Here is a 47,500-nt window from a genome sequence, read left to right on the forward strand (position 1 = left end):
GGCCGTAACTATAACGGTCCTAAGGTAGCGAAATTCCTTGTCGGGTAAGTTCCGACCCGCACGAAAGGTGTAACGATTTGGGCACTGTCTCAACCAGAGACTCGGTGAAATTATAGTACCTGTGAAGATGCAGGTTACCCGCGACAGGACGGAAAGACCCCGTGGAGCTTTACTGTAGCCTGATATTGAATTTTGGTACAGTTTGTACAGGATAGGCGGGAGCCATTGAAACCGGAGCGCTAGCTTCGGTGGAGGCGCTGGTGGGATACCGCCCTGACTGTATTGAAATTCTAACCTACGGGTCTTATCGACCCGGGAGACAGTGTCAGGTGGGCAGTTTGACTGGGGCGGTCGCCTCCTAAAGTGTAACGGAGGCGCCCAAAGGTTCCCTCAGAATGGTTGGAAATCATTCGTAGAGTGCAAAGGCATAAGGGAGCTTGACTGCGAGACCTACAAGTCGAGCAGGGACGAAAGTCGGGCTTAGTGATCCGGTGGTTCCGCATGGAAGGGCCATCGCTCAACGGATAAAAGCTACCCCGGGGATAACAGGCTTATCTCCCCCAAGAGTCCACATCGACGGGGAGGTTTGGCACCTCGATGTCGGCTCATCGCATCCTGGGGCTGTAGTCGGTCCCAAGGGTTGGGCTGTTCGCCCATTAAAGCGGTACGCGAGCTGGGTTCAGAACGTCGTGAGACAGTTCGGTCCCTATCCGTCGTGGGCGTAGGAAATTTGAGAGGAGCTGTCCTTAGTACGAGAGGACCGGGATGGACGCACCGCTGGTGTACCAGTTGTTCTGCCAAGGGCATAGCTGGGTAGCTATGTGCGGAAGGGATAAGTGCTGAAAGCATCTAAGCATGAAGCCCCCCTCAAGATGAGATTTCCCATAGCGTAAGCTAGTAAGATCCCTGAAAGATGATCAGGTTGATAGGTTCGAGGTGGAAGCATGGTGACATGTGGAGCTGACGAATACTAATAGATCGAGGACTTAACCATATAATATGTAGCAAATGTTATCTAGTTTTGAAGGAATATGCCTTCATAGTTTGGTGATGATGGCAGAGAGGTCACACCCGTTCCCATACCGAACACGGAAGTTAAGCTCTCTAGCGCCGATGGTAGTTGGGACCTTGTCCCTGTGAGAGTAGGACGTCGCCAAGCAACTAAAAACACAAGTCATTTGACTTGTGTTTTTTTGTATTGTTAAAAAGAACGGGAAAGAAGTAAGGGTGATACAAACACGTTGCCCAAGAGTTAATCATATTATATAAGAGATGGGTGTATATTTTTCTGTAAATTGTTAAGGATTAGAAGTATAAAATAGGTTCACTAAAATAGGGAGGGAAGGCTATGAAATTACAAAGTGAAGTTTGTATTGTTTGTGAGACAAAAAGAAAAGAAGGTATATATGTTTATAATAATTTAATATGCTATGAATGTGAAAAGGATATGGTGAATACAGAGACAGATGATCCGAAATATATACATTATTTAAAGCAGCTTCGAAAATTAGAAGTATCATATTTTTAAATAGGCATATGCCTATTATTTTTTTTGTTCTGTATAATAGATAGAGAATGAATAATAAGGAAGAGATGTAGATGAATCAAAATCGTATGCCTTTATATGAGGCGTTAATAGAGTTTAAAGAAAGAGGGCCGTTATCCTTTCATGTTCCAGGTCATAAGAATGGTTTAAACTTCCCTCAGGAGGCAATAAGAGAGTTTAAAGATATTCTATCTATTGATGTAACTGAGTTAGCAGGACTAGATGATTTGCATAGTCCGTTTGAATGTATAGATGAGGCACAACAATTATTGGCTGAAGTTTATAATACAAAGAGGAGCTATTTTTTAATTAATGGTTCAACAGTCGGGAACTTAGCAATGATTTTGTCTTGTTGCGGGGAACATGATATTGTTCTTGTACAAAGAAATTGCCATAAATCAATTATTAATGCTTTAAAACTTGCGGGAGCAAATCCCATTTTTTTAGATCCATGGATTGATGAAGCTTATAACGTACCGGTGGGAGTTCGTAACGAAATTATTAAGAAAGCAATTGAAAAGTATCCAAATGCGAAAGCACTCATTTTAACGCATCCTAATTATTATGGTATGGGTATGGATCTAGAGGCAAGCATCGCTTTTGCACATGCACATAAAATCCCTGTTTTGGTAGATGAGGCACATGGGGCACATCTGTGCTTGGGAGAACCATTCCCGAAGTCAGCATTAACATATGGTGCAGATATTGTAGTTCATTCTGCACATAAAACATTACCCGCAATGACAATGGGTTCCTATTTACATATAAATAGTCACTTAGTAGACGAAGAGAAGGTTACTACTTATTTAAGTATGCTACAATCTAGTAGTCCATCGTATCCAATTATGGCTTCCTTGGATATAGCACGCTTTACAATGGCGCGTATAAAAGAAGAAGGTCACAGTGAAATTGTTGAGTTTTTACGAAGATTTAAGGAACAATTACGTTCTATTCCCCAAATCGCCATTTTAGAATATCCGTTGCAAGATGAGTTAAAGGTCACCGTACAAACTCGTTGTCAGTTATCAGGGTACGAATTACAGTCTGTATTTGAAAAGGTCGGTATATATACAGAGATGGCTGATCCGTACAATGTCCTATTTATTTTACCCTTACAAGTAAATGAGGGATATATGAAGGTTATAGAGATGATCCGAGTAGCATTGCAACATTATGAGGTGAAAGACAAGAGGGAATCTATTCGTTATACTTATAAAGGTGAATTCTCTCTTTTACCGTATACGTATAAACAACTAGACGGATATGAAACAAAGATAGTATCTATAAAAGAGGCTGTTGGAATGATAGCGGCGGAAATGGTGATTCCGTATCCACCTGGAATTCCATTGATTATGTATGGAGAGAGAATTACTTCAGAGCATAAAGAGCAAATTATGTATTTAGAGAGAGCAGGAGCTCGTTTTCAAGGTAATACGAAATATATGAAAGTGTATGATATAGAAAGTAGGTTTTAGGATGAAGGGATTATTTGTAACAATTGAGGGCCCAGAAGGTTCAGGTAAAACAACGTTAATTAAAAGCTTATTGCCATATTTTGAAAAAAAAGCACAAAAGGTAATGGCGACAAGAGAACCAGGCGGTATTGCAATTTCTGAGGACATTAGGACGATTTTACATAAACAAGAATATACGATGATGGAAGCACGTACAGAAGCGCTTCTTTATGCTGCTGCGCGCAGACAACATTTAGTAGAAAAAGTTATGCCAGCACTTAATGAGAACTACCTCGTGTTATGTGATCGTTTTATAGATAGCTCTTTAGCATACCAAGGCTATGCAAGAGGATTGGGTATGGATAAGGTATTTGAAATAAATCGTTTCGCAACAGAGGACTGTATGCCTAGTTTAACAATTTATCTAGACATTGAGCCTGAGGTTGGTTTGGCTCGGATTGAAAAAGATGCAGGACGTGAAGTAAATCGACTAGATATGGAAGATATCTCTTTCCATAAACGTGTGCGCGAAGGGTATTTACAAGTTGTAGAACGTTTCTCGGATCGTATTGTATTGGTAAATGCTGATCAGCCGATGGAAAAACTTATAGAAGAAGTTGTTCAGATTATAGAAGATAAATTGTTATAATAGAAGGAAAGAATGAAATAAGTGAGGTATGCATTATGACGAAGACGTGGGAGCAGCTTTCTGCTATACAACCCATCGGTGTAAAAATGTTGATGAATAGCATTGCAAAAGAGCGTATATCCCACGCTTACTTGTTAGAGGGAGGGAAAGGGACAGGAAAGTTTGCGACAGCAATTCAAATGGCAAAGAGTTTCCTCTGTTCTGAGCGGAATGGGGTAGAGCCCTGCCATGTATGTACAAACTGTAAGCGAATTGATTCAGGTAACCACCCTAACTTACATATTGTAAAACCAGACGGATTATCTATTAAAAAGCAGCAAATTCATGATTTACAAGAAGAGTTTTCAAAAACAGGATTAGAGGCAAATAAAAAATTATATATTATTGAGCACGCAGATCGTATGACAGCAAATGCGGCAAATACACTTTTGAAATTTTTAGAAGAACCAAGTAGTGATACAACTGCTATTTTACTTACTGAACAAAGTCATCAAATTTTAAATACGATTTTATCTCGTTGCCAAGTTGTTACGTTTAGACCGTTACCTACGGAATCTTTAATTAGAAGATTACAGGATGAAGGGATTACAGCATCTTTATCGACACTTGCTGCTCAACTTACAAATAGTTTTGATGAAGCTTTAACTTTATGTAGTGATGAATGGTTTGCACAAGCACGAGCTTTAGTGATAAAATTATGTGAAGCGCTCGAAAAAGATAAAACCTCTATTTTTTTTGTACAAGAAAAATGGGGAAAACACTTTGGAGAGAAAGAACAATTACAGCAAGGTTTAGATATGTTACTCCTTATTTATAAGGATTTATTATATGTTCAACTTGGAGAAGAAGATCGTCTTGTTTTTCATGATCAGAAAGAGATGTTTGAATCGTTTTCCTATGCTCAGAAGCGCATTGTATCAGCTCTCTTTAATATATTAGAGGCAAAAAATAGAATCAACGCTAATGTAAATGCGCAGCTTGTGTTCGAACAGTTAGTGTTGCGGTTGCAGGAGGGATGACCGTTTTGTATGATGTAGTAGGTGTTCGCTTTAAGAAGGCCGGAAAGGTATATTACTTTGATCCAAACCAGTTCGATATCTCTGAAAATGAGTTTGTCATTGTAGAAACGGTAAGAGGTATTGAATACGGAAAAGTAGTTATTACCAAAAAACAAGTTGATGAAAACGACGTTGTATTACCGCTAAAAAAGGTTATTCGTATTGCAAATGAAAATGATCGTACCATTGTTGAAGAGAACAAACATGCTGCCAAAGAAGCATATCAAGTCTGTCAACAAAAGGTAGTAGAGCATAATCTTGATATGAAACTTGTAGATGTAGAGTATACATTCGATCGTAATAAGATTATTTTCTATTTTACTGCGGATGGTCGGATCGATTTCCGCGAACTAGTGAAGGACTTAGCCGCAATTTTTAGAACAAGAATTGAACTAAGACAAATTGGTGTTCGTGATGAAGCGAAGATGCTAGGTGGTATTGGTCCATGTGGTCGTATGCTTTGTTGTTCTACTTTTTTAGGGGATTTTGAACCTGTATCCATTAAAATGGCAAAGGATCAAAATTTATCATTAAATCCTGCAAAAATCTCTGGTTTATGTGGTCGCTTAATGTGTTGCTTAAAATATGAGAATGATGAATATGAGGCAGCAAAGGAACAACTTCCTGATTTAGATCAACGTATACAAACCCCGCATGGTACTGGCCGTGTTATCGGATTAAATATTTTAGAAAGATTAATTCAAGTGGAACTAGTAGACAAGGAACGGATAGTAGAATATACGTTAGATGAGTTAGTGAATAAAGGGGTCGTTTCGAGTCAAACCACAGATTAATGAGGTGGGTGCTTGTGGAGAAAAAAGATATTTTTGAATCGGTTTCTAGTATGGAAGAGCAAATTGGACATTTATATAAACAGTTGGGAGAGTTAAAACAGCATCTTGCAGAGTTGTTGGAAGAAAACCAGCATATAAAAATGGAAAATAACAATTTGCGACACCGTTTTGAAGAAGTGCAGAATAAAGAAAAACAAAAAACTCAAAAACGTAAAGAAGTGAAGCCGAAAACAGATATTGGTGAAGGCTATGACAATTTAGCGAGACTGTATCAAGAAGGTTTTCATATTTGCAATCTACATTATGGAAGTGTACGTAAAGAGGGAGATTGTTTATTCTGTCTGTCATTCTTAAATAAAAAGTGAAATTACCTTTCCAATTATAATTGGAAAGGTAATTTTTTATACATGAAATAGGGTAGGTTAAGGGTAAGAAAAGGAGCAGTATATGAATTTATATGAAGATGAACGTTTAGATTACTTATTAGCACAAGACATGAAGATTATACAAAGCCCATCAGTATTTAATTTTTCTTTAGATGCCGTTTTACTTGCAGATTTTGCATGGGTACCAATTCAAAAGGGGAATTTACTTGATTTGTGTACAGGTAACGCGGTTGTTCCCCTTCTATTAAGTACAAGAACAAAAGGAAATATTACTGGGGTGGAAATTCAAGAACGCTTATATGATATGGGAGTAAGAAGTGTTCAATACAATGGGTTGGAGGAAAGAATTCACCTCATACATGGAGATTTGAAAGATATGCCAGAGAAACTTGGGCGTCATCAATATGATGTTGTTACATGTAATCCACCATATTTTCAAACACCTCAAACTTCAGAGAAAAATATGAATGAACATTTAGCGATAGCTCGTCATGAAATTATGTGTACATTAGAAGATGTTGTATCTGTAAGTAGTCAGTTAGTAAAACAAGGTGGGAAAGTAGCGTTTGTACATCGTCCAGGGCGATTACTAGACATTGTCACATTAATGCGTAAATATAAAATTGAACCAAAGCGCGTGCAATTTGTTTATCCTAAGGTTGGAAAAGAAGCAAATACATTGTTAATTGAAGGAATTAAGGATGGAAATGCAGATTTGAAAATTTTACCGCCTCTCGTTGTATATGAGAACAATAACGAATATACAAAGGAGCTACGTTCGATTTTATATGGAGAAGAATAAGCACTTTTTTTATGTGGTAGAGTGCTCTGATGGAAGTTATTATGCTGGATATACAAACCATATAGAAAAGAGAATTCAGACTCATAATAGCGGCAAAGGGGCTAAGTATACACGCGTCAGGCTTCCTGTTGTTTTAAAATATGTAGAGACCCACGATGATAAGCGTACAGCTATGCAAGCGGAGTATTACTTTAAGCAATTAACGAGAAAACAAAAAGAGGCATATATGCAAAAAGGAGAACGCTATGTGGCAACAAAAAAGCTTTCAACAAAATGAAAAGGGAGTTTTATATTTAGTACCAACTCCTATTGGAAATCTAGAAGATATGACATTTCGTGCAATCCGAATTTTAAAAGAAGTTGATTTAATTGCTGCTGAAGATACGAGACAAACGAAAAAACTTTGTAATTATTTTGAAATTGAAACACCTGTTACGAGTTATCATGAGCACAATAAAGAAGTAAGTGGGAAGAAACTATTAGAGAAATTAGAGGATGGAAAGAATGTAGCACTTGTTAGCGACGCTGGTATGCCGTGTATTTCTGATCCAGGTTACGATATTGTCGTTGAGGCAGTAGCTGAGCAATATCATGTAATTCCGCTTCCTGGAGCAAATGCAGCCCTTACAGCATTAATTGCATCCGGTCTTGAAACAAAGCAGTTTTATTTCTATGGTTTCTTGCAGAGAAACAAAAAGGAACGAAAGATGGAGTTAGAAAAGCTTCGTTATGTACAAACTACAATGATGTTTTATGAAGCGCCTCATCGTTTAGACGATACTTTAATTTCGATGCAGGAAGTGTTGGGAAATAGAGAGATTGTATTATGTCGAGAGTTAACTAAAAAATTTGAGGAATTTATTCGAGGGACAATCGAAGAAGCAATTGAGTGGACGAAGCAAAATGAAGTACGTGGTGAGTTTTGTATTTTAGTAGCTGGTTCAACAGAAGAACCTGCTCCAGAAGAACAATGGTGGGAATCTCTTTCGGTATATGATCATATTGAATATTATATAAATGAAAAAAGTATGAATTCAAAAGAAGCGATTAAAACAGTCGCTAAAGATCGAGATTTGTCGAAAAGAGATGTATATCAAATCTATCATGTCGATAAAAAATAAGCTTCTCATAATTGAGAAGCTTATTTTGCTGTTTCGATATAATCTTGAAGTTCGTTTAAGATTTGCTCAGCGCCTTCTTTGCTTAAGATGATTTTACCTTCAGCTAAAGAAAGGTTACCGTCAGATACTTCACCAGTTACTTGGCAAGTCATGTTTGGTTTATATTTCTTTAAGATGATTTTTTCGTCATCAACATAGATTTCAAGAGCGTCCTTTTCTGCAATACCTAAAGTACGGCGTAATTCGATTGGAATTACTACACGACCTAATTCATCAACTTTACGAACAATACCAGTAGATTTCATAATTTTTTTCCTCCTAAATAAATAGTTTATAAGTTTCGAGTCTATTTTTAGATTCGTCATTTTTCGACAAAATACCCTATGGACATATGATACCAATCATTTACATTTCCGTCAATTCTTAAATTCTATATTTTTTAAAAAGATTTATAGATTTCTTATTTCTTATATATAATAGATTGAGAGAAAATTCCACAATTATTTACATTATTTTCTGAAAAAATAATAAATTAAAAGTGGAGGTTGTATATTTTTGTGAAATATGAGCAATAGATGATAAAGATATCGAGCATTAAGACCTAAATTTAAAATTAGGTTGGCGTAAAGAAGATAAGTTAGATTTGGGCTGCTCGTAAAAGCCCAATTAATGTGGGCTAATAATTAGTGGGGAGGAACAAAAACCCTACTGATTAAAGTTTCACTTTATATATGAGTTTTTGATATACTGTTTATAAATACATATGAGGTTATTCGGGAGGTCCAAAACAATGACAGAGGAAAATAAGTCCTTTTATATTACTACCCCAATTTATTATCCAAGTGGAAAATTACACATTGGACATGCTTATACGACAGTAGCAGGAGATGCGATGGCACGATATAAGCGTATGCAAGGTTATAATGTGCATTATTTAACAGGAACTGATGAGCATGGACAGAAGATCCAAAAGAAAGCAGAAGAGTTAAATATTACGCCACAGGCATATGTTGATAACATTGTTGCAGGAATTAAAGAGCTTTGGGAGAAGATGGATATTTCTTATGATGATTTTATTCGTACAACTGAAGATCGTCATAAAGATGTTGTCGAAAAAATCTTTAAGCAATTAGTAGATCAAGGTGACATTTATCTTGATGAATATGAAGGTTGGTATTCTGTACAAGATGAGACGTTCTATACAGAGCATCAATTAGTAGATCCAATTATGGAAGGCGACAAAGTAGTTGGAGGAAAAAGCCCAGATAGTGGTCATGATGTAGAACTTGTTCGTGAAGAATCTTATTTCTTTAGAATGGGTAAATATGTCGACAGACTATTAAAGTTCTATGAAGATAATCCACATTTCATTCAGCCGGAGTCTCGTAAAAATGAAATGATTAATAATTTTATTAAACCAGGATTAGAAGATTTAGCGGTTTCTCGTACTTCATTTGACTGGGGAGTTCGTGTTCCTGGTAACCCAAAACATGTTATTTACGTATGGGTTGACGCATTATCTAACTATATTACGGCGTTAGGTTATGGAACAGCAAATGAAGAGAAATATAAAAAATTCTGGCCTGCAGATGTGCATTTAGTTGGGAAAGAAATTGTTCGTTTCCATACAATTTATTGGCCGATAATTTTAATGGCATTAGATTTACCTCTTCCGAAGAAAGTCTTTGCTCATGGCTGGATTTTAATGAAGGATGGAAAGATGAGTAAGTCAAAAGGAAACGTAGTAGATCCAGTTACATTAATCGATCGTTACGGATTAGATGCATTACGTTATTACCTACTTCGTGAAGTTCCATTTGGATCTGATGGTGTATTCACACCAGAAGGATTTGTGGAGCGTATTAATTTCGACTTAGCAAATGACTTAGGTAATTTATTAAATCGTACAGTAGCTATGATTGATAAGTATTTTAACGGAGAAATCCCTGCATTTAAAGAAAATGTGACGGAATTTGATGAAACGTTAGTAGCGTTTGCACAAGATACTTTGAAAAAAGTAGAAGAAGCAATGGAGAATATGGAGTTCTCTGTAGCGTTAGGATCTATTTGGCAACTAGTTAGTCGTACGAATAAATATATTGATGAAACACAACCATGGGTATTAGCAAAAGATGAGAATGATCGTGAAAAGTTAGCTTCTGTAATGGCTCATTTAGCAGAAGTACTTCGTCAAACAGGTATTATGCTTATGCCATTCTTAACAGTAGCACCAAGCAAGATGTTTGCTCAGCTTGGCCTTACTGATGAAGCTCATAAATCTTGGGAAAGTCTATCTACAATTGGCTGCATTCCAGCTGGAACAAAAGTAGAAAAAGGAAACCCAATTTTCCCTCGTTTAGAAATGGAAGTGGAAGTAGAGTACATTAAAGAACAAATGAAAAGCTCTGCTCCTAAAGTAGAAGAGAAAAAAGAAGAAGAACCGAAGGCAGAAGAAATTACAATTGATGATTTCTTTAAAGTAGAATTACGCGTAGCTGAAGTACTATCTGCTGAACCTGTGAAAAAAGCAGACAAGTTGTTAAAAATTCAACTAGACTTAGGCACAGAAAAGCGTCAAGTTGTTTCTGGAATTGCAAAATTCTATTCGCCGGAAGACTTAAAAGGTAAAAAGGTTATTTGTGTAACAAACTTAAAACCTGTAAAATTACGCGGTGAATTATCGCAAGGTATGATTTTAGCGGGTGAAGAGAATGGCGTATTGTCATTAGCATCAATTGACCAAAATCTACCAAATGGTACAAAAATCAAGTAATTAAGACAAGAAAAGAGATGTTTCACGTGTAACATGTGTGAAGCGTCTTTTTTCTTTTTACACTCTCTATTTTTGCATTAAGATTGTAGTATTGTTATCGTTAAGTTATTAAAGAACTTATTTTTGTAGAATAAACTTGATTTCGATATAAAAGGAGTTATGTATTATGTTGTTTGATACACATTCACATTTGAATGCAGAGCAATTCGAAGAAGATTTGCAAGAGGTTATTGCCCGAATGAAAGAAGCGGGAGTTACTTATACAGTTGTTGTTGGTTTTGATGAAGTAACGATAAAAAAGGCGATGGAATTAGCTGAAGCCTATGATTTTATTTACGCTGCGGTTGGCTGGCATCCAGTTGATGCAATCGACATGACAGAAGAACATTTAGCTTGGTTAGAAGAACTTGCTTCTCATCCTAAAGTCGTTGCACTTGGAGAAATGGGCTTAGATTATCACTGGGATAAGTCTCCAAAAGAAATACAGAAAGAAGTATTTCGTAAACAAATTGCATTAGCGAAAAAAGTAAATTTGCCGATTATTATACATAACCGCGATGCAACTCAAGATATTGTCGATATTCTAGAAGAAGAGAATGCAGCTGAAGTAGGAGGCATTATGCATTGCTTTAGCGGTAGCGTAGAAGTAGCAGAGCGATGTGTTGATATGAACTTTTTAATTTCGTTAGGTGGACCAGTTACATTTAAAAACGCTAAGAAACCGAAAGAAGTTGCTACGGAGATTCCATTAGAGAAATTGTTAATAGAGACGGATTGTCCCTATTTAACGCCGCATCCATTTCGCGGGAAACGAAATGAACCGAGTTATGTAAAACTCGTAGCAGAAGAAATTGCGAATTTAAAAGGAATTTCTTATGAGGAAGTAGCAGAAATGACAACTAAAAATGCAAAAGTTTTATTTGGTGTTGAATAAAAAGAACGGGGGAAACCTGTTCTTTTTTATTTTGAGAAAAACTAGTAGAAGTAATGAAGAAAATAAATGTGAATGATGAAGTGTTACAATAAGGACAGGGAACAAAGATTTTTCTATTCTATTTTTTAAAATATAAGAATGGGGAAAATAATAATGGAAAAGTCGTCATTTTTTTGTTTTACTAAGTAGAGACGAAATGAGTGTGGAGGCAAGCATGAAAATAAAAGAGATTATCGTTGTAGAAGGTAAAGATGATACAGTTGCGATTAAGCGTGCTGTTGATGCGGATACAATTGAAACGAACGGTTCAGCAATCGGTGATCATGTTATTGAGCAAGTTAAATTAGCGCAGCAAAAAAGGGGCGTTATTATTTTCACAGATCCGGATTATCCTGGAGAGCGTATTCGAAAAATTATTTCTGACAAGGTTCCTGGCTGTAAGCATGCTTTTTTACCGAAGGAAGAAGCGCTTGCTAAAAGGAAAAAGGGTGTTGGGATTGAACATGCTTCTAATGAGTCGATTCGCCGTGCTCTAGAGAATATACATGAAGAAATGGAAGCTTACACAAGTGAAATTAGTTGGAGTGATTTAGTCGATGCAGGCTTAGTGGGCGGAGAAATGGCAAAGAGCCGCAGAGAAAGAATGGGTAAGCTATTAAAGATTGGTTATACAAATGCAAAACAGTTACATAAACGATTACAGATGTTTCAAGTTTCAAAGGAATCATTTGCAGAAGCTTATAAGCAAGTAATACAGGAGGAAAAAAAATGAAGGATATCGCAACGCCAAATCGTACAAAAGACATTGTTGAAAAGTATGGATTTTCATTCAAAAAAAGTTTAGGACAAAACTTTTTAATTGATACAAATGTATTAAATCGTATTGTCGATCATGCAGAAATTGGTTCAGAAAGTGGTGCAATTGAAATTGGACCAGGTATTGGTGCATTAACAGAGCAATTAGCGAAGCGTGCTAAAAAAGTAGTGGCTTTTGAAATTGATCAAAGACTATTACCAATTTTAGATGAGACGTTAGCGCCATATGGTAATGTTACAGTTATTAATAAAGACGTACTAAAAGCAGATGTACATGAAGTATTTAATGAGCAATTTGAAGAAGGGCAAGATGTAATGGTAGTAGCTAACTTACCGTACTATATTACAACGCCAATTTTATTTAAATTGCTTGAAGAAAAGTTACCAGTTCGCGGATTTGTTGTTATGATGCAAAAAGAAGTTGGAGATCGTTTAGCTGCTAAACCTGGAACGAAAGAGTATGGTTCTTTATCGATTGCCATTCAGTACTATACAGAGGTTGAAACAGTTATGACTGTACCGCGTACAGTGTTTGTACCACAGCCAAACGTTGATTCTGCAATTATCCGCCTTCTAAAGCGTCCTAAACCGGTTGTAGAGGTGACAGATGAAACGTTTTTCTTTGAAGTAGTACGAGCAAGTTTCGCACAGCGCCGTAAAACTTTAATGAATAATTTATCAAATAATTTAAATGGTTTCCCGAAAGATAAGGAGTTATTGGATCGAATTTTAACAGAAGTAGGAATTGATCCAAAGCGAAGAGGCGAAACGCTATCTATTGAAGAGTTTGCAACATTAAGTAATGCATTAGTTCTTCATAAATTATCATAAGAATATGAAAGGGACAGTTCAAGTTGAACTGTCCCTTTTGTCACCTTTCGCTCTCTAAATTCATACTTTAAAAACAGGTAAGATGGCCTAATGAGTTTGGAGGTAGGAGAATGGTTTTACATGTTGGAGAATTAGTGGAACGATATTCTCATAAGAGGGATATTCTTTTTCGTATTATAGAAATAAAAGGCGAGATAGCTATATTGTTTGGAGAGGAAATTAGACTGGTGGCGGATGCGCCACTTGAAGATTTAATTAGTATAGATCAAAGAGAACATAAAAAAAGGGTGAAGCGTGAGAAAGAAACAATGGAGCGCACGTATCGTTTGTTTCAACAAGATTATGTACTGATGAAACAAAGGCATGAACATACTTCAACTGGTGGATACACAAGTGAGGTAAATTATTTTCAAATGCCGGGACGTGTATTGCATATAGATGGAGACCCTTTATATTTGCGCAAGTGCTTAGATTTATATAATAAAATTGGCGTTCCTGTTCAAGGTATTCATTGTAAAGAAACGGAGATGCATGAAAAAGTAGTAGACTTAATAGATCACTTTCGCCCAGACATTCTCGTTATTACAGGGCATGATGCATATACAAAATCAAAAGGAGTGAAGGGAGATTTAGCGGCATATAGGCATTCAAGGCATTTTGTACAGGCTGTTCGTGAAGTGCGAAAAAAATATCCATCATTGGATCAACTTGTTATTTTTGCTGGGGCATGTCAATCACATTTTGAGGCACTAATTCGTGCAGGGGCCAATTTCGCTAGTTCACCATCTAGAATTAATATTCATGCACTAGATCCTGTATATGTAGTTGGTAAAATTAGTTTTACTTCATTTATGGAGAGAGTCAATGTATGGGATGTCGTACGTAATACAATTACTGGTGAAAAGGGACTAGGTGGAATTGAAACGAGAGGGATTTTACGAACGGGATTACCTTTTCAACATTACGAAGAGTAAGCAGGGTACATATGTATCTTGCTTTTTTGTATGGAAGGATTTAAATGAATTTGGATAAAAAGAGGTAAGAACGTAAAGACTACGTAATGATACTTTTACAATATAGTATTTCTTCTATCTATTCAAACGCAGGATGATATTAGCTGTGAATCGCGGTTAATAATTAGGATAGATATATCGTGCTTTAAGTGTTCAATCTAAATTACAGCGAGGTGTAGCGAAGTATATGTCAAAACGTTTAGATGAAATTAAAAGCGAATTAGATCACCATCTTGGACAGCGACTTATGTTAAAAGCAAATAGTGGAAGAAGAAAAACTGTGGAGCAATCAGGTGTACTAGCAGAAACATACCGTTCCGTTTTTGTTGTACAATTGGATCAACAAGAAGATGCGTTGCAACGTGTATCTTATAGTTATGCAGATGTTTTAACAGAGACAGTAGAGTTAACATTTTATGGAGACCCTCATAATGAGGTCATTTTATAATCCATATATCATTACATATATTCCCATAAATGAAAAGCTATATTATTTTGCATACTAACTATACCGTAGCAAAATAAGGAGGGACTCTGCATTGAGTAGACGAAGAGGTGTCATGTCAAACCAATTTAAAGAAGAGCTAGCAAAAGAGCTTGGCTTTTATGATGTTGTTCAGAAAGAAGGATGGGGCGGAATTCGTGCGAAAGATGCTGGTAACATGGTGAAACGTGCTATAGAAATTGCAGAACAGCAATTAATGAAACGAAACCAGTAGTTGTAAGATACTTTCTGTGCTACGGTAGCCGAGGAGACATTCCTCGGCTTTTTGTACTCTAAAAGGTGCCATCATTTTACATAAGTAGTTTCATTCTGAATGCTTTTCGTTATAATTAGGGAAGTGTCATCGTCTTACTATAAATTTATGGTAAAATAAACGATAAAAGATTGAGTACATAGAGTGGGTGAATAGATTGAAGCTACTAGTGAAAGCACCAGCAAAGATTAATCTGTCGTTAGATGTACTGGGAAAAAGACAAGACGGATATCATGAAGTGAAAATGATTATGACAACCATTGATTTAGCAGATCGTCTAGAACTAACGGAATTAGCAGAAGACCGTATTGAAATTTTATCCCATAATCGGTATGTCCCAGACGACCAACGAAATTTAGCTTATCAGGCAGCGAAATTATTAAAAGAGAAGTTTAATGTAAAAAAAGGTGTATCTATTACTATTGAAAAAACGATTCCAGTAGCAGCTGGATTAGCAGGTGGAAGTAGTGATGCAGCAGCGACATTACGTGGTCTTAATAAATTATGGAATTTAGGGCTTACAATTGATGAGTTAGCAGAGCTTGGTGCAGAAATTGGATCAGATGTATCGTTCTGTGTATACGGAGGCACAGCAATTGCCACTGGAAGAGGAGAGAAAATTGAGCATATAAAGACTCCGCCTTCTTGTTGGGTTATTTTAGCGAAACCACATATAGGTGTATCTACTGCTGATGTGTATGGAAATTTAAAGTTAAATCGAGTTACACATCCAAATGTAGATAAAATGGTTGATGTCATAAATTCTGGTGATTATAAAGGAATTTGTGATACTGTTGGTAACGTTTTAGAAGATGTAACATTTGGAATGCATCCTGAAGTTGCCCGTATTAAATCACAGATGAAGCGATTTGGAGCGGATGCTGTATTAATGAGTGGAAGTGGTCCAACTGTATTTGGACTTGTACACCATGATTCACGAATGCATCGCATTTATAACGGATTAAAAGGATTTTGTGAACAAGTCTATGCGGTACGTTTATTAGGAGAGCGAGAAACGCTTGAATAAAGACGTATAATACGTTATGATTTGTTTAGAATATTCGTGATTTGAGGTGAGAGTATGAAAATTAGAAGAAGTACAAGATTAGTCGATATGACTTATTACTTGCTACAAAACCCTCGTCAGCTAGTATCTCTCACTTTTTTTGCTGAAAGGTATCAATCGGCTAAGTCTTCCATTAGTGAAGATTTAGTTATTATTAAGCAAACGTTTGAACAACAAGGGGTCGGCACATTGCAAACGATACCAGGAGCAGCAGGAGGAGTGAAATATATACCGTATATAAGTGAAGAAGAGGCAGATCTAATTATTGATGAGCTTTGTGGCTTATTTGAAAACCCAGATCGTATTTTGCCTGGCGGTTACTTATACATGACAGATTTATTGAGTAATCCTCGCCATATTAATGGCGCAGGTCGTTTGTTTGCTTCTGTTTTTGCTAGGCAACCAATTGATGCAGTTATGACGGTGGCAACGAAGGGGATTCCACTTGCTTATGCAGTGGCAAATTACTTAGATGTACCAGTTGTAATTGCAAGGAAAGATAATAAGGTAACAGAAGGTCCGACTGTTAGTATTAACTATGTGTCGGGTTCTTCTAAACGAATTCAAACGATGACGTTAGCAAAACGCAGTCTTCCAGAAGGGTCGAATGTTTTAATTATTGATGACTTCATGAAAGCTGGCGGAACAATTCAAGGTATGATGAGTATGCTAGAAGAATTCAAGGCTAATGTTGTTGGTATTGGTGTATTAGTAGAATCCACAGATATTGAAGAACGACTAATTAATAATTTTGTATCATTAATTCGTCTATCGGAAGTTGATGTGAAAGAAAAAACGATTCAAGTGGAAAAAGGGAATTATTCTCTTGCACCATTTGATGAAGGGCTTGTAGAGGCGGAATAAAAGATAGAGCAGATAGCTCTATCTTTTTTATTTTATTTATAGATTATAAAATAGATGGACAAACTGCCTTTCGTACACTATTTTTAAAGAGTAAAATAAATAATAAAAGGGTGAAAAGTATGAAAGTTGTTCAAACAAGCAAGGCACCACAAGCAATTGGACCTTATTCACAGGGGATTATTGTAAATAACATGTTCTATAGCTCAGGACAAATTCCATTGATGGCAAATGGGGAGCTTGTAACAGGAGATGTAACAGTACAAACAGAACAGGTATTTCAAAATTTACAAGCGGTATTAGAGGAAGCAGGTGCTTCATTTGATACAGTCGTAAAAACAACAGTATTTTTAAAGGACATGGATGATTTTAATGCTGTGAATGAAGTGTATAGCTCTTATTTCTCTACTCATAAACCAGCTCGATCTTGTGTGCAAGTAGCAAAATTACCGAAAGATGTTTCCGTTGAAATTGAAGTAATCGCCCTAGTTAAGTAACCTTTTGTAAGCGATAACCTCCACTAATCTCTATATTCAACTACTTTAAAAATTTTTATCTTAAAAATTTTTAAAAAATTAAAGGGAAAATAGAAAATTTGTGGAATTTATACAAATATATCGCTTATTTAGAAAAGGGTGGTGAACACAAGATGGAAGTGACTGACGTAAGATTACGCCGCGTAAACACAGAAGGCCGCATGAGAGCAATTGCCTCTATTACTCTAGACCATGAATTTGTTGTTCATGATATTCGTGTAATTGATGGTAATAATGGATTATTTGTAGCAATGCCAAGTAAACGTACTCCAGATGGAGAGTTCCGTGACATTGCACATCCAATTAATTCTGGTACACGCTCTAAAATTCAAGATGCGGTTTTAACAGAGTATCATCGTTTAGGCGAGTTAGAAGAGGTTGAGTTTGAAGAAGCAGGTGCTTCGTAAAATTCGAATGAAAAGGGCTTTTGACAAAAAGCCTTATAATTTTGTAGCAAACTCCTGTAAGCATTTACAGGGGTTTGTTTTTTTGGCTTTATATTTGGAAACTGTATAATTTATTAACATAAAAAGAAGAAACTACTAATTTTTTCAAAATCATTTTAAATAGTATAGCTTATTTCTTAAAAAAGATACTAAAGAGTAAAACATCTTATAAGAATTATGGTAAAATTTAATAGTTAAAATGTGTTTCTTGAAATATATGATGATTTAGGATAATATCTTTAATGGATAAATAGGTTGCGATGGAGGGTCTATATGTCAAACAGATTTGCAGTGATTCTAGCTGCAGGTAAAGGCACACGTATGAAGTCTAAGCTATACAAAGTGCTGCATCCTGTATGTGGAAAACCTATGGTACAACACGTAGTCGATCAAGTATCTCAATTAGGATTGCAGAAACTTGTAACGGTTGTTGGACATGGTGCTGAAATGGTACAAGAACAGCTAGGGAACGTAAGTGAATTTGCATTACAAGCAGAACAACTTGGTACAGCACATGCTGTAGATCAAGCTGCAAGTGTACTTGCAAATGAAGAAGGAACAACTTTAGTTATTTGTGGTGATACGCCTCTAATAACTGCTGAAACAATGGAAGCATTACTTCAGCAACATAAAGAAGCAGGAGCAATGGCGACGGTGCTAACAGCATACATAGAAGAGCCTGCTGGATATGGCCGTATTGTTCGTAATGAGAATGGTCATGTTGAAAAGATTGTTGAGCATAAAGATGCAAATGAGAAAGAATTAGCTATTAAAGAAATCAATACAGGTACGTATTGTTTTGATAATAAGGCTTTATTTGCTTCACTTTCTAAAGTTTCAAATGATAACGTGCAAGGTGAATATTACCTTCCAGATGTTATTGAGATTTTAAAAAATGAAGGTCATATCGTATCAGCTTATCAAACAGAGCAGTTCGATGAAACGTTAGGTGTTAACGACAGAGTCGCTCTATCGCAAGCGGAAATTATTATGAAAAAACGTATCAACCGAAAGAACATGGTAAATGGTGTTACAATTATTGATCCAAGTAACACTTATATTTCTGCTGATGCAATTATCGGTAGCGATACAGTTCTTCATCCAGGAACAATTATTGAGGGGAACACTGTAATTGGTTCTGATTGTGAAATTGGACCGCATACAGTAATTCGCGATAGTGAAATTGGAGATCGTACGACAATTCGACAATCTACTGTACATGATAGTAAGCTTGGTACAGAAGTATCGGTTGGTCCATTTGCACATATTCGCCCAGATTCAGTTATTGGAGACGAAGTACGCGTTGGAAACTTCGTGGAAATCAAAAAAACTGTCTTTGGTAATAGAAGTAAAGCTTCACACTTGAGTTATATCGGGGATGCACAAGTTGGAGAAGACGTGAATCTTGGTTGTGGTTCAATTACGGTGAACTATGACGGTAAGAATAAATTCAAAACTGTGATTGGTAATGGGGTATTTATTGGATGTAATTCAAACCTTGTTGCTCCAGTAACAGTTGAAGATGGTGCTTATGTGGCGGCAGGCTCTACAATTACAGAGAATGTTCCATCAAAAGCATTATCGGTAGCACGTGCACGTCAAGTTAACAAAGAAGACTATGTTGATCAATTGCTGAATAAGAAAAAATCATAATAATGTGGAGGGTTAATCTAGATGTCGACTCAATATCTAAATTCTAATTTGAAAGTATTCTCTTTAAACTCTAATAAGGAACTTGCTGAGCAGATTGCAAAGCATATTGGAGTAGGACTAGGAAAATGTTCTGTTGATCGTTTTAGTGATGGAGAAGTTCAAATTAACATTGAAGAAAGTATCCGTGGTTGCGATGTATTCATTATTCAATCTACAAGCTTCCCAGTAAACGAACATATCATGGAATTACTTATTATGATCGATGCATTAAAACGTGCATCTGCGAAAACAATTAATATTGTTATTCCTTACTATGGTTATGCGCGTCAAGACCGTAAAGCGCGTTCTCGTGAACCAATTACATCGAAACTTGTAGCAAACTTGCTTGAAACAGCAGGTGCAACTCGTGTAATCACTCTAGATTTACATGCTCCACAAATTCAAGGGTTCTTTGATATCCCAATCGACCACTTAATGGGTGTACCGATTCTTTCTGATTACTTTGAAACAAAAGGTCTTAAAGATATCGTAATCGTGTCTCCTGATCATGGTGGTGTAACTCGTGCGAGAAAAATGGCAGATCGTCTAAAAGCGCCAATCGCTATTATTGATAAGCGTCGTCCTCGCCCGAACGTTTCAGAGGTAATGAACATTATCGGTAATATTGAAGGCAAAACAGCGATTTTAATTGATGATATCATTGATACAGCTGGTACAATTACATTAGCAGCAAACGCTCTTGTTGAGAACGGTGCTTCTGAAGTATATGCTTGCTGTACACACCCAGTATTATCTGGTCCAGCAATTGAGCGTATTCAAAATTCAAACATTAAAGAGTTAGTTGTAACGAACTCTATCGTATTACCAGAAGAGAAGAAAATCGACAAAGTACATGAACTTTCAGTTGCTCCATTAATCGGAGAAGCAATCATTCGTGTATACGAAGAAGAATCTGTGAGTGTATTATTCAATTAATTGGATAGAATGAGACGTAACCAAAATTGGTTACGTCTTTTCGTATCGAAAAAAGAAAGTAGTGGTACAAGAATGAAATTGATAGTAGGACTTGGGAACCCAGGTAGAGAATATGAATTAACAAGGCATAATATTGGATTTATGGCCATTGATGAACTTGCGAAGCGTTGGAACATTTCTTTGAATGAACAAAAATTTAAAGGTGTATTTGGTGCAGGGTTTGTTAATGGAGAAAAGGTAATCTTATTAAAGCCGCTAACATACATGAATTTATCTGGGGAAAGTATTCGTCCACTTATGGATTATTATAAAATTGATGTTGAGGACTTCGTTGTTATGTACGACGATTTAGACATTCCTGTAGGTAAATTGCGTCTTCGCATGAAAGGTAGTGCTGGTGGACATAATGGTGTAAAGTCAACGATTTCGCACTTAGGAACACAAGAATTTCAACGTATCCGTATGGGAATTGATCGCCCGAAAAATGGAATGAAGGTAGTCGATTATGTATTAGGACGCTTTACATCTGAAGAGATTCCGGATGTTAACCATTCTATTGAAAAAGCAGCGGATGCATGTGAAGAGTGGCTAAATAAGCCTTTTCTTCAAATCATGAATACTTTCAATAGTTAAAAATGAGATTGGGAATATTTCTCTTTTGTTTTACCCATACTAGTAGTAATTGAATTTTTAGGAGGCTAGTATGGAAGGGTATTATTATTGCAGACACTGCGGAGGTAATGTAGGCTCCATTAACGCAGAAAAAGTATATAGCGACGTTTTATTTCAACTAACGGAGCAAGAAGTAGTAGAAATGATTCATTTTCATGAGAATGGAAATATATATATAAAAACGATTTGTGAATCGTGTCAAGAAACGCTCGCATCTTATCCTGAGTATTATGAGTATGAAAAATTTCTGCAATAAAATGTTGTCGCTTTGGCATGTCCAAAGCATTTTTCTGTTTTCCTTTTCCAAAATATTTGCATAAAATAGAATGACTTGCTCTTTATGTTGAGAGGAGTTTTAAAAATGATAGGTTTATTAGAGCAATTTTATAAAAATGAAGAGATACAATCGGTTATTAATGGGTTAGAAGATGGGTTAAAAGAACAACTTATATCAGGGATGGCAACGTCTTCTCGTTCATTATTAATGGCGGCTTTATATAAAAAAACAAAAAAATCACAATTAATCGTGACACATAACTTATACCAAGCACAAAAAGTACATGAAGATTTAGTGGCGTTACTTGGTGAAAAAGATGTGTGGTTATATCCAGTGAATGAACTGATAGCATCGGAAATTGGAGTTGCAAGTCCAGAATTGAAGGCGCAACGTATAGAAGTGTTAAATCGCTTGGCTGCGGGAGAGAATGGAATCATTGTAGCGCCAGTGGCAGGATTGCGTAGATTTTTACCAATAAAAGAATTGTGGAAGCAAAAGCAAGTTGAAATCAATCTAGGGCAAGAGATTGATTTAGATGCGCTCTTGCATACTTTACATCATATTGGCTATGAACGTAAGTCGATGGTAGAAGCTCCAGGGGAGTTCAGTTTGCGTGGGGGAATATTAGATATTTATCCTTTAACTGAAGAACTACCATTTCGTATTGAATTCTTTGATACAGAAGTCGATTCTATTCGATTATTTGATGTGGATGAACAGCGTTCTCAAGGTAAAAAAGAAAACGTTAGGTTTGGTCCGGCAACAGAGTTTTTATTTTCACAGGAAGAATTAAAATCAGGAATTCAGCATCTTGAAGAAGGCTTGACTAAGACGATGCAAAAACTTTCTGATGATAAACTAAAGACTAAAGTGCTTGAGACGGTAAGTCATGAAATTGAGATGTTGAAAAACGGGCAAAGTATAGAACAGATGTTTAAATACTTATCTATTTTCTATAAAGAACCTGCTAGTCTGATAGATTATTTACCAGAAGATGGTGTTGTAATTTTAGATGAGATTTCCCGTATTCAAGAAACAGCATCACATCTTGAAACAGAAGAGGCGGAATGGTATATATCACTTCTTGGTGAAGGAACAATTATTCAAGATTTATCTTTCTCTCACCCATTCGAGGGGTTTCTTCATCATAAAAAAAGAAGTTTTGTATATTTAACGTTATTCTTGCGTCATATCGCACACACACATCCGCAAAATATTGTTAATGTAACATGTAAAACAATGCAAGATTTCCATGGACAGATGAATTTGTTAAAAACAGAAATTGATAGATGGAATGAAGGGCATTTTACGACTGTTGTACTCGGAACAGATGATGAACGTGTGAAAAAATTACAACATATTTTAAGTGATTATGATATTGAGGCAGATATTGTAGAAGGTACAGATATTTTATTGCCTGGAAGGTTACAAATTGCTGTAGGTGATTTACATGCAGGATTTGAAATGCCGATGCAAAAGCTTGTTGTCATTACTGAAAAGGAGCTTTTTCATAAGAAAGTTAAAAAATCACAACGTAAACAAAAGCTATCGAATGCTGAACGTATTAAAAGTTATTCGGAATTAAAAGTTGGAGATTATGTAGTTCATGTAAATCATGGTATAGGTAAATTTTTAGGTATTGAGACATTAGAGATTAATGGTGTTCATAAAGATTATTTAAATATTAAATATCAAGGTAATGATAAGCTATACGTTCCAATTGAACAAATTGATCAAGTTCAAAAATATGTAGGATCTGAAGGTAAGGATCCGAAAGTTTACAAATTAGGTGGGAATGATTGGAAAAAGGTTAAAACGAAAGTTGAAAAATCTGTACAAGACATTGCGGATGACCTAATTAAACTATATGCTGAGCGCGAAGCTTCAAAAGGCTATGCATATACGCCAGATACGGCAGAACAACAAGAGTTCGAATCATCTTTCCCATACCAAGAGACAGAGGATCAGTTACGTTCTATTGACGAGATTAAAAAAGATATGGAACGCGGACGCCCGATGGATAGGCTCCTTTGTGGTGATGTAGGGTATGGAAAGACTGAAGTGGCTATTCGTGCGGCATTTAAAGCGATTATGGATGAAAAACAAGTTGCAATTTTAGTACCGACAACGATTCTTGCGCAGCAACACTATGAAACAATTCGAGAGCGTTTTCAAGATTATCCAATCAATATAGGCTTATTAAGTAGATTCCGTACGAGGAAACAACAAAATGAAACAATTAAGGGCTTAAAGGATGGAACAGTAGATATTGTAATCGGAACACATCGTATTTTATCTAAAGATGTTACTTATAAAGATTTAGGGCTTCTTATTATTGATGAAGAACAAAGATTTGGTGTGACACATAAAGAAAAAATTAAACAATTGAAGGCGAATGTTGACGTATTAACATTAACGGCAACTCCGATTCCGCGGACGCTTCATATGTCTATGCTTGGTGTGCGCGACTTATCTGTTATTGAGACACCACCAGAAAATCGTTTCCCAGTCCAAACGTATGTAGTCGAGTATAATCCAGCGTTAATGCGAGAGGCGATAGAGCGAGAGCTTGCAAGAGGTGGTCAAGTTTACTTCCTATATAACCGTGTAGAGGATATTGAAAGAAAAGCAGATGAAATTTCGATGTTAGTTCCAGATGCCCGCGTAACGTACGCACATGGGAAAATGAACGAAAGCGAATTAGAGTCTGTTATGCTATCATTTTTAGAAGGACAGCATGATGTTCTTGTAAGTACAACAATTATTGAGACGGGTGTAGATATTCCGAATGTAAATACGTTAATTGTATTTGATGCAGATCGTATGGGATTATCACAATTGTATCAGCTTCGTGGGCGTGTTGGACGTTCTAATCGTGTTGCATATGCATACTTTGCATATAAACGTGACAAAGTGCTGTCAGAGGTTGCAGAGAAGCGTCTACAAGCAATTAAAGAGTTCACGGAACTTGGATCTGGTTTCAAAATTGCGATGAGAGATTTATCTATTCGTGGAGCAGGTAATTTGTTAGGGGCAGAACAGCATGGATTTATTGATTCTGTCGGATTTGATCTATATTCTCAAATGTTAAAAGATGCAATTGAACAGCGTAGAGGAACAGATGGGGCTGAAAATATAGTTAATGTTGAAATTGACTTAGAGGTAGATGCATACTTACCAGATGCTTATATTTCAGATAGTAAGCAAAAAATTATGATGTATAAACAATTTAGAGGTGTTTCTGCAATTGAGGATATTGAAGAATTGCAGGAAGAAATGATCGATAGATTTGGCGATTATCCACAAGAAGTTGGTTATTTATTACAAATTGCAAATATTAAAGTGTTGGCAATGAAAGAACAAATTGAATTAATTAAGCAGAATAAATTTGAAGTAACATTCCTGTTTTCTGAACAAGCAAGTCAAAATATTGATGGTGGAAAATTATTCATGCTCGGAAATAGTTTTGGACGTATGATTGGTTTAGGAATGGAAGGATCACAATTGAAAATTGTTATGAAAACAAATGGCTTAGAGACATCGAAGTGGTTAACGATTGCTGAAAATTTATTAAAAGGCTTACCAGATGTAAAAAAAGAAGTAATAAATGCCTAAAATAAGATAAAAAAATACAATTCGACGTGCATAGAAGAACTAATGTGTAAAATACTATATCTAACAGTTGGTGATTTTTACATGAACAGGTAAATTCACCACTTTGATCATCAGTAGAAAGTGAGGCAGCATTAGAATGAAAGCAACTGGAATCGTACGTCGAATTGATGATTTAGGCAGGGTCGTAATCCCGAAGGAAATTCGTAGAACTTTACGTATTCGAGAAGGAGACCCACTAGAAATATTTGTTGATCGCGATGGAGAGGTAATTTTAAAGAAGTATTCTCCAATTAGTGAGCTAGGTGATTTTGCAAAAGAATATGCTGATGCTTTATATGACAGCTTAGGACATAATGTGCTTGTGTGTGATCGAGATTCTATCATCGCAGTATCAGGCGTATCGAAAAAAGAATACTTAAATAAAAGTGTTGGCGATTTAATTGAAAAAACGATGGAAGAACGAAAGTCTGTTATTATGACGGATGAAAGTGATATTTCCATTATTGATGGTGTAACAGAAAAGGTTCATTCTTATACAGTTGGACCAATTGTTGCAAACGGAGATCCGATTGGAGCCGTCATTATTTTTTCAAAAGAAGCTATTATAAGCGAGATCGAGCATAAAGCGGTTAATACTGCTGCCAGTTTCTTAGCGAAACAAATGGAACAGTAAGGGTATATTGATTTTAGAAGTAGCAATCTTTCCTAATTATGATCTTTCTTTTTGAGAAATCAATTATTTGGAGATATATGTATATTGAATGAAGGTAGCACTTTGCTACCTTTTTTCGTTGAATATTTTTAACGTGTAGGAACTCATTATTACCCGTGTTGGGAAGGGAGTTTGTTCTTTTCTTTATGATATAATACGAGAGGTGAGAATAGAAAAAGGAGTTTTCTTGTATGGAAGCGAAGAAGTATCAAGCCTTTTGGCGTGGGGCTATTATATTAACGATTGCAAGTTTCGTTACAAAAGTATTAAGCGCTTTTTACCGTATTCCATATCAAAATATAGCGGGGGATATTGGGTTTTATATTTACCAACAAATTTACCCGTTTTATGGATTTTGTTTAATTTTAGCTACTTATGGATTTCCTGTTATCATTTCGAAAATGGTTGCAGAACGATTAGAGCGGGGAAAACAAAAAGAAGCAGAAGAAATTATTTGTGTATCTTTTTGGTTCTTATTAGGAATTGGTTTTATAGGCTTCTTTACATTGTTTTTTGGGGCCGAAACAATTGCGGTAGCTATGGGCGATATACACTTAGATAAGTTACTACGTGTTATTTCATTTTCATTCTTATTGATGCCATTTTTGTCTGTAGCAAGAGGGTATTTTCAAGGATTTAATAATATGATGCCAACGGCTGTTTCGCAAGTAATAGAACAAACAATTCGAGTTTCTATTATTGTATTTTTATCGCTATTCCTAATTGCTCACGGATTTGATTTATATACAGTTGGTGCAGGGGCTATGTTAGGCTCAATTGCGGGTGGTCTTATTGGAATTATTGTACTTATATTGTATATGCGTCAAGATTTTCGTTCTATATTCTTCAAAAGTGCAGCGAGAATTAAGGGTAAAAGGAAAATAGTTAAAATCCTTTTTTGGCAGGGGTTAGCGATTTGTGTTAGTAATTTAGTGCTTATTTTTATACAGATGGCTGATTCAGTGTCCTTTTACAGCTTACTTATTGGTGCGGGAGAACAGGCTGAAAATGCAAAGGTATTAAAGGGTGTTTATGATAGAAGTATTCCGCTAATGCAATTAGGTACTGTTGTGACGACTTCTTTCTCGTTGTCACTTATTCCGATTATTACAGCGGCGAAGGAAAGAGGAGATCTTTCCTTTATTCAAGAAAAGGTAAAGTTAGCAGTGAAAATAACATGTGTTATTGGACTTGCAGCAGCTATTGGACTAACTTGTATTATTCAACCTACGAATATTATGTTGTTTGAAAACAGTGATGGATCAGATGTTTTATCTATTTTATCGTTATCTATTTTATTTAGTTCATTGTCAATTACGACAGCTTCTATTTTACAAGGATTGGGGCAAACGTTTAAGCCAGCATTATTTGTTGTATTTGGAGGTTGCTTAAAGTTAGCGTTAAATTATATATTCATGCCTTATTTTGGTGTGAAAGGTGCAGCCTTTGCGACTTTATGTGCGTTAATTATAATCTCTGGACTAAATACTTTGTTGCTTACGAGAGCTGTATCAGGGTCACTTATCAATAAGCGAAATATGTTAGGGATAGTAATTAGTGGTATCTGTATGGGATTTGTATTAATGATATTCACACGTGTGTTACAGATGTCTGGATTAGTAATTGATACGGAACATAGAGGAAGCGCGACACTTGAAGCGTTGTTAGGTGTAGCCATTGGCGGATTGACATATATGTTTTTTATTTTGAAATTACGTGTATTTACAAAAAAAGAATTAGGAACCGTTATGAAACAAGAGAAAAAAGAAGGTTCATTGAAGAAGAGTGGATAGAGGTGACTGGTTGTGAGTGGAATCATTACTATTTTAGGTTTAGGAGCTGGTGAATTAGATCAGCTAACGATGGGTGTATATCGAAAAATAAAAGAAGCAGACCATCTGTTTGTTAGAACGAAAGAACATCCAGTTATAGAAGAATTGGAGAAAGAAGGCGTACAATATACGTCTTTTGATGCTGTATATGAAGCACATGATACGTTTGAAATTGTATATGAAACAATTGCGAATAAATTGCTAGAACAAGCTGAAGGTACAGAAATTATCTATGCTGTTCCCGGGCATCCACTTGTAGCAGAAAGAACAGTTCAGCTACTGTTGGAAAAAGGAGAAGTTTCAAATGTTGAAGTGCGAATTGAGGGTGGACAAAGTTTCCTTGATCCTATGTTTGCAAGTCTAAAGATTGATCCGATTGAAGGATTCCAATTACTTGATGCTACATCATTTGAAAGAGGGCAATTAGAACTGCGTCAACATTTAATCTTTTGCCAAGTATATGATGCATTCGTTGCATCTGATGTGAAATTAACATTAATGGAGATGTTACCAGATGATTATGAAGTGTATATCGTAACAGCTGCAGGAACTTCATTTGAACAAGTAAAGAAGGTACCGTTGTACATGTTAGATCATGAAACGGAATTGAATAATTTAACGAGTGTGTACGTGCCGCCAGTTCAGGAGCGTGCGTCCTTGTATCAACAGTTTGATGTTCTTAGAGAAATTATTGCGGAACTTCGTGGTCCAAATGGTTGTCCGTGGGATAAAAAGCAAACACATCAATCATTAAAGAAATATTTAATTGAGGAAGCTTATGAAGTGTTGGAAGCAATCGATGAAGAGGATGATGATCACTTAGTAGAAGAATTAGGTGATATATTATTACAAGTTATGCTTCATGCTCAAATCGGAGAAGATGAAGGTTGGTTCTCTATAGATGATATCATTCGAACTCTATCTGAGAAAATGGTTCGTCGCCATCCGCATGTGTTTGGAAATACGGATGTAAACAGCGCTGATGAAGTGATTGCAAATTGGGAAGAAATTAAAAAACAAGAAAAAGGATTCGTGAAAGAATCTGTTTTAAATGGCGTTCCCAAAAGTTTGCCGCAGTTACTACGCGCCTATGAAATTCAGAAGAAAGCTGGTAAGGTTGGATTTGATTGGGTTGATGTGCAACCGATGATAGAGAAAGCTTTGGAAGAATGGCAAGAGTTCCAACAAGAGGTTACAAATATGGATGAGAAAAAGATGCTGGGTGAGTTTGGTGATTTACTATTTGCATTTGTTAATATAGCTCGTCATTACAAAATAGATCCAGAAGAGGCGTTACGTTCAACTAATGAGAAATTTACTGGTCGTTTTTTATACATGGAGGCAAAAGTAGCTGAAATGAATAAAGAGATGAAAGATTTATCATTAGAACAGTTAGATGTTTTATGGGAAGAAGCGAAACAGACAGAGCGCTAATAGGGGGATTTGATATGCGTCTAGATAAGTTTTTAAAAGTATCACGTTTAATTAAAAGAAGAACATTAGCGAAAGAAGTAGCTGATCAAGGAAGAATATCTATTAATGGTCAAGTGGCAAAAGCAAGTTCTGATGTGAAAGTAGCTGACGAATTAACAATTCGTTTTGGTCAAAAAATAGTGACTGTGAAAATAAATGAATTAAAAGAAACAACTAAAAAAGAAGATGCAGCAAATATGTATAGCTTAGTTCGTGAAGAAAAAGTAAAAGCGGAAGAAGGCTTGTTCTAAAATCATTTATCCCCTCATACATTACTATTAGCTAGTAAAAACCTATGGGGGGATTTACGTGAATAATGGTTACTCACCTACGTCTTCTAATCAACAAAATGTTTCTGTAGAGCATGACATTATTATGCGTGGCAGGCGTATAATTGATATTACCGGTGTGAAGCAGGTAGAGAGTTTTGATAGCGAAGAGTTTTTACTAGAGACCGTAATGGGTTTTTTAACAATTCGTGGTCAAAATTTACAAATGAAAAATTTAGATGTGGAAAAAGGTATTGTGTCGATTAAAGGGAAAGTTAATGAGATGCTGTATATTGATGAAAATCAAGGGGAAAAAACTAAAGGTTTCTTTAGTAAGTTGTTTAAATGAGCTTAACAATTCAGTTGTATACAATGCTTTCAATGATTGGAATGGGTGCTTGGATTGGAGCGTCTTTAGATACATATCAACGTTTTTTAAAGCGCCAAGAACGTAAACGTTGGCTTGTATTTATACATGATATATTATTTTGGATTGTCCAAGCATTATCCGTCTTTTATGTATTGCTTCTCGTAAATGAAGCTGAGCTACGTATATATGTGTTTTTGGCATTATTATGTGGTTTTGCGGCATATCAAAGCTTACTGAAGGCACTATACATGAAGCTGTTAAATTTTCTCATCTATATTTTTATGCAAACAACATATTTTTTTGTTCGAATTATACAGCTACTCATGATAAAACCTGTTATTATTATAGCGCAGCTATTTATTGCATTTATATTATTCTTATTTCGTATACTGCTTTCAATTGGACATGTGTTATGGAAAATGGTGATTTGGATATTACTTTTCATATGGAAAGTTTTTTTCTGGCCTGTTCGATTTATTGCTTCGCTCATATGGAAACTTCTCCCTAATCGTGTTAAACTTTTTATAGTGAAACATATAGGGTTCCTGCAATATATAGCAAAATTGAAGGGACATATCTTCCAACTATGGGAGCATATAAAAAAGAAGTTAGGGGGACCTCGGAAATGAGGGAACTGAGACAAAGAACAATCGAAAAACAGAGTCCAAATCCTGTTAAAGAGCATATAATACAAACGGATGAGAACAGGAAGCGACTTTATCGCCGTTTAGCGGTTTTTCTTGTCTTTACTTTTACAATTATTGCGAGTATTAGTGTAACGTTTTATCAACAAAACAGTTCCATTAAAGCAAAAGAAGCAAAAGTTAAGGACATGAAAAAAGAACTGGATTCATTAACGAATAAAGAAAAAAGTCTAAAAGACGAAGTTCAAAAGTTAAATGATGAAGAGTACGTATTAAAGATTGCTAGAAGGGATTATTTCTTCTCTGGTAAAGGGGAGATAATTTTTCCTGTTTCTAAGTAGAGTATGTCTTATTGACACTATATTTTAGGATTATATATAATAAAGTAAAATTTTACTTTTTAACCACTAAGGAGGAGCATTTTTTTTATGTCAATCGAGGTAGGCAGCAAGTTACAGGGTAAAGTAACAGGTATTACAAATTTTGGGGCTTTTGTGGAGCTGCCAGAGGGCTTAACGGGTCTTGTTCATATTAGTGAAGTTGCTGATAACTATGTAAAAGATATTAACGATCACTTAAAAGTGGGCGACCAAGTAGAAGTAAAAGTTATTAATGTTGAAAAAGATGGAAAGATTGGTTTATCTATCAAAAAAGCGAAAGAACGTGAAAAAACAGAAGGAGATCGTCCACGCGGTGAATACCAACGCGGTGGTGATCAACAACGTTCTGGACGTCCACAACGTAATAATCGCTCTTTCAACAGAGATAATCGCGGTGGCGGTAACGACCGAGCTCCGAAAGAAACATTTGAGCAAAAGATGGCACGCTTCTTAAAAGATAGCGAAGATCGTTTAACTTCTTTAAAGCGTAACACAGAGTCTAAACGTGGTGGCCGTGGCGCGCGTCGCGGATAATAAGGACGTTTAGTTTTTAACATATAGAGAGGTACCCAGAGTGATGGCTCAGGGTGCTTTTTTATATGTTAAAAATATTTTTAAAAAAGTTTTTGAGATGTGTTGACTTTAATTAGTATCTGATGTAAGATACTAATTGTCCGTTAAATAAGACGACATGGCGGTGTAGCTCAGCTGGCTAGAGCGTACGGTTCATACCCGTGAGGTCGGGGGTTCGATCCCCTCCGCCGCTATATTTAATTTAACGGCCCGTTGGTCAAGTGGTTAAGACACCGCCCTTTCACGGCGGTAACACGGGTTCGAATCCCGTACGGGTCATCTAAAAAGATCATGCAAATTTGCATGATCTTTTTTTGTTAAATAAATTAAGATATACAACACTTCTACAAAATCACCCTATATTTTCTGAATATTTAATTAAAATCTCAAAAATAACTTACATACCGTGTATATCTGTAGAGTTATTTCGAATAAAAAGTCGAACGATTATAAAAGTGAAAACTGTTGTTTTGACAAAAAAACCAACAATCATCTTTTATAATGACAGTAATTAAACTATGCAGGTGGTGTTAAAAATATGCCTAAAGCAGGAAGGAATACTATGAATACAAGTGCATTGGCAATGAATGAGAGTCAGCTTGGAGGAATAAAGTGGACGAGTAAGTTGCGAATGAAATTTGAGCAAGTTTTCTTTAGATGGGGATTTATTATTGTTGTTATTGGTTTTCTTTTGGGACGAGCATATATATTAACAAATATTTTACCGTTTGCACTGCCATTTTTTGCTGCTGTTTATGTTATGAAGCGGGATAAGATGCCGCTAGCATTTTTAGCTCTAATGGGAGGAGCTCTTTCGGTATCGATAGATAATTTGTTTTTTACCTTTGCATCTATCTTTACCTTCTTCATTTATAATATCTTCTTTAGTCGATTTACACGTAAAACTGTTGGACTTGTTCCATTTCAAGTATTTATCTCCGCATTAACCGCACACTTAGTTGTTGTATATTTTGCGCAACAAACTGTCACCATGTACGATTTACTCGTTAGTACCATTGAGGCTGGGCTTAGTTTCGTATTAACTATGATATTTTTACAAAGCGTCCCGCTTTTAGTGGAAAGGAAAGGAAAACAACAGGCATTAGAGACGGAAGAAATTGTTTGTTTGATTATATTACTAGCATCTGTTTTAACGGGTACAACAGATTGGTTTGTATATGATGCTTCTATTCAACATATTTTTACAAGGTATTTAGTGCTAGTATTTGCATTTATTGCAGGTGCTGCCACAGGATCCACAGTAGGGGTTGTAACAGGACTAATATTAAGTTTAGCAAATGTGTCTAGCTTGTCTCAGCTTAGCCTTCTTGCTTTCTCTGGATTGCTTGGTGGATTGTTAAAAGAAGGGAAGCGTTTAGGTGTTAGTTTAGGTTTATTAATTGGGACAAGCTTAATTACATTATATGTGGACAAACAGACAAATATTGTAACAACTTTAATTGAGTCAGGTGTAGCGATTGTTATCTTCTTATTAACACCGAAGCTTGTTTTGGATCGTATTGCTAAATTTATGCCAGGTACACAAGAGCATTCGCAAGACCAACAACAATATTTAAGAAGGATGCGTGATGTTACAGCAAATAAAATCAACCAATTTGCAAATGTATTTGCTGCTTTATCTAATAGCTTTTCTGTATATGGGTATGTAGAGGAAGAAGATAAAGAGACAGAAGCAGATTTGTTTTTGAGTACAATTACTGCGAAAACATGTCAAACATGCTTTAAAAAGGATCAATGCTGGGTAGTGAATTTTGATAAAACGTACGATTATATGAAACAAATAATGAATGAAACGGAAGAAGGAACCCTGCAACATAATCGTAAATTAGTTCGTGAGTGGGACAAGCATTGTGTGAGAGGGAAAAAAGTGACGGATTTAGTAGCGGGTGAATTAGATCACTTCTATGAGGGACAAAAATTACGAAAACAAATGAAGGAAAATCGTAGAATAGTAGCGGAGCAACTATTAGGTGTATCAAAGGTTATGGAGGATTTTGCTAAGGAGATACAACGAGAGCGTGAAAATCATCAAGTGCAGGAAGAACAGATTATGCAAGCATTCCGTGATTTTGGTGTCGAAGTAGAGCATGTTGATATTTATTGTTTAGATAGAGGAAGTATTGATATTGAAATGTTAATTCCAGTTGCATCTAATGAACATGGTGAATGTGAAAAGTTAGTTGCACCGATGCTTTCGGATATCCTTAAAGAAAATATTGTCGTTAAACATGAAGAAAAGTCTTCTTATCCAAATGGCCATAGTTTAATATCATTTGGTTCGGCGAAGACGTATTCTCTTGATACAGGATTGGCTACAGCTGCAAAAGGCGGTGGATTTGTTTCGGGTGACTCTTATGCGATGATGGATTTAAGTGTTGGTAAATATGCACTTGCAATTAGTGATGGTATGGGGAATGGGCAAAGGGCTCATATGGAAAGTAAGGAAACGGTGAAATTATTACAAAAAATACTTCAATCGGGCATTGATGAAGAAATAGCAATTAAGTCTATCAATTCAATTCTTTCTTTGAGAACGACAGAAGAGATGTTTACGACGTTAGATTTAGCTATGGTAGATTTGCGGGATGCGAGTGCAAGGTTTTTAAAGATTGGATCGACGCCGAGTTTTGTTAAACGCGCAAATAATATTTTGAAAATTGAAGCAAGTAATTTGCCGATGGGAATCATTGAAGATGTTGAAGTTGATGTGGTGGGTGAACAATTAAAAACGGGCGATATTCTTATTATGATGAGCGATGGGATTTTTGAGGGAGCGCAGCATGTGGAGAATCATGAATTGTGGATGAAACGAAAAATTAAAGAATTGCAAACCGAAGACCCGCAAGAAATTGCTGATATCATTATGGAAGAAGTGATTCGCTCTTGTGATGGTTATATAAATGATGATATGACTATTGTAGTGGCAAAAGTGAAGAAAAATATGCCGAAGTGGGCTACGATTCCGATTGTAGGAATGCAGGCGCAGTAAAATGTAAGTGGAATGTTTATCTATAATTTGATTTTAAAAACCTAGGTGAATACCTAGGTTTTTTTGTGGAAAAAGGTAATGTTATTAATTTTGTGAATATACACGGAGGATGTAAGATAAAAATGTAATTTTTGTATATCTTTTTTTTGCACAATGTTTGTAAAAGTTGTACCATTGTAGACAAGGCAACTAACGTTGCTGTTCTTGTTTAATGAAAGGTGATTACGAAGTTGAAAGATACATTTGTTGAAAAAGTAGATGACTTTGTAAAGCAGCATGATGTATTAAAAAATGATTCAACAATTGTTGTGGGAGTTTCTGGTGGTCCTGACTCGTTAGCGCTTTTATATTATTTATTAGAAAAAAGAGCGGAAAAACAGTTGGAAATTGTAGTAGCTCATGTGGATCATATGTTTAGAGGTGATGAATCTCATGAGGATTTACGGTTTGTGCAGGGCCTTTGTGAAGAACTGGGAATTATTTGTGAAACGATAAGGATTAATGTATCACAATATCAACAGCAATACGGAATGAATGCACAGGTTGCTGCTAGAGAATGCAGATATGCATTTTTGGAAAGAATAATGAAGAAATATGATGCAAGATATGTTGCTCTTGGACATCATGGAGATGATCAAGTCGAGACAATTTTAATGCGTCTTGTAAGAGGGAGTACTCCGAAAGGATATGCAGGAATTGCAGTGAAGCGTCCTTTTCATAATGGGTATTTAATTAGGCCGTTACTTGGGGTAACGAAGGAAGAAATTGTTGATTACTGTAATAAGCTAAATTTAATGCCACGTATAGATCCGAGTAATAAAAAGGAAGTATATACAAGGAATCGATTACGTAAATATGTCCTTCCTCATTTGAAAGAAGAAAATCCACAAGTGCATGAGAAATTCCAAAAATTTAGCGTGCAGATGCAAGAGGATGAGGCTTATTTGCAGGAATTAGCTTTTGAGAAAATGAATAAAGTAATTACAAAAAAAAGTGATAAACAAATTAGCTTATCAATTCCTGCCTTTGAATCCATGTCTATGCCTTTACAAAGAAGAGGGATTCAACTAATATTAAACTATCTTTATGAATATAAGATTCCATCTTCTCTTTCTTCCATACATATTGACAAGGTGATTGAGTTTTTTAAGCGGACACAACCTTCAGGTTCACTTGATTTTCCAGGTGATTTGAAAATTGTTCGTACATACGAGGAGTGTAGCTTTAGATTTAAACAAGAAATTGTTTCTCCTTTTTTACAAGATTTATCAGTACCCGGGACCATTACGCTATTGAACGGGGATGAATTTGTAACAGAGGTGAGCGAAGATATACCAAGTAACATGAATGAAACAGTATTTGTTGCTAAGTATAATGATATATCATATCCACTTCGTATTCGTTCTAGGGAAAATGGAGATCGCATGTCAATACAAGGTATGAATGGCACGAAAAAGATAAAAGCTATTTTTATCGAAGCAAAAGTACCGAAAGAAAAAAGAGAAGAATGGCCGGTCGTTTGTGATGCAAGTGGGACCATTATTTGGGTACCCTTGTTGAAGCGATCTGCATTTGCAATTTCGAAAGAGATGGCAAAGAAGGATAAATATATGATTATTCACTACAAAAGCAAGGAGTCTTCCGGGAGGATAATGAAATGATGAATCAAGATATCGAAAAAGTATTAATTTCTGAAGAGCAAATACAAGAAAAGGTGCGCGAACTAGGTGCAATTGTTGCAGAGGATTATAAAAACACAGTACCTCTTGCAATTGGTGTATTAAAAGGCGCAATGCCATTCATGGCAGATTTATTAAAGAGAACAGATACATATCTTGAAATGGATTTTATGGCTGTATCTAGTTACGGTCACTCTACAGTTTCAACAGGCGAAGTGAAAATTTTAAAAGATCTTGATACTTCTGTAGAAGGTCGCGATATTTTAATCGTCGAAGATATTATTGATAGTGGTCTTACACTAAGCTACTTAGTAGACTTATTCAAATATCGTAAAGCGAAGTCTGTAAAAATTGTTACATTATTAGATAAGCCAACAGGCCGTAAGGTTGATCTGAAAGCGGATTATGTTGGATTTACTGTTCCACATGAATTTGTAGTAGGATATGGATTAGATTATAAAGAGCAGTACCGTAATCTTCCTTATGTAGGCGTATTAAAACCAAGCGTTTACTCAAATTAATTAAATATAGGCTTCACAATTGTATAGGAAAGTTTTTCTATGTTACGATTTACTATAGTGTTTATGCCGTGAGAGGAGGTTAGGAATGAATCGTATCTTCCGTAATACCATCTTTTATTTACTGATATTCTTAGTAGTAATTGGAATCGTGAGCTATTTTAATGGTTCGACACAAAAAACGACATCAGTTAGCTACGACAAATTCATTACTAAACTAGAAAGCGGTGAAGTGCGTAATGTGCAACTTCAACCGAAAAATGGTGTATTTGAGGTAAAAGGACAATTTAATAACTCTAGCCAAGGAGAACAATTTGTTACTTATGCACCAAATACTGAGGAATTACAAAAGAAAATTAATGATAAAGCGAAAGGTGCCGAAGTTAAGTATCAACCAGCAGAAGAAACAAGTGCCTGGGTAACATTCTTTACTTCAATCATTCCATTTGTCATCATCTTCATTTTATTCTTCTTCTTATTAAACCAAGCTCAAGGCGGCGGTAGCCGTGTTATGAACTTCGGGAAAAGTAAGGCGAAGTTATATAATGATGAAAAGAAAAAAGTTCGTTTCAGAGATGTTGCTGGTGCGGATGAAGAGAAACAAGAACTTGTTGAGGTAGTTGAATTCTTGAAAGACCCTCGTAAGTTCTCTGAAGTTGGTGCTCGTATTCCAAAGGGTGTCCTATTAGTTGGACCTCCAGGTACAGGTAAAACTTTATTAGCACGTGCTGTTGCAGGTGAGGCTGGCGTTCCATTCTTCTCTATCAGTGGTTCTGACTTCGTAGAGATGTTTGTGGGTGTCGGTGCATCACGTGTACGTGATTTATTTGAAAATGCAAAGAAAAATGCTCCTTGTATCATTTTCATTGATGAAATTGATGCAGTAGGGCGTCAACGTGGCGCAGGTCTTGGTGGTGGCCATGATGAGCGTGAGCAAACGTTGAACCAATTACTTGTTGAAATGGATGGATTCGGTGCAAACGAAGGTATTATTATCATCGCTGCGACAAACCGTCCTGATATTCTTGATCCAGCATTATTACGTCCAGGTCGTTTTGACCGTCAAATTACAGTAGATCGTCCAGATGTAAATGGCCGTGAAGCTGTACTGAAGGTGCATGCTCGTAATAAACCGCTTGATGAGAATATCAACTTAAGAGCAATTGCAACTCGTACGCCAGGATTCTCTGGTGCTGATCTTGAAAACTTATTAAACGAAGCTGCTTTAGTAGCTGCGCGTCAAGATAAGAAGAAAATTGATATGAGTGACATTGATGAAGCAACGGATCGCGTTATTGCAGGTCCGGCTAAGAAAAGTCGTGTTATCTCTGAAAAAGAACGTAATATCGTTGCTTTCCATGAAGCGGGTCATACTGTAATTGGTGTTGTTCTTGATGAAGCTGATGTCGTTCATAAAGTAACAATTGTCCCTCGTGGTCAAGCTGGTGGATATGCAGTAATGCTTCCGAAAGAAGATCGTTACTTCATGACAAAGCCAGAGTTACTTGATAAAATCACTGGTTTACTTGGTGGTCGAGTAGCTGAGGAGATTGTATTTGGTGAAGTGAGTACAGGTGCTCACAACGACTTCCAACGTGCGACGGGCATTGCAAGACGCATGGTTACAGAATTCGGTATGAGTGATAAGCTTGGACCAATGCAATTTGGTAGTTCGCAAGGTGGTCAAGTGTTCTTAGGAAGAGACTTCCATTCAGAGCAAAACTACAGTGATGCAATTGCACACGATATCGATGTAGAAATGCAAACGATTATGAAAGAATGTTATGCTCGTGCAAAAGACATTCTTACTGAAAATCGTGATAAGCTAGATCTTATTGCAAAAACGTTACTTGAAGTAGAAACGTTAGATGCTGAGCAAATCAATCATTTATGTGATTACGGCAGATTGCCAGAACGTCCAACATCTTCAGATGATGTGAAAGTAAACATCAACATGAAGAAAGACGATGAAGATAAAGAAGATAAGTAAGAAACGAAGGAGTGACTATCGTCACTCCTTTTTTGTTTGTTAAAACCTTTGTTAATTACTATTGAGAACTTAGTGGATAAAGTAATTTAAGTAAAACTAGTATTAAAAATTGAAATAGAGAGCAATCTTTTTGTAAAATGATGAGGATAGGAAAGCTGATTATATAAGTATGTGTGATATGATGTTTTTATAAGTTTTATACATACTGCACAAATATAGATTAAATAAGATAAGTGGTGAGAATATGATTTTTGTATTGGATGTAGGAAACACAAATGCTGTACTAGGTGTGTTTGAAGAGGGGGAACTTCGTCAGCATTGGCGCATGGAAACAGATCGTCATAAGACAGAAGATGAATATGGAATGCTTGTAAAGCAATTGCTTGAGCATGAAGGTCTTTCGTTTGAAGATGTGAAAGGTATTATTGTGTCTTCAGTCGTACCACCAATTATGTTTGCTTTAGAGCGCATGTGTGAAAAATATTTTAAAATTAAACCGCTTGTAGTAGGGCCTGGGATAAAAACAGGGCTAAATATTAAATATGAAAATCCGCGTGAAGTAGGCGCAGACCGAATTGTAAATGCAGTAGCAGGAATCCACTTATATGGAAGTCCGCTTATTATTGTTGATTTTGGTACGGCTACTACATATTGTTATATTAACGAAGAAAAGCATTATATGGGTGGAGTTATTACGCCAGGAATTATGATTTCAGCAGAGGCTTTATATAGCAGAGCAGCAAAACTTCCTCGTATCGAAATTACAAAACCAAGCAGTGTAGTTGGGAAAAATACAGTAAGTGCGATGCAATCGGGTATTCTTTATGGTTATGTTGGACAAGTGGAAGGTATTGTTAAGCGTATGAAAGAGGAAGCTAGACAAGAACCTAAAGTTATTGCAACAGGTGGATTAGCAAAATTAATTTCCGAAGAATCGAATGTAATTGATATTGTAGATCCATTTTTAACGTTAAAAGGTTTATACATGTTATATGAACGTAATGCAAATTTACAGCATGAGAAAGGTGAATAAATACGTATGAAAGATTATTTAGTAAAAGCGTTAGCGTTTGATGGAGAAGTGCGTGCGTATAGTGTACGTACAACAAATACAGTAAGTGAGGCGCAAAGACGTCATGATACATGGAGAACAGCTTCAGCGGCACTAGGGCGTTCTTTAACTGCGGGTACAATGATGGGCGCAATGTTAAAAGGTGAGCAAAAGTTAACGATTAAGGTAGAAGGTAACGGTCCGATTGGTCCTATCTTAGTAGATGCTCATGCAAATGGAGATGTACGTGGTTATGTAACGAATCCGCATGTTGATTTTGAAGGAACAGAACAAGGGAAGTTACGTGTATATCAAGCGGTAGGTACAGAGGGGTTTGTAACTGTAATTAAAGATATTGGAATGCGTGAGCCGTTTATTGGTCAATCTCCAATCGTTTCAGGAGAATTAGGAGAAGACTTTACGTATTATTTTGCAGTTTCTGAACAAACGCCTTCTTCTGTAGGTGTTGGTGTTCTTGTAAATGGAGATGATAGCATATTAGCGGCAGGTGGATTCATCCTTCAAATTATGCCGGGTGCGCAAGATGAAACGATTTCATTTATTGAAGACCGTTTACAAAAGATTCCACCTGTATCAACGTTGATTGAACAAGGACTTTCTCCGGAAGAGCTACTATATGCAGTTCTTGGAGAAGATAAAGTAAAAGTATTAGAAACAATGGATGTTCAATTTAATTGCACATGCTCACGCGAGCGTATTGAGAGTGTATTAATTAGTTTAGGTAAAACAGAGTTAGAGCAAGTTCGTGAAGAAGAGGAAGAGACAGAAGTTCACTGTCATTTCTGTAATGAACGATACAAGTTCTCTAAAGAAGATATTACAAATTTAATCGAGAATTTGTAATAAGGGAATTAAGAGGAGCAATCCTCCAAATGAATTGACAAACAGGGAATTTTCTGACAAAATCTAAATATAGATAAAACCAATAAAAATACTCGGTGTTAGGAGTGACAGGAATGCGAGTGGCACAATCAGTTTCAGAATTAATCGGGAAAACGCCGATCGTTAAGTTGAACCGCATCGTAGAATCAGACAGCGCAGATATATACTTAAAATTAGAATTTATGAATCCGGGGAGTAGCGTTAAAGATCGTATCGCATTAGCTATGATTGAAGATGCTGAAAAAAATGGATTATTAAAAGAGGGCGATACAATCATTGAGCCGACAAGTGGTAACACAGGAATTGGTTTAGCGATGGTAGCGGCTGCTAAAGGATATAATGCAATCTTAGTAATGCCAGAAACAATGAGTATTGAGCGTCGTAATTTATTACGTGCTTACGGTGCGGAATTAGTATTGACTCCAGGGCCTGAAGGAATGGGTGGAGCAATTCGTAAAGCGACTGAATTAGCAAAAGAGCATGGCTACTTTATACCACAACAGTTCAAAAACCAATCGAATCCAGAAATTCACCGTTTAACAACAGGTCCAGAAATTATTGAACAAATGGGTGACCAATTAGATGCGTTTATTGCAGGTATTGGTACAGGTGGAACGATTACTGGTGCTGGTGAAGTACTGAAGGAAGCGTATAAAGATATTAAAATTTATGCAGTAGAACCTGCAGATTCACCAGTATTATCTGGTGGGAAACCAGGTCCACATAAAATCCAAGGAATTGGGGCGGGATTTGTTCCGGAGACGTTGGATGTAGAAGTATATGATGAAATTATTCAAGTGAAAACAGAGCAAGCATTTGAATATGCGAGAAGAGTGGCTAAAGAGGAAGGTATTTTAGTTGGTATCTCTTCAGGCGCAGTTATTTATGCAGCAACAGAAGTTGCGAAAAAGTTAGGTAAAGGGAAAAAGGTACTTGTTATTATCCCGAGTAACGGTGAACGTTATTTAAGTACACCACTTTATCAATTTGAATCATAATTAAACGCGATTGAAAAAGCATCCTTGAAAAAGGGTGCTTTTTCTTTTGGGATTGGAAATAGGAAAAGAGTGAATGACTAGAAAACTTCATGTAAAATAAGAGGTAGTATAATTAAATTATTTTCACTAGCCTTCGAGTATAATCAATCTCTATATAAATAACTTATGTAGTTTGAGCTGGTTAATCTAAGAGGGTGGGATAAAAGAAGACGGGGTGTTGATATGCAACGAAGAAAATCTTTAGCGCTTTCTATTCCATATCAGTTAGATTTCTTTAAGCAATATAAATTTCTTTCTCAGGGTAAATCGCAACATATTTTGTTAGAAAGCGGCCGTGGCGGTCGTTATAACATTGTAGGGCTGAACCCAGTAGCGGTAATCCGAGGGAAGGATGAAACGTTACATATAAGTGAAAGTGGTAAGGAAACAATAAAACGAGGGAATCCGTTAGATTTAATGCAAGAATATATGGAACAATGGAAGACGGACTATAACCCAGAGTATCCGCCTTTTCAAGGTGGTGCAATTGGCTATTTCAGTTATGACTGTATCCGTTATATTGAAAAGCTGCCTTCTCTTGCGGAAGATGATATTAATATACCTGACATCTTCTTTTTATTATTTGATGACGTATTTGTCTATGATCAAAAAGAACAAGTGTTATGGGTTATTACGCATTATGTAGATAAATATGAAGAGGCAAAAGAACGGCTAAATGAGTGGAAGAGTCTTTGGATGACAGAAGCGCCTGAAGTGACTGTGCCCTTTGAAAGTCCTGAAAAGAAAAGTGAAGCAGTTGCTTTTACTGAAGCCAGCTTTATGAAGGCAGTTGAATGTATTCAAGAATATATTGGGGCGGGTGATGTGTTCCAAGTAAACTTGTCGACGAGACAAGAAAGAACGTTACAGACACACCCACTAGAAATTTATACAAGTCTTCGTGAAATTAATCCATCTCCATATATGGGTTACCTGGAGCTTGGGGATTTTCAAATTGTTAGTGGATCGCCAGAGTTGTTAATTAAGAAACAAGGAACTGAAGTAAGTACAAGACCAATTGCTGGAACGAGATCTAGAGGCGCGGATGAGCAAGAGGATGAAGAATTAGCAAGAGAATTAATTGAGAACGAAAAAGAAAGAGCAGAGCATGTGATGCTTGTGGATTTAGAAAGAAATGATTTAGGACGTGTTTGTAAATATGGCACTGTAGAAGTAGATGAATTTATGGTAATTGAGAAATACTCACATGTTATGCATATTGTTTCTAATGTGCGTGGTGAGGTGGAAGAAGATAAAGATGCTTTTGATTTAGTGAAGGCTGTATTCCCTGGGGGAACAATTACTGGTGCCCCGAAAATACGTACGATGGAAATTATTGAGGAATTAGAACCTGTTCGAAGAGGGATTTATACAGGTTCAATCGGTTGGATTGGTTATTCTGGAGATACAGAATTGAATATTGTAATTAGAACACTTCTTGCTAAAGATGGAAAAGCTCATGTACAAGCAGGGGCGGGAATTGTAATTGATTCAAATCCAGAAAATGAATATAAAGAGTCGTTAAAAAAGGCGATTGCTTTATGGCGTGCAAAAGAACGTAGCGAAGAAACGGTTAGGTGAGAGAAATGATATTAATGATTGATAATTATGATTCTTTTACATTTAATTTAGTGCAGTTTCTTGGAGAACTTGGACAAGAGCTCGTTGTTAAACGTAACGATGAAGTGACCATTTCAGATATTGAGAATATGAAACCAGATTTTCTAATGATTTCTCCAGGTCCATGTAGTCCTAATGAAGCGGGGATTAGTATGGAAGTTATTAAATACTTTGCTGGAAAGATTCCGATTTTTGGAGTTTGTCTAGGGCATCAATCCATTGCACAAGTGTTTGGTGGAGAGGTTGTCCGTGCAGAACGATTAATGCATGGGAAAACGTCGCTTATGCATCATGATGGAAAGACGATTTTTTCGGATATTCCTAATCCGTTTACTGCGACGCGCTATCATTCCCTTATTGTTAAGAAAGAGACGTTACCCGATTGCTTAGAGGTAACATCTTGGACAGAGGAAGGAGAAATTATGGCACTTCGTCATAAGACATTGCCGATAGAGGGTGTGCAATTCCATCCGGAATCTATTATGACTTCTCATGGGAAAGAGTTGTTACAGAATTTCATTTGTAAATACAGTCCAAGTGCAACATTATGTTAATTTACGTAAATGGTCAGTATGTAGAAGCAAGTGAAGCGAAAATTTCTCCTTATGATCATGGTTATTTATATGGTCTTGGAGTTTTTGAAACGTTTCGTATTTATAATGGCCATCCTTTCTTATTGGATGATCATTATGACCGTTTAATAGAAGCGCTGGATACATTGCAAATTAAATGGACAATGACAAAAAATGACGTGATGCTTATTTTGAAAGATTTACTCGCTAAGAATGAATTGAAGCATGCATATGTACGTTTTAATGTATCAGCGGGTATAGATGAAATAGGATTACAAACGGAAATGTATGAAGAGCCTTCGGTTATTGTTTTTATAAAACCTTTAACAGCTCCAGGAGATGTAGTGGAAAAAGAAGGTATTATTCTAAAACAAGTGCGAAATACACCGGAAGGAACATTTCGTCTGAAGTCTCATCATTATTTAAATAATATTTTAGGGAAGCGTGAAATTGGAAATGTTGTGAGTAAGGAAGGTATTTTTCTTACTGAAGCAGGTTATGTTGCAGAGGGTATTGTTTCCAATCTATTTTTTGTGAAAGGTGATGTTTTATATACACCTTCGTTAGAGACAGGGATTTTAAATGGTATCACTCGTGCGTTTATTATAAAGAGTGCTGAAGAATTAAATATAGAAGTAAAGGAAGGTTTCTTTACAAAAGATGAGCTACTTTCAGCGGATGAAGTCTTCGTAACAAACTCCATTCAAGAAATTGTTCCGCTTTATCGTATAGAAGCGCAGGATTTCCCGGGTAAAGTAGGAGTGGTTACAAAAAGTTTAATGTACCTTTATGGAATGCAAAGAGAGAAATTATGGAGCAGAAATGAATTACGAAGAGGAGATGTGTAGTTTGAAGTGGGATTATGATTTACGCTGCGGCGAATATACATTGAATTTAAATGAAAAGACATTAATTATGGGGATTTTAAATGTAACACCAGATTCGTTTTCTGATGGTGGGAGTTACAACGAGGTAGATGCTGCGGTACGTCACGCAAAAGAAATGCAAGGTGAAGGTGCTCATATTATTGATATTGGTGGCGAATCTACTCGCCCGGGTTTTGCTAAAGTATCAGTAGAAGAAGAAATAAAGCGAGTTGGCCCGATGATTCAAGCGGTTTCAAAAGAAGTAAAATTGCCTATATCTATCGATACATATAAAGCTGAAGTTGCAAAACAAGCAATTGAGGCTGGTGCTCATATTATTAATGATATTTGGGGAGCGAAGGCGGAGCCGAAAATTGCTGAAGTCGCAGCTCATTACGATGTACCCATCATTTTAATGCATAACCGCGATAACATGAATTATCGTAATTTAATGGCGGATATGATTGCTGATTTGTATGACAGTATTAAAATTGCTAAAAATGCTGGTGTGCGAGATGAGAATATTATTTTAGATCCAGGTATCGGTTTTGCTAAAACACCTGAGCAGAACTTAGAGGCGATGCGTAATTTAGAACAGTTAAATGTGCTAGGTTATCCGGTTCTCTTAGGTACTTCGAGAAAGTCCTTTATTGGGCACGTATTAGATTTGCCAGTAGAGGAACGCCTTGAGGGAACGGGAGCTACTGTTTGTCTTGGTATTGAAAAGGGCTGTGAGTTTGTTCGTGTCCATGATGTGAAAGAAATGGCGCGTATGGCTAAAATGATGGATGCGATGATTGGTAAGGGGGTAAGGTAATTGGATAAAATTTATATCCATGATATGGAGTTTTATGGTTATCATGGCGTGTTCCCAGAGGAGAATAAATTAGGTCAGAGATTTAAAGTTGACTTAACGGTGGAGTTGGATTTAAAGCGTGCAGGGGAAAGTGATGACTTAGAGCATTCGGTCAATTATGGAGAGCTTTTCGAATTATGTAGAAAAGTTGTTGAGGATAGAAAGTATAAGCTTGTGGAGAGTATCGCTGAAAATATTGCTGCAGATATATTAAAACAATATGAAAGTATTTCGCGCTGTACAATTAAGGTAATTAAGCCGGATCCACCGATACCGGGTCATTATCGTGCTGTAGCAGTAGAAATTACGAGAGAACGTCCATGAACAATATAGCTTACATTGCATTAGGGTCAAATATTGGAGAGCGTTATACGTATCTAACCGAAGCGATTCAGTTTTTAAATAAAAATCCTTATATTCAGGTTGATGATATTTCATCTGTATATGAAACTGAGCCAGTTGGCTATACTGACCAAAGTTGCTTTTTAAATTTAGTTATAAAAATTTCTACCAATTTATCACCACAAGAATTATTGAAAGTAACACAAAAAGTAGAAAATGACCTAGGAAGAAAAAGGGAAATTAGGTGGGGGCCGAGGACTATCGACCTTGACATTTTACTTTATAATCAAGAGAATATTGAAGCAGAGAATCTTATTGTTCCGCATCCGCGGATGTTTGAAAGAGCTTTTGTTATCGTTCCGTTGTTAGAAATTAATCAAGACATAAAACAAAACATTTCATGTTCACAAGTAGAAGAAATGAAAAGGCGAGAGGGAGTAACGGTATGGAAGCAGAAAAATGGGGAAGACGCATTCGTGCTTTTCGAAAGCTAAAAGGTTACACACAAGAAGGTTTTGCTAAAGCACTAGGGGTATCTGTATCTGTTTTAGGTGAGGTTGAGAGAGGGAATAGATCGCCTTCTCAAGATTTTGTAGTAGAAGTTGCTAAGGCATTAAATGTTTCGATAGAGGAATTAATGCCAAAGTGATTGTACAGGAAGGAGTAGATTGATTGTTAAAGATTGCAAATATCGAGATGAAAAATCCGGTTGTACTAGCACCGATGGCGGGAGTGTGTAACTCTGCATTCCGTTTAACAGTAAAAGAATTTGGTGCCGGATTAGTTTGTGCTGAAATGGTAAGTGATAAGGCAATATTACTTAATAATAAAAGAACATTAGATATGTTATATATCGACGAGAGAGAAAAGCCATTAAGTTTACAAATTTTTGGTGGAGAGAAAGAAACTCTTGTAGATGCTGCGAAATATGTAGATAAATATACGACAGCAGACATAATTGATATTAATATGGGTTGTCCAGTGCCGAAAATCGTTAAATGTGATGCTGGAGCAAGGTGGCTTTTAGACCCGAATAAAATATATGAAATGGTAGCAGCGGTTGTAGATGCTGTTGAAAAGCCGGTTACAGTTAAAATGCGTATCGGTTGGGATGAAGAACATATTTTCGCAATAGAAAATGCTAGGGCTGTTGAGCGTGCTGGTGGCCAAGCTGTGGCGGTTCACGGACGTACACGAGTGCAAATGTATGAAGGAAAAGCGGATTGGGATATTATTAAACAAGTAAAACAATCTGTAAATATCCCGGTTATCGGAAATGGTGATGTCGCAACGCCGCAAGATGCAAAGCGTATGCTTGATGAAATTGGTGTAGATGGTGTTATGATTGGTCGTGCTGCTCTTGGAGATCCGTGGATGATTTATCGTACGGTAAAGTATTTGGAGACAGGTGAATTAATGCCGGAACCAACAGTGCGCGAGAAAATTGATGTATGTATGTTGCATCTAGATCGTCTTATCGACTTAAAGAATGAAAGTGTCGCTGTAAGAGAGATGAGAAAACATGCAGCTTGGTATTTAAAAGGTGTTCGTGGTAATGCGAGTGTACGTAATGGTATTAATGCTTGTAACACACGGGAAGACCTTGCGAATGTGTTAGGTACATTTGTAGAAGAAGTGGAAGCGAAACAACAAACAATTTACGTTGGTTAATAATGGACATAGGAGATTGACATTCTTCTATACACTTCCTATAATTACGTGAAAGAAAGAAGAGCTGCCAGTTAGTTGCTGGCAGTTTTTCTAGTT

General features: G+C 36.4%; 49 protein-coding genes, 2 tRNA genes and 2 rRNA genes (1 of these 53 only partly in view). 52 read left to right on the forward strand and 1 reads right to left on the reverse strand.

What is annotated here, in order from left to right:
• The 11 genes from DN407_RS00170 to rsmI form a co-directional block, all read left to right on the forward strand.
• A 23S ribosomal RNA gene (locus DN407_RS00170) occupies positions 1-994 on the forward strand (it extends 1,928 nt beyond the left edge of the window).
• Between the two features lie 49 nt (positions 995-1,043).
• Positions 1,044-1,159, forward strand: a 5S ribosomal RNA gene (rrf, locus tag DN407_RS00175).
• A gap of 189 nt (positions 1,160-1,348) precedes the next feature.
• The gene (locus tag DN407_RS00180) at positions 1,349-1,528 is read left to right on the forward strand and encodes a sigma factor G inhibitor Gin (protein WP_000776279.1); all 180 of its coding nucleotides are present in this window, start codon (positions 1,349-1,351) and stop codon (positions 1,526-1,528) included.
• Positions 1,529-1,599: 71 nt separating this feature from the next.
• The gene (locus DN407_RS00185) at positions 1,600-3,021 is read left to right on the forward strand and encodes an aminotransferase class I/II-fold pyridoxal phosphate-dependent enzyme (protein ID WP_001075297.1); all 1,422 of its coding nucleotides are present in this window, start codon (positions 1,600-1,602) and stop codon (positions 3,019-3,021) included.
• Position 3,022: 1 nt separating this feature from the next.
• Positions 3,023-3,649, forward strand: a complete 627-nt coding sequence (gene tmk, locus DN407_RS00190; RefSeq protein ID WP_000677214.1) for a dTMP kinase — start codon at positions 3,023-3,025, stop codon at positions 3,647-3,649.
• A 35-nt stretch (positions 3,650-3,684) separates the two neighbouring features.
• Positions 3,685-4,668 (forward strand): DNA polymerase III subunit delta', encoded by a 984-nt coding sequence (gene holB / locus DN407_RS00195; protein WP_149215926.1) that lies wholly within the window; start codon positions 3,685-3,687, stop codon positions 4,666-4,668.
• 5 nt (positions 4,669-4,673) lie between these two features.
• Positions 4,674-5,501 (forward strand): PSP1 domain-containing protein, encoded by an 828-nt coding sequence (locus tag DN407_RS00200; RefSeq protein WP_000272429.1) that lies wholly within the window; start codon positions 4,674-4,676, stop codon positions 5,499-5,501.
• Between the two features lie 14 nt (positions 5,502-5,515).
• On the forward strand, positions 5,516-5,866 hold the full coding sequence (yabA, locus tag DN407_RS00205; RefSeq protein ID WP_000412063.1) for a DNA replication initiation control protein YabA: 351 nt from the start codon (positions 5,516-5,518) through the stop codon (positions 5,864-5,866).
• Between the two features lie 82 nt (positions 5,867-5,948).
• Positions 5,949-6,689, forward strand: coding sequence for a tRNA1(Val) (adenine(37)-N6)-methyltransferase (locus DN407_RS00210; RefSeq protein WP_001055367.1), 741 nt, complete (start codon positions 5,949-5,951; stop codon positions 6,687-6,689).
• A complete protein-coding gene (locus DN407_RS00215) occupies positions 6,676-6,966 on the forward strand; it encodes a GIY-YIG nuclease family protein (RefSeq protein WP_000414350.1) in 291 nt (96 codons plus the stop codon). The genes DN407_RS00210 and DN407_RS00215 overlap by 14 nt, the downstream gene beginning before the upstream one ends.
• The gene (gene rsmI, locus DN407_RS00220) at positions 6,935-7,810 is read left to right on the forward strand and encodes a 16S rRNA (cytidine(1402)-2'-O)-methyltransferase (protein ID WP_000267821.1); all 876 of its coding nucleotides are present in this window, start codon (positions 6,935-6,937) and stop codon (positions 7,808-7,810) included. The genes DN407_RS00215 and rsmI overlap by 32 nt, the downstream gene beginning before the upstream one ends.
• Positions 7,811-7,830: 20 nt before the next feature.
• Here the strand turns inward: rsmI and DN407_RS00225 are convergent, their stop codons facing one another.
• Positions 7,831-8,115: a transition state genes transcriptional regulator AbrB gene (locus tag DN407_RS00225; protein WP_000843036.1), complete on the reverse strand. Its 285-nt coding sequence runs from the start codon at positions 8,113-8,115 to the stop codon at positions 7,831-7,833.
• Between the two features lie 485 nt (positions 8,116-8,600).
• On the opposite strand from DN407_RS00225, the gene metG reads away from it, so the two are divergent.
• From metG to dusB, 41 genes are all read left to right on the forward strand, one after another.
• The gene (metG, locus tag DN407_RS00230; protein WP_000134135.1) at positions 8,601-10,583 is read left to right on the forward strand and encodes a methionine--tRNA ligase; all 1,983 of its coding nucleotides are present in this window, start codon (positions 8,601-8,603) and stop codon (positions 10,581-10,583) included.
• 166 nt (positions 10,584-10,749) lie between these two features.
• The gene (locus tag DN407_RS00235) at positions 10,750-11,517 is read left to right on the forward strand and encodes a TatD family hydrolase (protein ID WP_000895843.1); all 768 of its coding nucleotides are present in this window, start codon (positions 10,750-10,752) and stop codon (positions 11,515-11,517) included.
• A 214-nt stretch (positions 11,518-11,731) separates the two neighbouring features.
• Positions 11,732-12,289, forward strand: a complete 558-nt coding sequence (gene rnmV, locus DN407_RS00240; RefSeq protein ID WP_000692835.1) for a ribonuclease M5 — start codon at positions 11,732-11,734, stop codon at positions 12,287-12,289.
• Positions 12,286-13,164, forward strand: coding sequence for a 16S rRNA (adenine(1518)-N(6)/adenine(1519)-N(6))-dimethyltransferase RsmA (gene rsmA / locus DN407_RS00245; RefSeq protein ID WP_000651548.1), 879 nt, complete (start codon positions 12,286-12,288; stop codon positions 13,162-13,164). The genes rnmV and rsmA overlap by 4 nt, the downstream gene beginning before the upstream one ends.
• 110 nt (positions 13,165-13,274) lie before the next feature.
• Positions 13,275-14,138, forward strand: a complete 864-nt coding sequence (gene yabG, locus DN407_RS00250) for a sporulation peptidase YabG (protein ID WP_000242868.1) — start codon at positions 13,275-13,277, stop codon at positions 14,136-14,138.
• Positions 14,139-14,364: 226 nt separating this feature from the next.
• On the forward strand, positions 14,365-14,625 hold the full coding sequence (gene veg / locus DN407_RS00255; protein WP_000044347.1) for a biofilm formation stimulator Veg: 261 nt from the start codon (positions 14,365-14,367) through the stop codon (positions 14,623-14,625).
• 91 nt (positions 14,626-14,716) lie between these two features.
• Positions 14,717-14,896: an acid-soluble spore protein SspF gene (gene sspF / locus DN407_RS00260; protein ID WP_002094215.1), complete on the forward strand. Its 180-nt coding sequence runs from the start codon at positions 14,717-14,719 to the stop codon at positions 14,894-14,896.
• Positions 14,897-15,092: 196 nt separating this feature from the next.
• Positions 15,093-15,962: a 4-(cytidine 5'-diphospho)-2-C-methyl-D-erythritol kinase gene (gene ispE, locus DN407_RS00265; RefSeq protein WP_000772104.1), complete on the forward strand. Its 870-nt coding sequence runs from the start codon at positions 15,093-15,095 to the stop codon at positions 15,960-15,962.
• A gap of 54 nt (positions 15,963-16,016) precedes the next feature.
• Complete coding sequence (gene purR, locus DN407_RS00270; RefSeq protein ID WP_000702466.1) at positions 16,017-16,865, forward strand: pur operon repressor; 849 nt, start codon at positions 16,017-16,019, stop codon at positions 16,863-16,865.
• A 119-nt stretch (positions 16,866-16,984) separates the two neighbouring features.
• Positions 16,985-17,359, forward strand: a complete 375-nt coding sequence (locus DN407_RS00275) for a RidA family protein (RefSeq protein ID WP_000869811.1) — start codon at positions 16,985-16,987, stop codon at positions 17,357-17,359.
• Positions 17,360-17,511: 152 nt separating this feature from the next.
• On the forward strand, positions 17,512-17,805 hold the full coding sequence (spoVG, locus tag DN407_RS00280) for a septation regulator SpoVG (protein WP_000454041.1): 294 nt from the start codon (positions 17,512-17,514) through the stop codon (positions 17,803-17,805).
• Positions 17,806-18,117: 312 nt separating this feature from the next.
• Positions 18,118-19,497: a bifunctional UDP-N-acetylglucosamine diphosphorylase/glucosamine-1-phosphate N-acetyltransferase GlmU gene (glmU, locus tag DN407_RS00285; protein WP_149215927.1), complete on the forward strand. Its 1,380-nt coding sequence runs from the start codon at positions 18,118-18,120 to the stop codon at positions 19,495-19,497.
• 21 nt (positions 19,498-19,518) lie between these two features.
• Positions 19,519-20,472, forward strand: coding sequence for a ribose-phosphate diphosphokinase (locus DN407_RS00290; protein ID WP_000107420.1), 954 nt, complete (start codon positions 19,519-19,521; stop codon positions 20,470-20,472).
• A 72-nt stretch (positions 20,473-20,544) separates the two neighbouring features.
• Positions 20,545-21,105, forward strand: a complete 561-nt coding sequence (gene pth, locus DN407_RS00295; protein WP_000767702.1) for an aminoacyl-tRNA hydrolase — start codon at positions 20,545-20,547, stop codon at positions 21,103-21,105.
• Positions 21,106-21,175: 70 nt separating this feature from the next.
• Positions 21,176-21,400 (forward strand): anti-sigma-F factor Fin family protein, encoded by a 225-nt coding sequence (locus tag DN407_RS00300; RefSeq protein WP_000399438.1) that lies wholly within the window; start codon positions 21,176-21,178, stop codon positions 21,398-21,400.
• A 105-nt stretch (positions 21,401-21,505) separates the two neighbouring features.
• Positions 21,506-25,036: a transcription-repair coupling factor gene (gene mfd / locus DN407_RS00305; protein ID WP_000579678.1), complete on the forward strand. Its 3,531-nt coding sequence runs from the start codon at positions 21,506-21,508 to the stop codon at positions 25,034-25,036.
• 136 nt (positions 25,037-25,172) lie between these two features.
• Entirely contained in the window at positions 25,173-25,709 is a 537-nt protein-coding gene (gene spoVT, locus DN407_RS00310; RefSeq protein WP_000648302.1) for a stage V sporulation protein T, read from the forward strand.
• Between the two features lie 230 nt (positions 25,710-25,939).
• Entirely contained in the window at positions 25,940-27,541 is a 1,602-nt protein-coding gene (locus DN407_RS00315; protein WP_000387588.1) for a putative polysaccharide biosynthesis protein, read from the forward strand.
• Between the two features lie 12 nt (positions 27,542-27,553).
• Entirely contained in the window at positions 27,554-29,014 is a 1,461-nt protein-coding gene (gene yabN / locus DN407_RS00320; protein WP_000014241.1) for a bifunctional methyltransferase/pyrophosphohydrolase YabN, read from the forward strand.
• Positions 29,015-29,028: 14 nt separating this feature from the next.
• Positions 29,029-29,304, forward strand: a complete 276-nt coding sequence (locus DN407_RS00325) for an RNA-binding S4 domain-containing protein (RefSeq protein WP_001234876.1) — start codon at positions 29,029-29,031, stop codon at positions 29,302-29,304.
• Between the two features lie 58 nt (positions 29,305-29,362).
• Positions 29,363-29,671, forward strand: a complete 309-nt coding sequence (gene yabP, locus DN407_RS00330) for a sporulation protein YabP (protein WP_001059104.1) — start codon at positions 29,363-29,365, stop codon at positions 29,669-29,671.
• Positions 29,668-30,321 (forward strand): spore cortex biosynthesis protein YabQ, encoded by a 654-nt coding sequence (gene yabQ / locus DN407_RS00335; RefSeq protein ID WP_000059777.1) that lies wholly within the window; start codon positions 29,668-29,670, stop codon positions 30,319-30,321. Before yabP ends, yabQ begins: the two co-directional genes overlap by 4 nt.
• Positions 30,318-30,677, forward strand: coding sequence for a cell division protein DivIC (gene divIC / locus DN407_RS00340; RefSeq protein ID WP_001208739.1), 360 nt, complete (start codon positions 30,318-30,320; stop codon positions 30,675-30,677). The genes yabQ and divIC overlap by 4 nt, the downstream gene beginning before the upstream one ends.
• 87 nt (positions 30,678-30,764) lie before the next feature.
• Positions 30,765-31,250, forward strand: a complete 486-nt coding sequence (locus tag DN407_RS00345) for a S1 domain-containing RNA-binding protein (protein WP_000021451.1) — start codon at positions 30,765-30,767, stop codon at positions 31,248-31,250.
• Positions 31,251-31,409: 159 nt separating this feature from the next.
• Positions 31,410-31,483 (forward strand) — tRNA-Met (locus DN407_RS00350).
• Positions 31,484-31,496: 13 nt separating this feature from the next.
• Positions 31,497-31,568, forward strand: a tRNA-Glu gene (locus DN407_RS00355).
• Positions 31,569-31,827: 259 nt separating this feature from the next.
• Positions 31,828-34,299 carry a stage II sporulation protein E gene (spoIIE, locus tag DN407_RS00360; RefSeq protein WP_001123552.1) on the forward strand — a complete coding sequence of 824 codons (2,472 nt, stop codon included), beginning with the start codon at positions 31,828-31,830 and terminating at the stop codon, positions 34,297-34,299.
• A 230-nt stretch (positions 34,300-34,529) separates the two neighbouring features.
• Entirely contained in the window at positions 34,530-35,960 is a 1,431-nt protein-coding gene (tilS, locus tag DN407_RS00365; protein ID WP_000655458.1) for a tRNA lysidine(34) synthetase TilS, read from the forward strand.
• Positions 35,957-36,499 (forward strand): hypoxanthine phosphoribosyltransferase, encoded by a 543-nt coding sequence (gene hpt / locus DN407_RS00370; protein WP_000981844.1) that lies wholly within the window; start codon positions 35,957-35,959, stop codon positions 36,497-36,499. The genes tilS and hpt overlap by 4 nt, the downstream gene beginning before the upstream one ends.
• Before the next feature lie 85 nt (positions 36,500-36,584).
• Positions 36,585-38,486, forward strand: coding sequence for an ATP-dependent zinc metalloprotease FtsH (ftsH, locus tag DN407_RS00375; RefSeq protein WP_001079672.1), 1,902 nt, complete (start codon positions 36,585-36,587; stop codon positions 38,484-38,486).
• Positions 38,487-38,730: 244 nt separating this feature from the next.
• Positions 38,731-39,519, forward strand: a complete 789-nt coding sequence (locus DN407_RS00380) for a type III pantothenate kinase (RefSeq protein ID WP_000578368.1) — start codon at positions 38,731-38,733, stop codon at positions 39,517-39,519.
• A gap of 6 nt (positions 39,520-39,525) precedes the next feature.
• Positions 39,526-40,401, forward strand: coding sequence for a redox-regulated molecular chaperone HslO (gene hslO, locus DN407_RS00385; protein ID WP_000656372.1), 876 nt, complete (start codon positions 39,526-39,528; stop codon positions 40,399-40,401).
• Between the two features lie 113 nt (positions 40,402-40,514).
• Positions 40,515-41,438: a cysteine synthase A gene (gene cysK / locus DN407_RS00390; RefSeq protein ID WP_001261719.1), complete on the forward strand. Its 924-nt coding sequence runs from the start codon at positions 40,515-40,517 to the stop codon at positions 41,436-41,438.
• Positions 41,439-41,660: 222 nt separating this feature from the next.
• Positions 41,661-43,058 carry an aminodeoxychorismate synthase component I gene (gene pabB / locus DN407_RS00395; RefSeq protein ID WP_001189720.1) on the forward strand — a complete coding sequence of 466 codons (1,398 nt, stop codon included), beginning with the start codon at positions 41,661-41,663 and terminating at the stop codon, positions 43,056-43,058.
• A 5-nt stretch (positions 43,059-43,063) separates the two neighbouring features.
• Positions 43,064-43,651 carry an aminodeoxychorismate/anthranilate synthase component II gene (pabA, locus tag DN407_RS00400; protein ID WP_000602296.1) on the forward strand — a complete coding sequence of 196 codons (588 nt, stop codon included), beginning with the start codon at positions 43,064-43,066 and terminating at the stop codon, positions 43,649-43,651.
• A complete protein-coding gene (gene pabC, locus DN407_RS00405) occupies positions 43,645-44,517 on the forward strand; it encodes an aminodeoxychorismate lyase (protein WP_149215928.1) in 873 nt (290 codons plus the stop codon). The genes pabA and pabC overlap by 7 nt, the downstream gene beginning before the upstream one ends.
• Positions 44,492-45,352, forward strand: a complete 861-nt coding sequence (folP, locus tag DN407_RS00410) for a dihydropteroate synthase (RefSeq protein WP_118043487.1) — start codon at positions 44,492-44,494, stop codon at positions 45,350-45,352. Before pabC ends, folP begins: the two co-directional genes overlap by 26 nt.
• Positions 45,353-45,715, forward strand: coding sequence for a dihydroneopterin aldolase (gene folB / locus DN407_RS00415; protein ID WP_000358062.1), 363 nt, complete (start codon positions 45,353-45,355; stop codon positions 45,713-45,715).
• A complete protein-coding gene (folK, locus tag DN407_RS00420) occupies positions 45,712-46,227 on the forward strand; it encodes a 2-amino-4-hydroxy-6-hydroxymethyldihydropteridine diphosphokinase (protein WP_001059447.1) in 516 nt (171 codons plus the stop codon). The genes folB and folK overlap by 4 nt, the downstream gene beginning before the upstream one ends.
• Positions 46,179-46,382, forward strand: coding sequence for a helix-turn-helix domain-containing protein (locus tag DN407_RS00425; RefSeq protein ID WP_000387024.1), 204 nt, complete (start codon positions 46,179-46,181; stop codon positions 46,380-46,382). Before folK ends, DN407_RS00425 begins: the two co-directional genes overlap by 49 nt.
• A 23-nt stretch (positions 46,383-46,405) precedes the next feature.
• The gene (gene dusB / locus DN407_RS00430) at positions 46,406-47,404 is read left to right on the forward strand and encodes a tRNA dihydrouridine synthase DusB (protein WP_000912251.1); all 999 of its coding nucleotides are present in this window, start codon (positions 46,406-46,408) and stop codon (positions 47,402-47,404) included.
• Positions 47,405-47,500 lie beyond the last annotated feature (96 nt).

It is taken from the genome of Bacillus sp. JAS24-2, assembly GCF_008274905.1.
GTDB lineage: Bacteria > Bacillota > Bacilli > Bacillales > Bacillaceae_G > Bacillus_A > Bacillus_A cereus.

Coding starts and splice junctions, on each gene's coding strand:
- DN407_RS00180 (WP_000776279.1), top strand. CDS start 1,349: ATGAAATTACAAAGTGAAGTTTGTATTGTTTGTGAGACAAAAAGAAAA.
- DN407_RS00185 (WP_001075297.1), top strand. CDS start 1,600: ATGAATCAAAATCGTATGCCTTTATATGAGGCGTTAATAGAGTTTAAA.
- tmk (WP_000677214.1), top strand. CDS start 3,023: ATGAAGGGATTATTTGTAACAATTGAGGGCCCAGAAGGTTCAGGTAAA.
- holB (WP_149215926.1), top strand. CDS start 3,685: ATGACGAAGACGTGGGAGCAGCTTTCTGCTATACAACCCATCGGTGTA.
- DN407_RS00210 (WP_001055367.1), top strand. CDS start 5,949: ATGAATTTATATGAAGATGAACGTTTAGATTACTTATTAGCACAAGAC.
- DN407_RS00215 (WP_000414350.1), top strand. CDS start 6,676: ATGGAGAAGAATAAGCACTTTTTTTATGTGGTAGAGTGCTCTGATGGA.
- rsmI (WP_000267821.1), top strand. CDS start 6,935: ATGTGGCAACAAAAAAGCTTTCAACAAAATGAAAAGGGAGTTTTATAT.
- DN407_RS00225 (WP_000843036.1), bottom strand. CDS start 8,115: ATGAAATCTACTGGTATTGTTCGTAAAGTTGATGAATTAGGTCGTGTA.
- metG (WP_000134135.1), top strand. CDS start 8,601: ATGACAGAGGAAAATAAGTCCTTTTATATTACTACCCCAATTTATTAT.
- DN407_RS00235 (WP_000895843.1), top strand. CDS start 10,750: ATGTTGTTTGATACACATTCACATTTGAATGCAGAGCAATTCGAAGAA.
- rnmV (WP_000692835.1), top strand. CDS start 11,732: ATGAAAATAAAAGAGATTATCGTTGTAGAAGGTAAAGATGATACAGTT.
- rsmA (WP_000651548.1), top strand. CDS start 12,286: ATGAAGGATATCGCAACGCCAAATCGTACAAAAGACATTGTTGAAAAG.
- yabG (WP_000242868.1), top strand. CDS start 13,275: ATGGTTTTACATGTTGGAGAATTAGTGGAACGATATTCTCATAAGAGG.
- veg (WP_000044347.1), top strand. CDS start 14,365: ATGTCAAAACGTTTAGATGAAATTAAAAGCGAATTAGATCACCATCTT.
- purR (WP_000702466.1), top strand. CDS start 16,017: ATGAAAATTAGAAGAAGTACAAGATTAGTCGATATGACTTATTACTTG.
- DN407_RS00275 (WP_000869811.1), top strand. CDS start 16,985: ATGAAAGTTGTTCAAACAAGCAAGGCACCACAAGCAATTGGACCTTAT.
- spoVG (WP_000454041.1), top strand. CDS start 17,512: ATGGAAGTGACTGACGTAAGATTACGCCGCGTAAACACAGAAGGCCGC.
- glmU (WP_149215927.1), top strand. CDS start 18,118: ATGTCAAACAGATTTGCAGTGATTCTAGCTGCAGGTAAAGGCACACGT.
- DN407_RS00290 (WP_000107420.1), top strand. CDS start 19,519: ATGTCGACTCAATATCTAAATTCTAATTTGAAAGTATTCTCTTTAAAC.
- pth (WP_000767702.1), top strand. CDS start 20,545: ATGAAATTGATAGTAGGACTTGGGAACCCAGGTAGAGAATATGAATTA.
- DN407_RS00300 (WP_000399438.1), top strand. CDS start 21,176: ATGGAAGGGTATTATTATTGCAGACACTGCGGAGGTAATGTAGGCTCC.
- mfd (WP_000579678.1), top strand. CDS start 21,506: ATGATAGGTTTATTAGAGCAATTTTATAAAAATGAAGAGATACAATCG.
- spoVT (WP_000648302.1), top strand. CDS start 25,173: ATGAAAGCAACTGGAATCGTACGTCGAATTGATGATTTAGGCAGGGTC.
- DN407_RS00315 (WP_000387588.1), top strand. CDS start 25,940: ATGGAAGCGAAGAAGTATCAAGCCTTTTGGCGTGGGGCTATTATATTA.
- DN407_RS00325 (WP_001234876.1), top strand. CDS start 29,029: ATGCGTCTAGATAAGTTTTTAAAAGTATCACGTTTAATTAAAAGAAGA.
- yabQ (WP_000059777.1), top strand. CDS start 29,668: ATGAGCTTAACAATTCAGTTGTATACAATGCTTTCAATGATTGGAATG.
- divIC (WP_001208739.1), top strand. CDS start 30,318: ATGAGGGAACTGAGACAAAGAACAATCGAAAAACAGAGTCCAAATCCT.
- DN407_RS00345 (WP_000021451.1), top strand. CDS start 30,765: ATGTCAATCGAGGTAGGCAGCAAGTTACAGGGTAAAGTAACAGGTATT.
- spoIIE (WP_001123552.1), top strand. CDS start 31,828: ATGCCTAAAGCAGGAAGGAATACTATGAATACAAGTGCATTGGCAATG.
- hpt (WP_000981844.1), top strand. CDS start 35,957: ATGATGAATCAAGATATCGAAAAAGTATTAATTTCTGAAGAGCAAATA.
- ftsH (WP_001079672.1), top strand. CDS start 36,585: ATGAATCGTATCTTCCGTAATACCATCTTTTATTTACTGATATTCTTA.
- DN407_RS00380 (WP_000578368.1), top strand. CDS start 38,731: ATGATTTTTGTATTGGATGTAGGAAACACAAATGCTGTACTAGGTGTG.
- hslO (WP_000656372.1), top strand. CDS start 39,526: ATGAAAGATTATTTAGTAAAAGCGTTAGCGTTTGATGGAGAAGTGCGT.
- cysK (WP_001261719.1), top strand. CDS start 40,515: ATGCGAGTGGCACAATCAGTTTCAGAATTAATCGGGAAAACGCCGATC.
- pabB (WP_001189720.1), top strand. CDS start 41,661: ATGCAACGAAGAAAATCTTTAGCGCTTTCTATTCCATATCAGTTAGAT.
- pabA (WP_000602296.1), top strand. CDS start 43,064: ATGATATTAATGATTGATAATTATGATTCTTTTACATTTAATTTAGTG.
- pabC (WP_149215928.1), top strand. CDS start 43,645: ATGTTAATTTACGTAAATGGTCAGTATGTAGAAGCAAGTGAAGCGAAA.
- folP (WP_118043487.1), top strand. CDS start 44,492: ATGAATTACGAAGAGGAGATGTGTAGTTTGAAGTGGGATTATGATTTA.
- folK (WP_001059447.1), top strand. CDS start 45,712: ATGAACAATATAGCTTACATTGCATTAGGGTCAAATATTGGAGAGCGT.
- DN407_RS00425 (WP_000387024.1), top strand. CDS start 46,179: ATGGAAGCAGAAAAATGGGGAAGACGCATTCGTGCTTTTCGAAAGCTA.